The 57671-nt window shown below is 63.3% G+C and carries 45 protein-coding genes and 1 tRNA gene (1 of these 46 running past the window's edge); 24 read left to right on the forward strand and 22 right to left on the reverse strand.

Translation table 11 applies throughout. The features are described 5' to 3' along the window. Positions 1 to 151 precede the first annotated feature (151 nt). From VN706_13315 to VN706_13335, 5 genes are all read left to right on the forward strand, one after another. Positions 152 to 1165, forward strand: a complete 1014-nt coding sequence (locus VN706_13315; GenBank protein ID HXT16611.1) for a D-alanine--D-alanine ligase — start codon at positions 152 to 154, stop codon at positions 1163 to 1165. 3 nt (positions 1166 to 1168) lie between these two features. After that, complete coding sequence (locus VN706_13320; protein HXT16612.1) at positions 1169 to 1837, forward strand: hypothetical protein; 669 nt, start codon at positions 1169 to 1171, stop codon at positions 1835 to 1837. 105 nt (positions 1838 to 1942) lie between these two features. Then, positions 1943 to 2881: a rhomboid family intramembrane serine protease gene (locus VN706_13325; GenBank protein HXT16613.1), complete on the forward strand. Its 939-nt coding sequence runs from the start codon at positions 1943 to 1945 to the stop codon at positions 2879 to 2881. 296 nt (positions 2882 to 3177) lie between these two features. Continuing rightward, the gene (queF, locus tag VN706_13330) at positions 3178 to 3576 is read left to right on the forward strand and encodes a preQ(1) synthase (GenBank protein ID HXT16614.1); all 399 of its coding nucleotides are present in this window, start codon (positions 3178 to 3180) and stop codon (positions 3574 to 3576) included. Then, on the forward strand, positions 3569 to 5170 hold the full coding sequence (locus VN706_13335; protein ID HXT16615.1) for a M28 family peptidase: 1602 nt from the start codon (positions 3569 to 3571) through the stop codon (positions 5168 to 5170). Before queF ends, VN706_13335 begins: the two co-directional genes overlap by 8 nt. A 104-nt stretch (positions 5171 to 5274) precedes the next feature. On the opposite strand, the gene VN706_13340 is transcribed toward VN706_13335, so the two are convergent. Further along, positions 5275 to 8499: a carboxypeptidase regulatory-like domain-containing protein gene (locus VN706_13340; GenBank protein ID HXT16616.1), complete on the reverse strand. Its 3225-nt coding sequence runs from the start codon at positions 8497 to 8499 to the stop codon at positions 5275 to 5277. A gap of 443 nt (positions 8500 to 8942) precedes the next feature. On the opposite strand from VN706_13340, the gene VN706_13345 reads away from it, so the two are divergent. Together VN706_13345 and VN706_13350 are read left to right on the forward strand one after the other, a co-directional pair. Then, a tRNA-Phe gene (locus VN706_13345) sits at positions 8943 to 9015 on the forward strand. 112 nt (positions 9016 to 9127) lie between these two features. Then, the gene (locus VN706_13350) at positions 9128 to 9613 is read left to right on the forward strand and encodes a hypothetical protein (GenBank protein HXT16617.1); all 486 of its coding nucleotides are present in this window, start codon (positions 9128 to 9130) and stop codon (positions 9611 to 9613) included. Positions 9614 to 9622: 9 nt separating this feature from the next. On the opposite strand, the gene VN706_13355 is transcribed toward VN706_13350, so the two are convergent. Continuing rightward, a complete protein-coding gene (locus VN706_13355) occupies positions 9623 to 10744 on the reverse strand; it encodes a HEPN-associated N-terminal domain-containing protein (GenBank protein HXT16618.1) in 1122 nt (373 codons plus the stop codon). A gap of 80 nt (positions 10745 to 10824) precedes the next feature. On the opposite strand from VN706_13355, the gene VN706_13360 reads away from it, so the two are divergent. The 4 genes from VN706_13360 to VN706_13375 all read left to right on the forward strand — a co-directional run bounded on the left by VN706_13360 (position 10825) and on the right by VN706_13375 (position 15751). Then, positions 10825 to 10998 (forward strand): hypothetical protein, encoded by a 174-nt coding sequence (locus VN706_13360; GenBank protein ID HXT16619.1) that lies wholly within the window; start codon positions 10825 to 10827, stop codon positions 10996 to 10998. 404 nt (positions 10999 to 11402) lie between these two features. Continuing rightward, complete coding sequence (locus VN706_13365; protein HXT16620.1) at positions 11403 to 13277, forward strand: ATP-binding protein; 1875 nt, start codon at positions 11403 to 11405, stop codon at positions 13275 to 13277. Between the two features lie 11 nt (positions 13278 to 13288). Further along, positions 13289 to 14212 (forward strand): hypothetical protein, encoded by a 924-nt coding sequence (locus VN706_13370; protein ID HXT16621.1) that lies wholly within the window; start codon positions 13289 to 13291, stop codon positions 14210 to 14212. 6 nt (positions 14213 to 14218) lie between these two features. Further along, complete coding sequence (locus VN706_13375) at positions 14219 to 15751, forward strand: ATP-binding protein (protein HXT16622.1); 1533 nt, start codon at positions 14219 to 14221, stop codon at positions 15749 to 15751. 14 nt (positions 15752 to 15765) lie between these two features. Here VN706_13375 and VN706_13380 read toward each other — a convergent pair whose 3' ends face one another. From VN706_13380 to VN706_13405, 6 genes are all read right to left on the reverse strand, one after another. After that, a complete protein-coding gene (locus VN706_13380) occupies positions 15766 to 16944 on the reverse strand; it encodes a cysteine desulfurase family protein (GenBank protein ID HXT16623.1) in 1179 nt (392 codons plus the stop codon). 2 nt (positions 16945 to 16946) lie between these two features. Continuing rightward, complete coding sequence (gene dndE / locus VN706_13385; GenBank protein ID HXT16624.1) at positions 16947 to 17318, reverse strand: DNA sulfur modification protein DndE; 372 nt, start codon at positions 17316 to 17318, stop codon at positions 16947 to 16949. Then, positions 17308 to 19359: a DNA sulfur modification protein DndD gene (gene dndD, locus VN706_13390; GenBank protein ID HXT16625.1), complete on the reverse strand. Its 2052-nt coding sequence runs from the start codon at positions 19357 to 19359 to the stop codon at positions 17308 to 17310. Before dndD ends, dndE begins: the two co-directional genes overlap by 11 nt. Next, positions 19356 to 20840 carry a DNA phosphorothioation system sulfurtransferase DndC gene (gene dndC, locus VN706_13395; GenBank protein ID HXT16626.1) on the reverse strand — a complete coding sequence of 495 codons (1485 nt, stop codon included), beginning with the start codon at positions 20838 to 20840 and terminating at the stop codon, positions 19356 to 19358. Before dndC ends, dndD begins: the two co-directional genes overlap by 4 nt. Beyond that, complete coding sequence (gene dndB / locus VN706_13400) at positions 20833 to 21942, reverse strand: DNA sulfur modification protein DndB (protein HXT16627.1); 1110 nt, start codon at positions 21940 to 21942, stop codon at positions 20833 to 20835. The genes dndC and dndB overlap by 8 nt, the downstream gene beginning before the upstream one ends. Before the next feature lie 737 nt (positions 21943 to 22679). After that, complete coding sequence (locus VN706_13405) at positions 22680 to 23066, reverse strand: hypothetical protein (GenBank protein ID HXT16628.1); 387 nt, start codon at positions 23064 to 23066, stop codon at positions 22680 to 22682. A gap of 430 nt (positions 23067 to 23496) precedes the next feature. Here VN706_13405 and VN706_13410 point away from each other — a divergent pair, with 430 nt between their 5' ends. Beyond that, a complete protein-coding gene (locus tag VN706_13410; GenBank protein ID HXT16629.1) occupies positions 23497 to 23727 on the forward strand; it encodes a helix-turn-helix transcriptional regulator in 231 nt (76 codons plus the stop codon). Positions 23728 to 23761: 34 nt separating this feature from the next. Here the strand turns inward: VN706_13410 and VN706_13415 are convergent, their stop codons facing one another. The 3 genes from VN706_13415 to VN706_13425 form a co-directional block, all read right to left on the reverse strand. Next, positions 23762 to 24922 (reverse strand): site-specific integrase, encoded by a 1161-nt coding sequence (locus VN706_13415; protein HXT16630.1) that lies wholly within the window; start codon positions 24920 to 24922, stop codon positions 23762 to 23764. 513 nt (positions 24923 to 25435) lie between these two features. Next, the gene (locus VN706_13420; GenBank protein ID HXT16631.1) at positions 25436 to 27946 is read right to left on the reverse strand and encodes a PriCT-2 domain-containing protein; all 2511 of its coding nucleotides are present in this window, start codon (positions 27944 to 27946) and stop codon (positions 25436 to 25438) included. Next, positions 27939 to 28187 (reverse strand): helix-turn-helix domain-containing protein, encoded by a 249-nt coding sequence (locus tag VN706_13425; protein ID HXT16632.1) that lies wholly within the window; start codon positions 28185 to 28187, stop codon positions 27939 to 27941. The genes VN706_13420 and VN706_13425 overlap by 8 nt, the downstream gene beginning before the upstream one ends. Before the next feature lie 645 nt (positions 28188 to 28832). Between VN706_13425 and VN706_13430 the strand changes: the two genes are divergently transcribed. The 3 genes from VN706_13430 to VN706_13440 all read left to right on the forward strand — a co-directional run bounded on the left by VN706_13430 (position 28833) and on the right by VN706_13440 (position 34086). Then, complete coding sequence (locus tag VN706_13430) at positions 28833 to 29819, forward strand: ATP-binding protein (GenBank protein ID HXT16633.1); 987 nt, start codon at positions 28833 to 28835, stop codon at positions 29817 to 29819. Between the two features lie 269 nt (positions 29820 to 30088). Further along, positions 30089 to 32380 (forward strand): S8 family peptidase, encoded by a 2292-nt coding sequence (locus VN706_13435; GenBank protein ID HXT16634.1) that lies wholly within the window; start codon positions 30089 to 30091, stop codon positions 32378 to 32380. Positions 32381 to 33264: 884 nt separating this feature from the next. Beyond that, a complete protein-coding gene (locus tag VN706_13440) occupies positions 33265 to 34086 on the forward strand; it encodes a hypothetical protein (GenBank protein HXT16635.1) in 822 nt (273 codons plus the stop codon). A 53-nt stretch (positions 34087 to 34139) separates the two neighbouring features. Here VN706_13440 and VN706_13445 read toward each other — a convergent pair whose 3' ends face one another. The 5 genes from VN706_13445 to VN706_13465 form a co-directional block, all read right to left on the reverse strand. Continuing rightward, positions 34140 to 36125: an acyltransferase family protein gene (locus tag VN706_13445; protein ID HXT16636.1), complete on the reverse strand. Its 1986-nt coding sequence runs from the start codon at positions 36123 to 36125 to the stop codon at positions 34140 to 34142. Between the two features lie 66 nt (positions 36126 to 36191). Continuing rightward, complete coding sequence (locus tag VN706_13450; GenBank protein HXT16637.1) at positions 36192 to 38843, reverse strand: ABC transporter permease; 2652 nt, start codon at positions 38841 to 38843, stop codon at positions 36192 to 36194. 2 nt (positions 38844 to 38845) lie between these two features. Beyond that, on the reverse strand, positions 38846 to 39193 hold the full coding sequence (locus tag VN706_13455; protein HXT16638.1) for a PadR family transcriptional regulator: 348 nt from the start codon (positions 39191 to 39193) through the stop codon (positions 38846 to 38848). A gap of 97 nt (positions 39194 to 39290) precedes the next feature. Beyond that, positions 39291 to 39929, reverse strand: a complete 639-nt coding sequence (locus VN706_13460) for a hypothetical protein (protein ID HXT16639.1) — start codon at positions 39927 to 39929, stop codon at positions 39291 to 39293. An 11-nt stretch (positions 39930 to 39940) separates the two neighbouring features. Then, entirely contained in the window at positions 39941 to 40924 is a 984-nt protein-coding gene (locus tag VN706_13465; GenBank protein HXT16640.1) for a hypothetical protein, read from the reverse strand. Positions 40925 to 41047: 123 nt separating this feature from the next. Here VN706_13465 and VN706_13470 point away from each other — a divergent pair, with 123 nt between their 5' ends. Then, entirely contained in the window at positions 41048 to 42667 is a 1620-nt protein-coding gene (locus tag VN706_13470) for an L-lactate permease (protein ID HXT16641.1), read from the forward strand. A gap of 14 nt (positions 42668 to 42681) precedes the next feature. Here VN706_13470 and VN706_13475 read toward each other — a convergent pair whose 3' ends face one another. Genes VN706_13475 through VN706_13485 form a run of 3 tightly spaced genes read right to left on the reverse strand, consistent with a single transcriptional unit; the run spans position 42682 to position 45210 of the window. Further along, positions 42682 to 43635, reverse strand: a complete 954-nt coding sequence (locus tag VN706_13475; protein HXT16642.1) for a YceI family protein — start codon at positions 43633 to 43635, stop codon at positions 42682 to 42684. 10 nt (positions 43636 to 43645) lie between these two features. After that, positions 43646 to 44647: a hypothetical protein gene (locus tag VN706_13480; GenBank protein HXT16643.1), complete on the reverse strand. Its 1002-nt coding sequence runs from the start codon at positions 44645 to 44647 to the stop codon at positions 43646 to 43648. 32 nt (positions 44648 to 44679) lie between these two features. Further along, the gene (locus tag VN706_13485; protein ID HXT16644.1) at positions 44680 to 45210 is read right to left on the reverse strand and encodes a sigma-70 family RNA polymerase sigma factor; all 531 of its coding nucleotides are present in this window, start codon (positions 45208 to 45210) and stop codon (positions 44680 to 44682) included. 292 nt (positions 45211 to 45502) lie between these two features. On the opposite strand from VN706_13485, the gene VN706_13490 reads away from it, so the two are divergent. From VN706_13490 to VN706_13505, 4 genes are read left to right on the forward strand one after another with little or no spacing between them, the layout of a single operon-like run. After that, entirely contained in the window at positions 45503 to 46546 is a 1044-nt protein-coding gene (locus tag VN706_13490; GenBank protein ID HXT16645.1) for a serine/threonine-protein kinase, read from the forward strand. Positions 46547 to 46587: 41 nt separating this feature from the next. Continuing rightward, the gene (locus VN706_13495; protein HXT16646.1) at positions 46588 to 48789 is read left to right on the forward strand and encodes a heavy metal translocating P-type ATPase; all 2202 of its coding nucleotides are present in this window, start codon (positions 46588 to 46590) and stop codon (positions 48787 to 48789) included. Next, a complete protein-coding gene (locus VN706_13500; protein HXT16647.1) occupies positions 48786 to 49079 on the forward strand; it encodes a metal-sensitive transcriptional regulator in 294 nt (97 codons plus the stop codon). The genes VN706_13495 and VN706_13500 overlap by 4 nt, the downstream gene beginning before the upstream one ends. Before the next feature lie 13 nt (positions 49080 to 49092). After that, positions 49093 to 49647, forward strand: a complete 555-nt coding sequence (locus VN706_13505; protein HXT16648.1) for a histidine phosphatase family protein — start codon at positions 49093 to 49095, stop codon at positions 49645 to 49647. A 21-nt stretch (positions 49648 to 49668) separates the two neighbouring features. On the opposite strand, the gene VN706_13510 is transcribed toward VN706_13505, so the two are convergent. Further along, positions 49669 to 51243, reverse strand: coding sequence for an FAD-dependent oxidoreductase (locus VN706_13510; protein HXT16649.1), 1575 nt, complete (start codon positions 51241 to 51243; stop codon positions 49669 to 49671). A gap of 109 nt (positions 51244 to 51352) precedes the next feature. On the opposite strand from VN706_13510, the gene VN706_13515 reads away from it, so the two are divergent. The 4 genes from VN706_13515 to VN706_13530 are packed head-to-tail and all read left to right on the forward strand — an operon-like array spanning position 51353 to position 55530. Beyond that, a complete protein-coding gene (locus VN706_13515; protein HXT16650.1) occupies positions 51353 to 52273 on the forward strand; it encodes an NAD-dependent epimerase/dehydratase family protein in 921 nt (306 codons plus the stop codon). 34 nt (positions 52274 to 52307) lie between these two features. Beyond that, the gene (locus VN706_13520; protein ID HXT16651.1) at positions 52308 to 53930 is read left to right on the forward strand and encodes a capsule assembly Wzi family protein; all 1623 of its coding nucleotides are present in this window, start codon (positions 52308 to 52310) and stop codon (positions 53928 to 53930) included. Next, positions 53927 to 54643, forward strand: coding sequence for a polysaccharide deacetylase family protein (locus VN706_13525; protein ID HXT16652.1), 717 nt, complete (start codon positions 53927 to 53929; stop codon positions 54641 to 54643). The genes VN706_13520 and VN706_13525 overlap by 4 nt, the downstream gene beginning before the upstream one ends. After that, on the forward strand, positions 54640 to 55530 hold the full coding sequence (locus tag VN706_13530; protein ID HXT16653.1) for a lysylphosphatidylglycerol synthase transmembrane domain-containing protein: 891 nt from the start codon (positions 54640 to 54642) through the stop codon (positions 55528 to 55530). Before VN706_13525 ends, VN706_13530 begins: the two co-directional genes overlap by 4 nt. On the opposite strand, the gene VN706_13535 is transcribed toward VN706_13530, so the two are convergent. Together VN706_13535 and VN706_13540 are read right to left on the reverse strand one after the other, a co-directional pair. Then, positions 55476 to 56606: a glycosyltransferase family 4 protein gene (locus tag VN706_13535; GenBank protein HXT16654.1), complete on the reverse strand. Its 1131-nt coding sequence runs from the start codon at positions 56604 to 56606 to the stop codon at positions 55476 to 55478. The two genes, VN706_13530 and VN706_13535, sit on opposite strands and share 55 nt — an antisense overlap. Before the next feature lies 1 nt (position 56607). Beyond that, positions 56608 to 57671, reverse strand: partial view of an aminotransferase class I/II-fold pyridoxal phosphate-dependent enzyme gene (locus VN706_13540; protein HXT16655.1) — the 3' portion only. The gene runs 118 nt beyond the window's last position; only the last 1064 of its 1182 coding nucleotides appear in the window; its start codon lies off the right edge, out of view; its stop codon occupies positions 56608 to 56610.

Here is a 57671-nt window from a genome sequence, read left to right on the forward strand (position 1 = left end):
CTCCGACCGGAGGTGCGCAGCGCCGAAGGGAGGACCAACTGAGCTCACCAAGCGGAACTCCGACCGGAGGTGCGCAGCGCCGAAGGGAGGAGCAACTGAGCTCACCATGCGGAACTCCGACCGGAGGTGCGCAGCGCCGAAGGGAGGAGCAATGATAAAACTGAAAATCGCAGTCTTGATGGGAGGCACCTCGTCGGAACGCGATGTTTCGCTGGCGTCCGGAATCCGAATCACCGAGGCGTTGCGCGAAGCGGGACACGAGGTGACGGCGGTCGATACCGTGGCAGGCGCGCTCAGCCCCGCCGACGAGCGGAAACTGCTCAGTGGCGGCGTCGTGAAGACGGCGCCGCCGGATACCAAGGCACTCGTCCGAATGAACGCGGCGATGCAAGGCACCCTCAAGGCGCTCCCGAATGCCGACGTGCTGTTCTTGGCGCTGCACGGCGGCCAGGGCGAGGACGGCACGCTGCAGGCGCTACTCGACCTCACGGGTGTTCCGTACACGGGCAGCGGACACATGGCGAGCGCCTTGGCGATGGACAAGGATCTCTCCAAGAAGCTGTTCCGCGCCGCGGGTGTGCCGACGGCGGATTGGCTCATGGCGCCCGCCACGGTCGAGGAAGTTCGCTCGGCACTTGGATTTCCAGTCATCGTCAAACCGTCGAAACAGGGGTCGACGGTCGGACTGAACATCGTCAAGACGCCCGATCAGCTGCAGTCGGCGATCGACGAGGCGTTCGAGCACGACGACGAGGTGATGATCGAACAATTCATTCCCGGGCGTGAGCTCACCGTCGGCATACTCGGCGACGAGGCGCTGCCTGTTGGCGAAATCATCCCGAAGCACGAGATTTACGACTACGAGTGCAAGTACACCGCGGGCATGGCGGTCGAGGAATTTCCGGCGAACTTGAGTGAGGCCGAAACGAAGACCATTCAGGCGCTCGCGCTCAAGGCGTTTCGCGCGCTGAAGCTTGGCGGGTGTGCGCGCGTCGATTTTCGAATGTCCCCCGAAGGCACGTTTTACTGCCTGGAAGCGAACACGCTGCCGGGCATGACACAAACCAGTCTCATTCCGCAGGCGGCGGCAGCGGCCGGGATCTCGTTTCCCGAGCTGTGCGACCGCATCGCGAAACTCGCGCTGGGCAAGCGCGGAGGCGATTGATCGATGGCTCAGGCGGCGAGCAGTAGTGGTCCTCCGACGGCGGCGCTCGCGGGCATTCCCGCCGGGTTGCAGTCGCAGGGCGTGTGGGCCGGACGTCGCCAGCTGTTCGTGCGCTTTGCCGCCGAGGCGGAGACGGCGACCATGTACACCGCGGACGCGCTCGCGAACGAGTTGCGGCGAAGCACCGGTCGCTCGGCATTTCATTCGATCTCGATCTCGGGGCGCGACCCGCTGGCGAACGTCGAGTACCTCTGCGCCGCGTTTGCCAAGGCGCCGTCGCCGCTTCCGGTGATGTTGGATTGCGACGGACAGCGGCCGGATGAAATTGCCGAGCTCAAGGGAATCGTCACGCTGGCGCAGGTGACGCTGGATGGCTCGGCCGTGGATGCGGTGAGCGAGCGCGCATTCGAGTCGGTGCGCGTCGCCGCGACCTCCGGCATGCAGCACGCGATCGTATTCTGTGTCGACGAGCGCACGACGGACGCGCACGTTCTGCGGATCGTGGAGCGCGCGCATGCGACGAGTGAGGGGGCCAAAGTGGTGGTGCATCCAGGGGCCGGAACGCCGGTGGATCGCGATCGCCGGTGGACGATGTTGTTCGAGCGGGCGTCGGCGCTGCACGGCGACGTCCGGCTGGCGCTCAGGTTGCCCCCGCCGACGGGGATGCGCTAAGCCCGTCAGGCGCGGCCCACTCCGAGGAACAATCTCGGTGACCGGAACCGCCGTTTCGCAGTCGTTTAGAGAGTAGGCCTCACTTCAGAGCATTTCGCGGGATTCATGTCGTCGCAACCGGCCCCAAGTCCTTCACCATCACCCGCACCGTCCGCGGACGCCTCGTTCGTCACGAGCACCGCCGTACGTGTGCTGATCGCGATCAGCGCGGCCGTGATGTTCTTGCAGTTCGAGGTGTCGAATCACCTCGTCGGTTGGATGGCGTTCGACTCCAACGCGCTGCCGGGCAAGTGGTTCAGTGCGTTCACCTACATGTTCGCCCACGTCAACGTGTGGCATCTCGCCGCGAACATGTACGGTCTGTTCGTGTTTGGTCCGCGCGTGGAGCGCGAGTTCGGCGCCCGGAAGTTCGCCTGGTTCTACGTGCTGTGCGGACTCGGCGGCGTCGTGTTTCAGATGTTGCTGATTCGGAGCGGCACGCTGATCGGTGCGTCCGCCGCCGTGTTCGGTGTGATGACCGCGTATGCCATGCAGTGGCCGGATGACGAGGTCTATCTCTTCTTCGTGATGCCGTTGCGCGTTCGCACGCTCGTGATCGGCCTGCTCGTGTTCAACCTGGTGTTCGGCATCGCGAGCACTGGTGACGGCGGCGGAGCGAACATCGCGTACTTCGCGCACCTGGGTGGCGTGATGGCGGCCTACGTGTACATGCGCGTGGCGCTCTCGTCGGGCATCGATCAGGTGCGGCAGCGTGTGGCGAACCTGCCCGACGCCGACGAACCGCCGCGCGCGATCCCGCGCAACCTTCCGCGCCGCGAGCGCGGCGACGAGGTCGACGACATCGTCGCGAAGAGCAAAGCGATCGCGGCCAAGCGTGCGGTATCGCTGACGCCGCCGCGCCGGCGCTCCGGGGAGCAGAAAGCTGACGAGCTCAATCGTGTGCTCGACAAGATCTCGGAGCAGGGGATTGAGAGTCTCACGAGCGACGAGCGCAAAGTGCTCGAAGAGATGAGCCGGCGTCTTCAGAAAGACGACAACGTCTAGCACAACGAACGCGTCTGACAAAACCTGACCAGGTCTGAGCGGCTTATCAGATTTGGTCCGACGTTGTCAGACGTGTGTCGCGCCCGAAGGGCGCTAAAGAAAGAGCCCCCCTAGGCTTTGCTAGGGGGGCAAGGACCGCCGCGCCGTTCTCGCGGCGGCGATGACCGGCGCATAGCACCGGCCCATTCTGAATATGAATTGCGGTACTTCCATTCGCCAGAGACAGAATGGGCGATGAGTCTGCTTCGGCGCTCATCGCATTGCATCGACGCACCGAACGCGTGCATTCTTTGCCGATGCCAAAGCCAGAACTTCTCGAAACGTTTTCTAATCCATACGCGGGCCGCGACTACGAGATCGCCATGGAATGCCCGGAGTTCACGTCGCTCTGCCCGCTCGGCGGGATCGAATCCGACGCGGACGAGTTGCGCGCGCTGAAGGGCGGGGCGCCTGATTTCGGAACGATCTACATCACATACGTGCCGGGCGACATGTGCTTGGAGCTCAAGAGTCTCAAGCTCTATCTCTGGAGTTTCCGCGACGACGGCATTTTCTACGAGCGTGCGGTAAATCGCATTCTCGAGGATCTCTCTCAAGCCTGCAATCCACGCTGGATGGAGGTGGTTGGTGATTTCAACATTCGCGGTGGGATCAAGTCCGTCATTCGCGCGCGCGTGGGGGCGAAGAATGCCTAAGCGCACTCACGGCACGCACAGCACGCGCGGCACTCACATCGCGGTCGCGCTGCTGCTGCTCGGCGCGATGCCGGTGTTCGCGCAATCAAAATCCACGCGGCCGCCGGGATTGAAGGACATCAAACAAGCCGATCTTCGCCGAGACATGTTTGCGATGGCCGGCGATGCGATGCGCGGTCGCGAAGCCGGCACGCTCGACGAAATGCGCGCAACGGGTTGGGTGGCCGAGCGTGCGCGCGAAGCGGGACTGTTGCCGGCGGGCGATGACAACACGTACTTCCAGTGGTGGCCGATGCGACGGTCGCGGCTGAGCGAGAACAGCCAGCTGTCGGTTGGCGGGCGCACGCTCAAGGTGTGGAAGGACGCGGTCGTGCTCAACGCGCAGAATGCGCGCGTGGATCTGCCGATCGTGTTCGTGAGCGACACTAGTGGACTCGCATCGGCCGACGTGAAGGGCAAGGCGGTCGCGATGGTGGTAAACGCACCGGCGAACGTGCAGCCGCTCGATCAATTCACGATTCGCGGCAACTTTCAGGCGACGATCAGCCAGGCCGTTCGCGCACGCGCCGGCGCGATCGCGGCGGCGGGCGGTGCGGCGGCGATCATCATCTCCGATGACTCGCCGATCATGAATCAAGCGCTCGATGCGACAGCCGCCGTCTCGTCGCGCGGAACGTACGGCATCGACTCGGCCGGTGCGCCCACGGGCGCATTCGCCCGCGCGGCGCAGAATGCGCAGGGTCGCGGAGGCAACGGCGCCGGGCGCGGCGGGCGCGGCAACGCGTTCAACACGCTGCCGACGTTCTGGCTGCGGCACGACATGCTCGACGCGGTACGTGCGTCGAACGCGCGTCTCGACGCGCTGACGTTCAACGAGACGTTCTACTATCCGTCGGGCAACGTGATTGGTTTGGTGAAGGGCACCGATCCGAAGCTCGCGAATGAATATGTCATTTTCAGCGGGCATCAGGACCACGACGGCGTTCGCTATCCGGTGAACGGCGATTCAATCTGGAACGGCGCCGACGACAACGCGTCGGTGAGCGTTGCGTTACTGGCGGCGGCGCGCGCGTTCGTGAAGCATCCCGCCAAGCGTCCGGTGCTGTTCATCTGGCATGGCGCGGAAGAGCGCGGCTTGCTCGGCTCGCGCTGGTATGTCGGACATCCGACGGTGCCACAGTCGCAGATCGTCGCGGTGTTGAACGGCGACATGATCGGCCGCAACAATCCGGACAGCGCGGCCATCCTGGGCGTCCAACCCCCCCACAAGAACTCGAACGCGCTGGTCGACGCGGCGCTTCGCGCGAACGATGAGATCACGCATTTCAAGCTCGATACGATTTGGGATCGGCCGACGCATCCGGAAGGATGGTACTATCGCAGCGATCACCTGCCGTACGCGCGCGCGAACATTCCCGCGGTGATGTTTTCGACGTTGCTGCACCCGGATTATCACACGCCGCGCGACGAGCCGCAGCGGATCGACATCGCGAAGCTGGCGAAGATGACGCAGTGGATGTACGCGACGGGGTGGATTATCGCGAATGCCGCGCAGCGGCCGGATGTGATTCCGGGGTTCAAGTTGGAGCGGTAGCGGTGGGCGGTGGGCGATGGGCGCTGGGCGTGAGAACAGCAAAGGGCGACGGGATGATCTCCGTCGCCCTTTGCTGTTTCGCCCAGCGCCCAGCGCCCATCGCGCTAGAACGTGTACTTCAACTGCAGCTGCATGGCGTAGTTCGACGCCGGGTTGCGCGTGTTGAACTGCGTGAACGGCGTGAAGTTGAACACCGGCATTGCACCACTGGCGAGCTTGAGCGGCTGGCCGGCCGTCGGCTGCACCCACGTGCGGCGGGTGAGGAGCGTCGGGCTGTTGCTGCTTCCCTGATCCTGCGCGCCCCAGTTCTTGTTGAGCAGGTTGAGGAAGTTGAAGATGTCGAGCTGGAGCAGGAAGTTCTGCCCGCGGATGGTCGGGAGCGACTGGCGCACCGACACGTTCATGACCTTGGTCCACGGCGTGCGGCAGGAGTTGCGCTGCATGATCGTGCCGCGCGCCGAGTTGAGGCACGAGTGCGACGAGATGAACGCATCGAGCGAGTCCGCCTGATTCGCCGGCGTCAGGTTGCCGTTCTGCGAGAAGCGGATCTGGGTCGTGTCGTGCGCGTTCGTCGGCACGTATACCAGATCGTTCGCGCCGCCGTTGTCGCCGTTCATGTCGCTGCCGTAGACGTACTCGAACGGCACGCCGGACTCGGCGAAGAACGTGGTGGAGATGTCCGTCTTCGTCGGCAGCGTGTACGTGCCCGCGACGACGAAGCGGTGCGGCGCATCCCACTTCGACAGGCCGAGTTGCTGCGAGTCCTGCGGGCCCGAGTAGGAGCGGCCGAACTGCCAGTTCGAGAGCGCGACCGACGACGTCAGATCCCACACGTCGTAGGCGTGGCCGTACGTGTAGGCGAACGAGCCCTCGAAGTTCTCGGCGAAGCGCTTCTCGAGCTTGCCGGTGTAGCTGTACTGATAGTCGTGCGTGGTCGTGTTGCGAATGTCGATCACGTCGCCGAGCGTGACGGTCTGGCCGGCGGCGTTGGTCGAGGTGCGGCGCGTCGGCGCGACGGTGCTGGTGGCCGACGTGATGTCGCCGTAGAGCGTGCGGCCGTTGCGGTCGGTGCCGACAGGCGTCGCCGAGATACCAAGATTCTGATAATAGAACTGGTACAACGAGCGCGTGTACATCGCCTCGACCGTACCAATGACGTTCCACGGCAGCCGGCGATCGTAGCCGACGGTGCTGCGCCACACTTCGGGGAAGTGCAGGTTCGGATCGACCGTATTGAGCGTCACCGCCGGTGCGGCCGTCGAGTTCTTGCAGTTCGTCGCGATCGGCGAGCCGGCCGCCTGCATGGCGGGAGCGGCGGCGAAGCCCGAGCACGTCAGGTTGCCGTAGCCGTTCACGCCCGAGTTGCCGTACAGGTTGCTGAGCCACACGTAGCCCGGCTGCGCCATGAACACGCCCGAACCGCCGCGCAGCTGATTGACCTGATCACCCGTCACGTCCCAGTTGAAGCCGACGCGCGGCTGCCACTGCATGACGTTCTTCGGCACTTGCGTCGTATTGCGGCCGAAGTTGGCGTTGGACACGACCGCGTTGGCGTTCGGCGTGTTGAGGAAGCCCGGCATGTCGAGGCGAAGGCCGAACGTGAAGTTCAACGCGTTGCTGGCCTGCCACTCGTCCGAGACGTACCCACCGAGCGTGCGCGCGCGGAACCGCGCGGCGCCATCGGCGTTGTCGAGCTTGATGCCAAGCGTCGACGTGTTCGGCGTGTCCTTGATGAGTGAGTCGAGCGTGCCGAACGTGTAGTTGCCGAAGGAATTCTGCGCGAACAGGTTGCGCACGCGATAGAACTCGTTCTTCGTGCCGATCGTGAACCGGTGATTGTGCCACGGAATGGTGTAGTTGTCCGTGAGCTCGAAGATGTCCTGGTCGAGCTGGTTGCCCTGCGACGAGTTCTCGGTGCCGGCCGCGAGCTGGCCCGTGCCACCGTTCGGGTTCTGCACGCGCTGAATGACGACGAACGGCGCATTGATCGGGATGATGCGCTGATCGCGAATGCCCGTGAAGCCCATGAGCAACTCGTTCGAGTTGCCGTTCGCGAAGTTCGAGTACAACTGCGCGAAGCCGCTGTTCGTCTTCGACTGGAAGTTGTAGCCGTTGTTCGAGAGACTGACGCGCGTCGCGCTGCGGCTGAAGATGTCCTGCTGCGCGTTGACGTAGTTCCAGCGCGCCATCAGGCGGCTGTTCATCGGCAGGTTGATGAGGTCGAAGCGCGCGAACATGTTGGTCAGCGGATTGTCGTCGTTGACCTTCTGCGCCGTGCCGGGATCGCTGAAGTTGTACTTCGTCTTGAGGATGTTGACGAAGCTGTCCACTGCGGCTTGCGTCGCCGGTGCGGGCTGGGGTGAGCCGGCGCCGATGTACGGGCCGCTGGCCGGCGCCGTCTGCTGCTGGAACTCCGGCGCGATCGAGAACAAGAGCTTGTCCTTGATGATCGGGCCGCCGATCCAGAAGCCTTCCTGCTTCTGCGAGAACGGCGAGGCGCGGAGATAGTCGACGTTGCGCTCAAACTTTTCGTTGCGGAACGCATACGTACCCGAGCCGTGGAATTCATTCGAGCCGCTCTTCGTGACGGCGTTGAGCAGGAAGCCCGAGAAGTACCCCTGACGCACGTCATACGGCGACAGCAGCACCTGGTATTCCTTCACCGCCTCGAGCGAGATCTGCTTTGCGCCGGCTTGCGCGCCCGGCTGATTGGTCGAGCCGAGGCCGAACAGGTCGCTCGCGATCGCGCCGTCGATCTGGATGGCGTTGAAGCGATTGTTCTGGCCGCCGCCCGAGTTCCCCGGGCCCTTCGTCGAGATCTGCGGTGTGAGGACGACGAAGTCGGTGAAGTTGCGGTTCAGGGTTGGCAGTCGCGCGATGGCCGAATCGGTCACCGTCGTCGAGACGCCCTTGTGCGACGGTGAGATCACCGCGCTGGTGGTCGTCGACACGACTTGCACGCCCTGGAGCTGTGCCGCCTGCTGCGACATGGCGAAGTCGACGCGCAGGTTCTGGCCGAGTGAAAGATTGCTGATGACGCTGTCGCGCGGCGCGAAACCGATACGACGAACGCTGATGACGTATGGGCCACCGACTTCCAGCGACGAGACGTAGTAGCGGCCGTCGCCGCGGGTAATGGCGCCGGCACGCGCACCGGTGGAGCGGTTGGTGACTTGCACCTGTGCGCCTTCGAGCGCCTGGCCCTGCGGATTCGATACAGTGCCGCTGATGGCGGCTGTCGTGACACCTTGCGCGGCGAGCCGGGTGGCTCCGCCGAAGAGCGCCGTCATCAGCACGGCGCCACGCAGCGTCAAGCGTGGGAGATTCATACGGTGGGGGATTCCTCGTGGAGTGTGATGCCGGACCTCGACATCGTCCAATCGCCCGCGCCGCCTCGGAGGTGAAGCGTGCGGGTAGTCCAGATAATCTGTCGGTGGGTTTCGCCGCGACCGCCGTGTGGTAACGAACGTGTCACCGTCGAAACGGGTGCGGGACCGAACACGAAATTGCAGGTCGGATGAGCGACCACAATGTACGCTCTATGAGCGGAGTTTGCGAGCCAAATGTGGCGCGCCGCGCCTATGAAACGCACGCAATCGTCGTGAGCGTCACATTGCATCGAAATGCGACGGGCGTTGCGCGACGGGGCGAAGGCGACGGAGTCGAGTGCGATTCGGCGTGTGCAGCGCCGTTCGCTCGCGCGGGCACACGGCACGTCGATTGACTTCGCCCGAGTAACTCGAATAAATTGAAAGACTTGACGTTGTTTTGGGGCTAGGTAGCTCAGTTGGTAGAGCAGCGGACTGAAAATCCGCGTGTCGGCGGTTCGATTCCGTCCCTAGCCACTTTTGGTAAGTTGTTGGTAGCGCATAACTCGACGAGCGACGACGGCCACCCGAGAGGGTGGCCGTTCGTGTAGAAAAACCCCAAAAAAACCCCAATTCGTTCGACGGCTCCATGGACGACGCCAACCCGAACAGAGCGATGACCAACTTTCAGCGGATCGGCGCGATCTCGAACACCCACGTGGGCGTCGACTTCGAGGCGTTGGCCGTGCTCTCTTTGGAAGCGGCTGGCATCAAGGTTCATCCTCGATTTGCTGTCCCAGTCGGCATCGGGCAACGGAAGAAGGGGCACACGTTCGACTTCGGGAGCGACGATCCGCCGGTGTTGGTGGAATGCAAGTGTCATCGATGGACAGCGGGCGGCAACGCCCCGAGTGCTAAGCTCACGGTCTGGAACGAGGCGATGTATTACTTCTCTCTCGCGCCGGTCAAATACAGGCGAATCTTCTTCGTGCTCCGCGACTACTCCACTCGACGCCGGCAGACTCTCGCTGAGCACTATCTCACCCGCTACTCGCACCTCGTACCAGACGGCGTGGAAATATGGGAGTTCGACGAAATCGAGAAGTCGTGTCGAATCCTCACGGCCGCCAAATAGCTGGGAGCGTTAAGGAATGCTGATCGGCTGGTGAGCCACGAGCGACAAGCGTACGGGGGACTCGGGCTCCGTGAATTCAGGCGGCTCGATATCGTCATAGCCGACGAACAGCGCGATGTTCGCTCCCAACTCTCTCCGAGCACTAGCATAGCGAAGGCCTTGCACGGGCCCTCGCCTCGTACGGAACCGGTAGCGAAGATACTCGGTCACCACTTGCGTGGGGACGTACTCGATGTGTTCCCGGTCATCTCGCTCGATCGGTCGACTGATCTCTCTTGCGAACGCGTGGACGAAGTGGAGCGCGGCTCGCTCGTCCGGCATCGTGTCCGGAGTAAAGATCGTCGGAGATGCAGGAAGTCGGACGAAATCGACAACGCGGACATCCGTTTCGAGGCGGAGCGTCGCAAGAGTTCCCTGAAGACGTCCCGTCTTCGGGTCAATGCTTTCGGCAATAGCCGTCTCAGGGCTCGTAGCCGCATAGAGCATCGAAATACCCGCCGGGCTCATGCGGTTGGGCCGGATCGCACGGTCGGCTGGTGGCGGACCAAGCTCCGACAATGTGCTCGGTGAAATTGCCGCGTCGTGGGGCCGAACTCTGTACAGCATCCTCCCTGCGCGCAGGCGCTTGATCAGCCTCGTACCACGAATCAATCGTCCCAACCGGTCGAGCATATCTTCGGGGCGAATCGACTCGTTGTCGGTGGGCCACTGGGCCTTCGGGCGCGGCGGAAAGAAGAGGTACCGCGTCCGATGCTTGATAGCTTCGGCAAACTCTTCCCAGCCGTACGTGAGCACATCATAGGGGTGAAGGCTGAAGAAATTCTTCTGGACCCACCCTTTATCGGATACGTGGGCGACGATGTAGTCGAACGCTGCCTCATTCGTTTCGTCCACATCCAGCTCTTCTTCGAGAACTTCACGCGTGGATTTGAATCCGAAGACGTACTCGCCTCCTTCCACTGGCACCATCTCCGACGCGTCCTCATACTCCTGATCCAAGCAGGATTCAACTTCGGCGACAACCGCGTCGGCGTCGGCAGCGATTGCTTGTGATGAAGAACGCCCGCAGAAACTACAGGTCATCGCATCCGCGGTCGCGCGGATGAAGGCCTTCAGTGCGCTGTCGGCCACGCACTCGTCGCACATGGCAGCTGAGTCAAACTCGACCACGAACTGTTTTCACTCCTTGCTCCACCGTGTTGGAGGTAACCATGCAGCTCGATCTAACCCCAGGCGACCTGGAAACCCTGCTCACCTCGCTCGCATACTCCAAGCAACGCGTACGGGACTCGGCTGACTCGACGCGCGAATTGCGAAACGAAACTCTTGGTCGCCTCGATGCAGTCGAGGCCAAGCTCAGAGCGGCCAAGAAACAAGTCGGTTGAGGTCCGACCTCTGCGCGGGTTGACAACGCATCCTGACTGACCATGTTTCAGGTAGTGAGTTGGACCACATGGGTTCGACTGCACTGACCGAAGGAACTTGTGGGAGCGGCGAAGGCGGTTCAAGGCGTGTGTTGGGGTGCATCACCTCGACAAGCAGCACGCTCGGGACTAACGAAGCCGAGTAGACGCCGAGGAACGACTCGACGTTCGCTTTTTCTCTCAATCGTCGCTGCGATCCTCGCAGCGGCTCGGCCAGCGCATCGGACCCCTGCGGATCTATCCGTCGGGGCTTTTTTGTGTCTGCGGACTCAGAAGGCCACTCACCTCATCGCTCGCCGGCCGACGGACGCGCGCATTCTCAGCTTTCTCGCCCGGCGAGAGAGCACATCGAGGAACCAGGTCAAATGAGACACGCAGTTCGCAGTAACCAGGATCGGCCTACAGGACGGCCGTCCATCCTTGCCACCGCTGCCACGAGCGGGGCCCCGAGGAAACTCGAGCTTCGGATTTCTGATCCGATTTCGCTGCTCAACGAGATCGCACGGCGCTACGAGTCGCCCGAGCGGATTCTCATGGAGTACGTGGACAACGCGCTCGATGACGTCGAAGCGATGTACCGCGCCAACGCCGACGCGTACCCGTACGCCGTAGTGATCGAGATTCTCATCGACTCAAACGCACGGTCTGTCACGATCCGCGACAACTGCCGCGGCATGCTGCCCGAAACGTTGGAACGCATTGTTGTTAACGTCGGCGAGTCTCGAAAGCGCGGCCTCACATGGGTCAACGGCCGATTTGGCTTCGGCGTTCACGCGTTCCGCGCCGCGGCGCAACGAATCCGCTTTCGCACTCGCCATCAGAGTAGCGCGTACTGCGAGCTGGAGCTTGATCGGAACGAGCCGACCGGCACCATCACGCCGACGACGTCGGGGAGCTTCCCCACAAACACCGGTACTGGCACCGAAGTGATGGTCGGCCCGTTCGACCCGGAGTGGCAGGATGTTCTCACGGTGGCCGCGGTAAAGGCCGAGATCGAGCGCCACTTCGAGCATCTGCTTGCGAGGCCAAACTTGTCCATTTTCGTTCGCGACTCGAATGGCATCACGGAGCGCTGCATGCCCTTCGACTATGCGAGCGTTGGCGGATACGCCATCACACGTACTCTGTGTGCGGAAGTAGGCGGACGCATCTATCCAGTCGATGTCAACCTTCGCGTCGCCAATGTCTCGATCCCTGGGCGCCAAGCGCGCTTTTTCGCTCGGGGCCGGCGCATCAACGAGGTTGCGGAGATCAAGAGCTTCCTACGAAAGTCGACCCGCCGCAGCGCGGTGTGGGCGCATCCGCAACTTCTCGGCTTCATCGAAGTCGGAGAACTCGCCCGGCCGGTCATCACTCGCGACGACTTCGACCGTTCCGCCGGACGCACTGCCCTCTACGACCTTCTGCTAACGATCGAGGCTGAGCTAGCCGAAGCGCTCGACGAGGTGAACGCCGCACAGCGCGACAACAGCCTCACGCGGCTTGAGGACGTCATGCGTGACGTCCTCAACGACCTCGCTCGCGAGGACAGGCTGCGCCTTCGTACGCAGCTTGTGCCGGGAACGGAAACTGGCACTCCGGTTCCCGCTGACACTGGCCCGGTGCCGGACACAACTTACCCGACGGCCGATCCGCCAACGTCAGTCGTGTCGGAGCCGGCAACGGTCGAGCCGGCGGAGGTCGAACCTGTCGCTGAACCCACGGTCGACGAGGAGCATCCTGACAGTCCAGACGAGGACGCCGCCGAGCCGGAGACCCCAGAGAGCGCGACGCCGCCCGCGGCGATCAACGATGACCCTATGGATACGCAGGGTGCGCGACAGCGCAAAACCGGCTTCGATGTGAGTTTCGGTGATTTCCCGGCCGATGCCGAAGGTCGCATCGTTCGCTCCCGCCTAATCGAGGGCACGATCTATGTGAACACGTCGCACCCGGATTTCCGCGAACGAATGGCGCTTACCCGCCAAGGCCGGCCGCGCTTCACCGATCGCTTGGCCGCCTACCTCGCGGCCACGGTTGCGATCCACTACAAGGACCAGTTCTACGCCCGGTACGGGCGACAGCCAGATCGTCGCGATCAGCTGTTCGATGAGATGGTAGCGTTCTCCTGCCGCTTGGAATCGGCGCTACGGCCCCACTTTCCGCTGCTCCAGCGGGAGCTGGGCGGGAGCCTCGACGAAAGCGATGTGGAATTGATCGCGACGGTCGGTGCACCCGGCGTGGCCGCGCAGGCCTCTTGACGAGGAGATCGATGATGAAGAAGAGCAACACTGAGACTGCTGGCCGCCGTACGCGGCCAGCAGTCACGCTCGAAGCCGATCTAGGTACGCTGATCGAACGCCTCGGTCCATTGAACAACAGTTGGCGCTCAGCCTCGGCTTCCGAGAAGGTGCTTCTCTTGTGGGACATTGGTGACGCGCTCGAAGCGGCTGCACCTGGCGGTAACGACACCCTGCTGTGGGAGGTTCAGCGCCGCAGCTATATCACTCGCTCACTGCTTCGCTACGCACTCATCGTTCGTCGTGGCTGGGCGAAACGTGACGATCTTGAGCGGCTAACGCGCGGCCTCTGGAGCTACACGGTCTTCCGCGAGGCGCTTCCCTTTCTGAAGGGCGATCGCGAAGGCATCGACACGGCTACGTTCGACCGCGTAGGCGCCGCGCTGCGGCAGCAGGATTCAGGCGCGGCGATCAAATACCTGAAGGGTCTTAAGCGGGAGCATATCGGCCGTACCCAGGCGCGCGGGTTGAGCGCAGAGCGGGCACGGCCACTCGCAACGAAGTTTCGCCTGGCCGTCGGCCGGCTTGCCGACATCGCGCGTGGCTCCACGACGGAGGTCACTAGCGATACAGCCGCTCTCGCGGCGGCGCAGTGGGCTGGCGGGGTGGCTCTGACGGCGGCTTCGGCGGAGGCGCTTTCTCCAGAGCCCGCGCCACCAACTGCAACCGTCTCCACGCCGGAGGTTCGTGAAATAGTGGAGATCCTCCGGGAAGTCGCCACCGAGTCGCGCAGCGGGCAAACCGCCTTCCGCAAATTGGCAGGCGCTCAGTTCCTGATGGAAACATCCGAGTTGTTGAATGCCATCCGGACACCCGGCTCCCTCGCAGCGTGGCGGGATCGCCACGCAGGTGAATCCCTGCGCGCGCCGCACGTCCCCTCCCTTCGCTCCAACTAGCGACCGATGACCAAGAACCGATCAGGCACGAGCAAGGTCGCAGAGCGCGATCCACTGGACAACCGACCGAACGCGCGCAAGCTCCTGGACTCGCTACGGTACCTCGGCTACGACAACTACTACGCGATCAGCGACATCGTGGATAACGCGTTGGACGCCGAGGCACGAAACGTCTGGATCAATGTTCATCGCGAGACCGACACCGATATCATGATTGATATCGCTGATGACGGTATCGGGATGAACGAGGCTGTTCTTGATCAAGCATCACGCCTTGGCAGCGAGGTCCAGCGCAATGCCTCGACTGACTTGGGCCGGTTTGGCATGGGGCTGGTAACGGCGTCACTGAGTCTGGGCAGGCGTTTGACCATCGTGACTCGCGCGAAAAAAGGACCCATCTTAGCGAACATCACAGACGTTGACACGATGACGAAGAGGAACGCCTTCGTCCGCGACTTCTTCGGAGAGGCCAGCCAGCCGCTGTTAAACTTGTATCATGAGTACCTGGGCAATGCCCAAAGCGGTACGGTAATTCGAATCAGCAAGAGCGACGGCTTCAAGCGCCGGTACGTGGGGGCATTCGAAGGCACCTTGAGCAAACAGCTCGGCCAAACGTATCGAATGTTCATCCGCGCCGGCAAACACTTCTATGTCAACGGCACCGAAGTTCCAATCCACGATCCGTTGTGGATAGAGGATAAGCCATCAGCAAGGGTGTACAGCGATGAAGAATTCGCCATCAAGTACATGGATGAAAGGACCGGAGAAATCGTTACGGACATGGTCCGGGCCCGCCTGGTAATCCTACCGGACCACGGTAGCCGTAAGGAGAATGGCAAGAAGGGCTACAGGGCCGAGAAGTCGGGCTTCTACGTGATGCGCAACAACCGGGAGATTGCTGAGGCTCAACTTCTTGGCCTTGCAAATCTCAGCCGACATCCTGACCTAATTCGGTTCAGGGGCGAGCTATTCATCAGTGGGAAGCTCGACGACGCCTTCGGTATCGAATTCACAAAGCGAGATGTCAAGCCGACTCAAAGCGTCAAAGACCAGTTGGATGCCGAACTGGGATCCACCATTCGCTCCCTACGAACACAGATTCAGCAAAAGGAAGCGAAGCAAGAAGGGGAGGGCGTAAACCACGAGACGTCTGAACAGTTTATCAACCGTCAGTCGAGCTTACTGATTCGACCGCCGGCAAAAGAACAACCCGGCGGCGACTCGGCGCCAGGAGAATCTGGGAGTTCGACGCCGCTTGGAACAGTGAAGTTCGGTATTCGCAACTTCGGACGGGAGGGGCCTGTCTACGCCGCCGAGCAGCGCGGCAGAACAACATTTATTGATTGGAACGTCGATCATCCGTTCTATGAACGAGTGGTTCTCACGGCGCGAAACGATCGAGAGAAGCTCAACTCAGTGGACGCATTAATTTTTTGCATTGCTGCAGCGGAGCTCCGCGTTTTCGACGACGACCATCGCGACTTCGTCGATAGCTGGAAGGCGATCCTGTCCTCGAACCTTCGTATTCTCTTGTCGTAAAGGCGGGCGATTCCCTACTTCGACGCCGGTTCGGTGAGACTGACCCTGCGGAGGTGGTGCACCTCGCCGGCGAAGGCTTCCACGGCACGATCGATATCGTCCAAGGTCGTGAACCGCCCGAGGCCAAGGCGAAAGGCGTTCCTCGCTCTCCAGCCATCACCGAACATCGCGAGTAAAACCGGTGACGTCTTGACGTCGTGTGCGGCGCAGGCACTAGATGCCGAGAAGCTCACCTGATCGCGCATCGTCCGCATTAGTGCATGCGGCTCAACATCGCGGATGGAAATCGACAGATTGTTCGGCAGACGCTCCGTCGGATGGCCGTTAAGAGCAAGATCTGGAGCCGCTGCCTGAAGACCAGCAAACAACCTGTCGCGCAGAGGCTGGAGCCGTGCTGTGTCGTCTGACCGAACCAAACGCACGCGAGCGAATGCAGCGCCGAGCCCGACGATGAGGGGGACATTGAGCGTACCTGGACGCAAACCGCGCTCTTGTCCGCCGCCGAAAAGCAGGGCGGCCAGTCGAATTCTCGGACGGCGACTCCGGATGTAAAGCGCGCCGATTCCCTTAGGACCGTACGCCTTGTGCGCGGATAGGCTTGCCAGTCCTAGCCGAAGTCGATTCACATCGATCGGAGCGTAAGCAGCAGCTTGCGCGAGATCGCTATGAAAAAGGACTCCTCGCGACTCGCAGGCCGCGCCGATCGCTTCAAGCGGCTGGACCGTTCCCACCTCGTTGTTCGCCGCCATTACGGACACGAGCAACGTGTCTTCCTCAATCGCTGCTGCGACCTCTTCAGCTTTGACCTGCCCCGTTTCATCTACACCGACATACGTGACTCGATGCCCCTCGCGCTCCAAAATCCGAAACGGCTCTGTGATGGAGGGATGTTCAATCGCGCAGCTTACGAAGTGTCGCGGACGGTCAGCTGCTCGAGCAATACCGAGGATGGCCAGATTATTCGCCTCTGTGCAGCTCCCGGTGAAGATGATCTCTTCCGGGCGAGCTCCGATCAGTTCAGCAATCTGCTGACGCGATCGTTCGACGGCAGTAGCGGCGTCATTGCCGTAGACGTGACTAACGCTGGATGGATTGCCGTACCTCGTCGTGAAGAACGGCAGCATCGCCTCCAACACTTCCGGATCAATCGGTGTCGTGGCGTTGTGATCCAGGTATACCGGCGCGCTCGTCATGTTCAGCCTACTCGTGCCAGACGAGCAATCTCAAGCGGGTTGCGGCCTTTCACGGATAGCGTGCCAACGCCACGGTGGATGTGACCTCGGAATCGATCAACTAATTCTTCGTTCGTCAGCGGCTCGTCCGAGGTTGGCTCCTCAACGAACCGAAGGAGTGCGGTGAACAGCACTTCATATTCACCGGTAAGGGTGTACGCATTGAATTCTGAGCCGTCTTCATCCGGGGCGCCCTGAGTGCCGATGGGCCCTTCTTCCATGGAAAGCATCGCAGCGGCCCGGCAAAGAAGGTTCGGCGTCAGACCGGTGTGTTGCTTCAGGTAGCGAAGCTTGCTGGTAGCCTCGCTGGATATCCGGAGTTTACTAAACTGCATCGACCACCTCGCGCGGTGCGTTCGTGCCACGTGATCCGGCGGAGTCCCAGAAGTAGCCTGTTGCCACACGTGTGTGACCGGCCACGGGATCATATTCCAGATGATATGAGTGAGACACACTCGCACTCAGTGACGCCAACAGGGGAGCATCAACTTCGGTATCGGTTGACAGCATGATCACTTGATGGCTCACCGATGGGAAGTAGCGCTGCACCAGGTTGGATCGGTGATCGGAATCGAGCCTAGCAAGCGGTGTATCGATAATCATTGGCAGCGCCCTTCCACTCGTCCGCGCCAAAGCCCAAAGAATCGCGATGGCGTAGACTTGCTTTTCGCCCGCTGACAGATCGGCCTTTGGAATGGCGCGCCCGGCCTTGTCTATCAGCGTGACGCCGAACGATTCCTCGTCGATCCGGATGTCAGCGACGACGTCGCCTTTTCGCGCTAGACGGTTGAAGCACTGAACAAACTCGCCCCGAAGCTGGCCGAGCTTGTGAGTTAGTAGTCGATGTTCGTACTCAGCCAGCACGCGCGATGCTCTGATCGCCAGACTAGCACGTTGTTCAGCGGCCGACAGCTCGGTCTGTTCGCGTAGGAGTCGCTCGCGTTCGCGCTCCAAGGTGGCCTGCTGGGCTCGGAGTTTCTTTAGATCTTCTTCGCGCCGCCGCAACGTCGCCTCGGTCGCGCCAACGCGTTGCTCAGCGTGACGCAAGTCGTCGAGCAGAACGCTGCTTTCCCCGCCATCCGCTCGCAGGAGCAAGGCGCGAAAATCCCGCTCACGTGCGTAGAGAGCCTCCAGTTCATTTGCTAGGAACTCAAGCCGTGGACGAATCGTGGTATCGGCCTCGTCAAGCCAAGCAACCAATGCGGCGCCGTCGCCAACGGATTCAAAGGCACGGCCTGCCAGCGCCGCAGTCTCGGCACCCAGGGCCGCCCACGTCTTGAGGAACGACGTTAGATCCTTCCAGTGCGCCGCTGCCCAGTCAGCAGAGCGCTCCTCGCGACCCGTCTTCCGCCACTCCTTTAGCGCGGCCGTCAGTGCCGAGACCATCTGCTTTCTATGGGAGGCCTCAGCGAAAGCCGCTGACTCCTGCAGCGCCTGGCGGAACGCCCGTGCGAGACGCGGTGCAACGGCAAACGGAAGGAGTCCCCCGGCAAGCTCTCGCAGGTCCGCCTCACGCCGGCCAATAACGCGCTTTACCTCATCGGCCTCGCTTGCAAGCTGAGTGCGTCTTACGGCTAGTTCTCCACCCTCGGCAACGAACCGACGACGGGCATGCTCGGCCACCCGCGCTTGAGAGTCTCGATCCGCCGAAATCTGTCCCAGGTCCTCCGTCGCCTCTGCAATCTGATCTTCCAGTAAGGCAAGATCACGCACGATGCCTTCAAGACGCGTGGCGATTGCTTGGTGCTGTCCCTGTTCACGCCGAGCTAGAAAGAGTCCAAGGTCCGTGCGAAGGCGGGAGATCAGCTCAACGCCAAGGAGGCCGCGGACAGCCAACGCTAGATGCTCTTCGTCGTGATCGCCGTCAGCGATTTCCTGAATCTTCTCGCCGTCGAAGAAAAACAGTTGCGAGACGCCAGGAGGAATCAGATCGTGCAGAAACAGATGCCATTCGTCGCGCGGAACGTCTTCGACGATGACACCGTCCTTCTCCAGAAGAAGAGATTCGGAGACGCTGCGGCCGCGCGCCGTCCAGCTCCGCCGAACTCTGTAGTTGCGAAGAACACCGTCTTCGGCGTAGCTGAACTCAAGACCGACGGCGGCGCCGTGGGGTGTCATCTGTTGAGCCACCGGCCGATGAATCCGACTCCGGAGATACTCATCATATTGCGCCTGGCCGACGCGAGAGCCCAACGCACGCCGCCCATATAGCGCCAGACGCACAGCCTCTAGAAGCGTCGTCTTGCCGACGCCATTCTTCCCACCGATCAGAACGATGGGATGCGTTACGCCTCGACGTACACGCGGAGCAAGGTCGAGTTCTAGCCTGCCATGATAAAGCCCGAAGTTCTCCAAAAGAATGCTTCGAAGGATCACTGGCCATCCTCCGGACTCGATGCCGTCAGCAAATCCAAGTGAGCACGGCGCTCCGCGACCACCTCATGCTCATCTCGCCATTCCTGCTTCAGTACATCCTCAATGCGAGAATGAACGGCATGTCGGCGCTTGAGTCCGTGAGCGGCTCGTTCCACATCGATAAGCCGAACAATCAGCTCTGTCGGGACGGAATGCTCGTCGCAGATGCTCTTAAGGAGCTGCCCATCCTGGCTCGTAAAGGTGACGTGGTCTTCCATCACCCACGCGAGGTCGCGTCCTAAAACCTCGCGCACGATGGCTGGAACGGAATCTTCCCAGTCCCCACGCTCGCTCCTCCATATCCGTCGTATCTCGTGCAGCTCCGCTTCGTGGATCAAAGTTGGAGCTTCCTCTAGCGGCGCTTCCTTCGCGACTCGGACTTGCGTTTCCAAGAGGCGCCGTAGGAAATCCTTGCACACCGCGAGGGTATATGGACCCGGAACTGGTTTCGCGGTGTCGCCGATGAAAGCGACGTGGCCGCTCTTGCGACGAAAATCCCGGTATAGGCGCTTCTTGTCGGGATCCTGCGTTGCGGAAAGGAGATCTCGAAACTCCAGCAGCGGCTCAAGCCAATCCTCGCCTGAGTCGACCATTGCCTCCATTGCCGAATCTTTCTCCACGACGGTGCACACCCAACACCCGAAGCGCGAGTTGCCGCAGGTCGGCGTCGTCGTGTCTACAACCAAAGGGCACTCGCCCGCTTGAGCGCTCTTGTACATGGCGACGAGATCGCGGTTGTCGTTGCCCCACGGCGACGGCACCTGCAGCAAGTACGTCCAAACGTCATCCACCGAAAACGCCTCAATTGGCGGATAGACGAATGCGTTCAGCAAGCTCGAATGACGAGCGAGCCGTGAGCCCTTGATGCGGTGCAGAGACATAACCTGCGCTCGCGTTGCGCTTTCCGCAGAGCGAACACCTAGGACCATCACAACCTCTCCGAACTCTGCAACGCGAGCCCGGATGAACTCGTTTGCGGGTTCGATCTTCAGACGCTCTGTGCACCAGCGAAAACGCTTGGACGGCGCCGGGTATCCCTTTCCAATGAGGTTTACCCAAAAACTGCGGTCGACGGGGGGCGTTACCTTGTGTGCGCGAAACGGAAGGCTCTGCTGCTGTGCGGCAATGTTGATGCGTTCAAGTGTCGTATCGATGTAATGGACGATTACCGGCGTCTCTACAAGCGTATCGGAGCTGATGACGTAAACAGGCTTCTGACGGGCCTCGACGGGTAACTCGGATAGTGCGTACCATATGAGCTGGAGGGCACAGGTAGAGTCCTTGCCGCCGCTGTAGCCGATTACCCACGGCCTTGCGTCCGCTTGGTAGATCGCTCGGATCTCCTCATGAAGTGACGCGATCGGCCGAGTATCAAAAACGGACTTCGGCTTGCCGCGCTGAGTCACCGGCGCAGGAACATCGATGGTTGGCAGGTTACGCATTGACCATCACCTCTGATGCGTCGCAAGTGTGCATGCGCTCCAAGCGCTCCCCTTCCGTAGTGAGTGGTAGCCCGAAATGTTGAAGAATGATGTTGCTGACGAGGATAACGTTGGTGCGGGCCTTGTTGACTCGTCCACCGATAAGGGCACGACCCTCCCACAGATCGACGTTGCTTCGCGACCAGTCGAGTTGACGCAGCGCTTCCAACCGAGTGTCCCAGGCTTCGGGGTAGAGGGCGACGAGTTGAGCGCCCGCTATAGCTATCGCCTGTAATGCAATCCCGTGCGCGTGCACGTAGTCGCGTCGCAGATCCGCGGCGGCGATGCGGCGCTGGGCAACGCTTTGCCAGTCGGGCATGGCCTTCGCCACTGCGTTCCAGAAACGCACGGAGTGTTCTTCGTCCGCTTGTGTGAGATCCGCGCCCTTCGGCTTACCGATGAACTCCGCCGTGGCTTGGTAGATAGCGCTCAATGTGAACAGCTTGAGCGACCGATTCGAAATCGTTGTTTTTTCGCGCTCGGTGAAGTCTCGGAAAAGCGGCACGGCACTCACCACGCGGCGGACTAGCCGAGACATCGGATCACGGTGATCGTACAGCACGCCGATGGATTTCGTTGGTTTGACGGCATGGATGTTCAGGTCGGCGAACATCTGCTGCGATCTAAGGAGGCCGCGATCCGCGAAAACAACGACAGAGATCGTTTCGTCACCGAGATAAGGGCGATCGCGCAATGCCTCCTCGATCGCGGCCCGACGGTGCTGACCATCGTTGATGAGGATGGTCGCCGTCATGGCGATACGTAGACGGCCGACCGACCTCAACGGGCCATCGCCTGCGAGCGGCTCGAAGTCCAGGTCACCGTCAACTGAGGCGCAGAGCGACGAGAGGATGTATTCCTTGGGGTTGTCCGCGATGTAACGCGCGATCGCGGGAACACGCGCGCGGTTGAGCAGTCTCTGCGCTCGAAGGTCGGCGGGAAGTGTCTCGTCGTCGAACCGAAAAAGCCGCGGTATCAGCTTTAGGGGACACATGGCGACGTAGTAGGCCGTTCCGGCCTGCACGCCACGGATAGCCGTGAACTCGTAGGTGTAGGGCTCCATCTCAACATCTCGACGACTGGGGAATTGGGAGGCAGATACGGGAGGAAGTTTCGCCCAGGGTCACCGGAAGTTTTGCGCGGCTTCGGTGGAAGTGTATTGCAAAGCCGCGGTCCCGGCAACGCCGGTCGCGTTGCGCTTGAATCATGATGGTCGGCTACGGACGCCCTGATGTGCCGCGCGGCGGTTGCCGCTTTGATCGCCGACCGGTGGCGTGACGGAGCCACGCGGGCCGTTTCGCATCCGGGTACGTCTGTAGGAGGAACTCAACCATTGCTCGCGCCGCGTCGTAGGGATTGGCATTCAGGTAGCCAGCAACACGAGGCTTCTCGCGGCTGAACACCAACACGAGCACGCTCTGACGTCTCGTGATGCCGCTTGCCTCCACGAGGTCGATCACTCGGCGTGCGTCATCCGCGAACTTCTTAGCCATGGTTGATTCGAGGGTTTTCGGGTGGAGGAATCCAGGTCAGGTGTATCTGTTACATCGACTCATCGGGCGCGTCCCTGGCGGGCGTAACCGATGGGCAACCACTCCGACTGGCGGTACATCGTGACTCGGTCAGCATGGTCGAGGGCAATGACCAGCACGTACCCGAGCGGGGCGAGCGCCATGGTGGCGATCGATGCCTGATCCTCAACGGGTCCGGTCAACTCCTCTGCGCCATCGAGCACGTGGAGACGGAGCGGCGTCTCCCTTCGTGCTCGCGACTTTGACTTATTGATCGATGGCCTCGGCATCAGCCCACGACGAGGTTCGTGACCGTGCAGGACGACTGGGTCGCCTGGCTACGGATGAAGCCCATGTTGAATTGGTTGACACGCTTCGTGCCCTTGGGTTCGACGATTTCGTAGATCGTCTTCACGTTGCTGTCGATCTTGGTTCCACTCGGGCCGAAGTGGTCGCAGGTGATTTCGAGATCCTTGACGCGCCAGGGTGACGGGTTGGTGATGACGAAATCCACGATCATCGCCGTCTCGAATCCGCCCTTTCGCCACGTGAAATCCAGCTTGATTTGTGAGAGCGCCTGATTTCGAGGCGAGTCGGTGCGTTCTTCGCGCGATAGGGCGGGCGGTGACGCGACCTCGGACGCGGAACGCTCCGTGGACTCAGGAAGACGTTCCATGTTGAAAGCCGTGTAGATGGAGAAGGCCAGGACGCCGATCAACACGATACCAAGTCGCGTCGTGCGCCTGGTCGGACCTCCCTTGCCGCAGTGTGGGCATGTCTTCGCGTCGGTGCTCACCTCTCGCCCGCATTCTCTGCACGGTTTAAGTGCCATCGTCAGTTCTCCTCGGTTTTGGGACGGCATGGGTCGCCGGCGCCATCCTGGTTGCCTATCTTCGAGGGCCCGGCGGAATGCCGGCCATCGTCGTCCTGCGTGCGTTTTCACATCCGACCGCCCTACCATGACCTCGCGGTCTCACGCCCGGCCGGAGCCCGCTCGGAGTGCCCGAGCGCCGCTTACCGGAACGCTCTGATCCGCTCCGCCGCCCAATCGGGCGGTCAACTTCCGGACGAACGGCTGGTGTACTGGTAATCACCGCTGGTGGCGCGTGAAAACTCGCCTCCAGCTTCGATTACGTGAATGCCTCGCCCTCCATGAGCGGCGAACCGGGCACCGGCTCACCTATCGGGACTTGGCCAAGAAGGCCGGGCTTGGCTACGACACCGTGAAGGCAATCGGCAGTCGGCCCGGATACAACGCATCGCTGCGAGCGATCGAGAAGCTCTGCGACGCGCTCGGCGTCGAACCGTTCGAGCTGATCGGCGTGAAGCGTCGGTAGCTCGACTGAAGGCTGGGACGCCGCGCTGTGCGGTCTATGCATTCGCCGTCACCACAGCTCGCGAGGGAGACAGCAAATCACTGAGCCGTTGGCTCGCGCGCTCCTGCATCCCTGGCACCACGTGCGAGTAGATATCCAACGTAAGCGTGATGCTCGCGTGACCAAGCCGCTCCTGAACGACCTTCGGGTGCTCACCACTGGCCATGAGCAGCGTAGCGTGCGTGTGCCGAAGGTCGTATAGCCGAAGGTCCCGAAGACCGGCAGCCTTGAGGATCGGTTTGAAGTGCCTGCCGGTGATGTTGTGTAGGTCCGCGAAGCCGCCCTCTTCGTTGGCGAAGATCAGTCCGCGATCGCGATACGCTCCGCCGAGTCGAAGACGCCACTCGACTTGGGTTCGACGATGGCGTTGTAGCGCGTCCATGGCTTCTGGCGCGAGCGGGATAACCCGCCGTCCACGCGGCGTCTTGGTATCCTCCAGAAACGCCTCTTGGCCCGGCACCCGAACGAGCGAGCGCCGCACACGCAGAACACTGCCATCAAGGTCGGACCACAGTAAGCCGAGTGCTTCGCTCGGCCGCAGGCCCGAGTAAACCATGAGGATGAAGAACGCTTCCCACTTGTCGCCCAACACCGCGTCGCAAAACCGCCGCGCCTCGTCAGGGCCGAAGACCACGCGCTCGGTGTGCTTCTTCCGAGGCAGTTCGGCATCCCGTGCGACGTTGCGCGGCACCTTGCCGAGCTTCACCGCTTTGGTCAGACATGCGCGGATGGCCCCATGCGCCATCGCGACTGTTCGCGGTCCCAGCCCCGCCGCGACAAGATCGTTCACATAGTGCTGAACGTCGGCCGCGGTGAGCTCGGAGAGTTTCCTAGCCCTGAGTTCCGGGGTCAAGTAACGCCTAAAGATTCCCTCGTAGTCGGCGCGTGTTCTCGGGGCCATGCGGTTGCACCATGTGGTCAGCCACTCGTCCACCCATGCGCCCAGCGCCTGCCGGCTCAACACCACAGCGTCGTTCTGCTCGCGTCGCCGGACGGCAGCATTCAGGTAACGCTCCGCATCCGCCTTCGAACCGTAGATGATCTTGCTCAGACGGCGCCGCTGCTTTCCCTCGGCGCCGAAGGAGAGGCGAACACGCCAGCGGCCTGGACCCCAGGGTTCGACACTTCCCCGTCTGCGACTACTTCTGCCTGCCATGATAACGCTCCTTGAACCAGACCCTCGAACGATTAGGGCAGTCGCGGGAAAAGTAAAGGAACTCTCATTCAAAAACTCTCAAAACTGGGGTTTTTCTGGGGTTCCATTAGAGGGGGCGAACGGACGAGTAATCCGGGAGTCGCAAGCGTCGCGTTCGACGAGCATGAGAAGACCCCCGCCGTGGTAAAGCCTCGTTAAGTTGTTTCCTCCACACAGCTTCCAGTGCGGGCCCCGGTTATGGTCCTCCGCGGCCCTCCGCTCCCGTCGTTCCCGTCGGTTCCAGCGCCCCCCTGCGGCGTTTTGCCCCCCCCCCGTCCGTTCTCTTCGGGGGGGGCATTCTTGCACGATGCCGACGAGACCGACGGGAACGACGTGGGGCCGTAGGAGGGGCGTAACTGGATGGGCGATAGAACTATCCACGCCGTCCGAGTGTAGCCCGTCGAAAGGAAGAGACGTGGATAGGAACGGTCGTCGTACCGAGACGACGTGGTTTCCCGCGACCAGTTCTTCAGTTCAAAAGCCATCGTCGCGGGGGTCATAGGCCGGCAACTCCGGACTTGCCGTGATCTCGATCCATCGCGCGTCACTACGACCGCATTCGACGACTACGCCGACTCGTCGAAGGTCCGGGATCGCTCGCCGGACACGGTCCGAGAATTTCCGCACCGTATCGGGCCACTCTGGGCTCCACTGAGTTCGCTGGCTCACCTCAGACGTCAGAAGCTCCAAGAGAGCGGTCGGCGTTCCAATCCAGTGACGTTGCTTAATCGCGTACGCATGAATTGCCGACGCCACGGCGTCGTGCTCGATGGCCTGCAACACCTCCGACGCACGACTCCGAGCCAGAGCGCTCACGAAGGTTCCGCGCGGCCACCCCAAAGCGGGCTCGGCGGCCGCAACCCATCTTGCGACATCCGCCATTCGGGGTGACTTGGAGATGCTGGTGTGCCGAAAGTCCCGAAGCGCCATCGCGAGGGCGTCGAACACGGCTCCCATTATTCCTGGCAGATCCGCATTGACCCTATCCCAGACTTCGTCTTCCGTGCGCCGCGACTCCTCATCAATGGCGGGCAGGTTGAGCTTGAAACTTCGATCCCGCAGGTCCGATCGCGTCGCGAGTTCCGTGATTCCGTTCAGGATGAGAGGACGCGCTTGATCGAACACGATCTCGTCCTCGTCCGTGTACAGCTGTCGTGTTCCGAACCCACTGCCTGTCGACATCCGGCACAACGCGTCCGACAGCCACGCCGCCACAATGGAGAGGTTGTCGAGAGCGACGACGTGAGTCTGACGAGCCGCGATTGCAAGCGAGCGTTCATCGGCCGGCGCCGAACGCATCGGGGGGCTGGCGGGATCAACGCACTGCCGCGCGAGCAACGTATGCGTCGACTTCGCGGCGCCGTGCTCTCCTTCGATGATGAGAATTGGATAAGGCTTGCGGCCTCTGAGTGCGGCAAGAATCCACGCGACGAACAACACGAAGTTGTCGTCATCGTTGCGGAAGGTGCCAAGGGCTCGAAGAGACTCCACTGAGCTGCCCCGAGTCGGTGTCGGAACCGGACGGTGATTCGGCGGTCGGTGAAAGCGTATGGGTGCCGTCTTCGTGATGTGCCAGCCCTCACTCGTGATCTCGACGATCTCTCGCTCAGCGTTGCCGAGGTCGTAGTAGATCGTGTCGCCGACACGCCCAAGCCGAACGGCAACTTCGATTTGTTGTCCTCGCTCGAGAGCAAAAGCCTCGAGTGCTTCAATCGCGTTGGCCAGCGCACCACCGTTCGGCACACGTCCGTAGGCACGTCGGTACGCATCACTCAACCATGTTCGGAACGGCTTGCTCTTTATTCGTAGATGCTCATCGCTGTTCCGCCGACGGACCGTCGCGAATCCACGACCATCCGGTGTCCGCCAAAGAGCGCGCTCAGTATGCTCAACGAGCTCATAGAGCTTTTCGGATTCTGGTTTGTCGCTCCGACGCTTCCGGCCGATGCGTTGTGGGTCGTCTTGATCTGCCCATGCCTCTAGGTGATCGAGTGTCCGACCGCCGTCGGCATGAAATCCCTGCCACTTCTCGGCGCATTCGCCCTCGCGGAACTTTTTGCTCTGGCGACTCCACTTTTCCCACTCCTGTAGCTGAGTCTCACTAGCGTCAACGGCGTGGAGTGCCTGGCCCACAGCAATCCACGTGTCGTAGTTATCTGCGCGCTCAAGGCGGAGACGCCTAAGCGCTGCGACAGATGGTGAAGCGTCGTCTGCGTTGGGTCTCGCCGCCGGTTGGCGTGACGCAGACGGCAGATCGATTGCTTCCAGGATCGCCGGATCATTCGGAACGAACGCGAGCAGGTAGTCGATGGCTTCTTGGCCTTCGAGCCAGCGTTTACCATCCCAGAATCTGCTCCAGTGTTCACGCCCGTCGTGGTGCCTACCGAAAAGGCGCAACCAGTTGCCAGGGTGGCCTTCGGAGACGCTGGGCTGTTTAGGAAATGCTTCGATTTCTTCGCCGCCCACCTGATTCTTGACGTGCTTGACGAGTTGATACACACGCTCAGTCGGAACGGCCGTGGCGAACAAGCACGTCACATGGTAGCCGCCGTTGCCGTTGCTGTCCTCTATGATCGTTCGAAGGCCCAGGTCGTTCAGTCTGGCGCTGAGGGCTTTCGCCCGTTCCCAGCGCTCCGCAAGAACATCACTCGGCGCGACGCCTTCAAGGTGAACGTCGACATCCAGCGAGCCCCAGAGGGACGTGTTGTCGGGGCTCGTCGAAAAGAGCCCGATGGTGGTCTCCGGGCGTTGAAGCCTGAAATGGCGTGCGATTGTCTCCGGCGTGAGTTTGTGTTTGCCAAGATTCTCCTCGAAGGGCAGGATCCACGCATTGCTCTTGGCGCGCCGATGGAGAGGGCGGAACAGTCCCCATCGATCGACACGATTCACGAGGTGGACGAGGCACCATGTCGCGAGCGGGACACAGTTCTCACGCCATGCCTTCGCGACTTCACTGCTCCGCCGCTGAGTCGGTTGCTCAGACATCGGTCGGCTCCTCGGAGCGTGTATCCCTGCCCTGAATGCCGTTTGCGATGAACAACTCGACGTCCGACGGAATGAACCGGTGCCGGCGACCGATTCGCACTGAGCGAAGCTCGCCTCGCCGAAGCAGTTCGTAGAGGTGCAGCCGCCGAATGCTCAGGATTCGGCACACCTCGTCGCTGGTGAGTAGCCGGTCTTGGGGAACGAGTGGCGGAATTCCGTCCGCCGTGCGGGTATTTGACATCGCCTTGCCCTCCCTGCGTACAGAGGGCGGCGAGTCGATCGCCTGGTGGTGTACACGCCGCCCCCCGTCCGATGACATCTCGGACATCGCGAGGGCGCTTACACCTCCCATCGGGACTCAACGGTCCCGACCGCGGACGGCGCCTATGCCCTGACGGTACTAGCGGTCGGGTACGTCAGGGGGCCGTGTCACGCGGTACCCATCGCTTCCCCCATTTCAGAGGGTCTCAGGGCGATTCACTCGCAGGCGATGAGTAGCGCGTAGCGGGAGAATAGGAATTGGCGCGCCTCGACGCAAGATCAACGTGTGTCGATGGAAGCGACGTCCAACAAGAGCTGAGTAACTCAGAGGGCTTCGCTGATGCTCACGGAGGTTCAACGATTCTCAACGATGTCCAGCGATGCCGACGAATGATAGTGTATTTCTGCCATTGCCATCTGATAGTAGAGTTACTATCATCTTCCCGGGCGACCCACGCGTTCGCGAACTCCCATCAACAGGCGCGCGGTGAGACGGTTCAAGGCACAATCTCCGAGGGCTGTTTCGCGCGCGCTGTCTCGGGTACGAGGTAGCGCTTGCCGTCCCGGCCGGTAAATTTTGAGGGTCGAACCCGGCTCGACGCTTTATCCCTTCCTCTAAACGACCATGGCCAAGGCCGATCAGGTCAAAGCGTTAATTCGTACTCACGCGGAAGGGGATGACGAGCGCTTTTATGCGATCGCCATGCAGGTGGCGGCCGCCGCAGCTCGCCAGGGTCACGGCAAGTTTGCACAGGAACTCAGGGATCTCATAGACCAAGCGCGCGCGACTCGTGCAGCCGCACGAGGACAACAAACGCGCGCTGTTCCGATTGTTCAGCCGCGGGGCGAGTTGGCCGGATTGCTGTCGGCCAATTATCCAAAGACTCGGTTCGCTGATATGACACTGGGCGAGGGCCTTCGGGTCCGACTCGACCGAGTGTTGGTGGAACAGCGCGGTCGCGCCCGGATTCGAGAGCATGGACTTTCGCCAATGCGAAAGCTGCTTCTCATTGGACCGCCGGGAACCGGCAAGACGATGACTGCCGCCGCTCTCGCCGGCGAGTTGGGCTTGCCGCTCTTTTCGATTCAGCTCGATGCGCTGATTACGAAATTTCTCGGAGAAACCGCAGCCAAACTTCGGTTGATCTTTGACGCCATTCGTGAAACACGCGCGGTCTATCTCTTTGATGAATTCGATGCGCTAGGCGCCGAACGAGGCGCGAAGAACGAGGTCGGCGAGATCCGGCGGGTTCTCAACTCGTTCCTCCAGTTCATGGAGCAAGATGATTCCGACAGCCTGATCATCGCCGCCACCAACCATCCTCGGTTGTTAGATCGCGCGCTGCTCCGTCGATTTGATGCTGTACTTCGATACGAGTTGCCGAGTCACGCAGAGGCAGAGCGAGTAGTCCAAGACAGACTCGCCTTGCTGGATACTTCCACGATATCATGGCAAGCTATTGTTGATGCCTCTGCTGGCCTGAGCCACGCCGAGCTTTCGCGGGCGGCACAGCAAGCCGCGAAGCACGCAATTCTTGAGCACCGATCGGCTGTTTGGACTGACGAGCTTGTACAAGCGCTCCATGATCGGCGATCCGCACACAGCGAATAAGGGTGAGTTGACGCGTGCCAGCGCCGAGGAACAGACGACACCTTATAGTCGACGCCGCGCCTGAAACGCAGGCGTTTCGTCCGCATCCGCGTAAGGTTGATCCCCGCCCATTTCAACGACCACAGGATCGGCAGGCCCACGCGGCGGCACTGACAGGAGCGCTCGCACAGGCTCAGAGTGAGGCCGAGCGCAGTCGTCCCACTGCTCCGAGGGTAGACGGAGCCCAAGAGGGTCTATACGTACAGTTCGTTAGCTCACCCGGCGTCGATTTGCAATTAGAGTCTTTAGAAAATCGCCGCTTGGGGATTGAGCTACTGAGCGTCCAGCGAGCACCTGAAGAAATCGAAGGGACTGGACCCAGCCAGTTGGCGACAGTGTTTGTGCCAGACAACGCGGTCAAGCACTTTGTTTCCCGCTTCGAGGAGTACGCGACACAAGTAACTCCCAAGAAGGGCGAGCCGAAGCACCGCGAACTTGTCGATCGGATTTCATCGCTCCGTCGTGCCACTCTCCGGGCTCTTTGGACTGACGATCCAAGTGTCTATCCTAGACACGACGAGCGGATCTGGTGGGAAGTTTGGCTACGACGCGACGAAGGGCAGGAGCTAGTCCGTTTTGCGGAATTCGCTGCCGCTGCCAGGGTTCGCGTGGCGGAACAACGATTGGCATTCGATGATCGTACCGTCATACTTGCACATGCATCCCCGGACGAGTTAGCGATCTCGCTCGACGTCTTACAGGACCTTGCTGAGCTTCGCGCGGCTAAAGAATCCTCTGCGCCGTTCATCAATTCGCCCAGGGTCGAGCAAGCTGAATGGATCGAGGATTTGCAGCGGCGGACAATCATGCCCCCGCGCGATGCGCCCGCAGTGTGCATCCTAGATACCGGAGTGAATCGGGGCCATCCATTGCTCGCCCCACTCATCGACGCCGTCGATGCAACGGCCGTAGATGCAGCGTGGGGTTCGCACGATGATGGAGGCGGTCCAGGATGTCGCGGTCACGGTACCTCGATGGCTGGCCTAGCGGCGTATGGTGATCTCGTCTCGTTGCTCGCGGGCAATCACCCTGTTCGTGTTCGAAATCGTCTTGAATCAGTCAAGATCCTGCCACCTACGGGGCAAAACGAGCCGCAACTGTACGGTGCCGTAACTGCTGCCGCGGTTGCGCAGCCTGAGATCACCGCGCCCCGAAGGCCCCGCGTCTTTTCTTTGGCGGTCTCGGCCTGTGATCAGAGGGATCGCGGCTTACCGACGTCCTGGTCTTCCGCGCTCGATGCTCTCGCTGCCGGACGGACCTTCGATGCTGCTGACGGCGGGCTCCGTTACCTAGGGGAAGAGGATCGTGGAACGCCGCGTCTTTTCGTTGTGAGCGGCGGCAATGTTCTGATTCACGACTCAGACCACCTCGCACGAAGTGACGTCGAGTGTGTGCACGATCCGGCGCAGGCGTGGAACGTTCTGACAGTAGGTGCGTTCACTGACAAAGCGCTCATCACAGACCCAGCTTTCCATGGCTGGAATCCGTTGGCTCGCCCGGGAGAATTGTCGCCCTGGAGTACGACGTCGGTTCCTTTCGTCCAGGGTTGGCCGACGAAACCCGAACTGGTGTGCGAGGGAGGTAATCTCGCGACGGACGGTACAAACATCGATTCGGGCCTGCCTGATCTCTGTCTCCTTTCCACGTCGGCTGAGCTGAATCAGTCTCTGTTTACGCTGGTCGATGGTACCAGCCCAGGGTCTGCGGAAGTCGCGAGAATGGCTGCCAACGTGAACGTGGAGTATCCGGGCTTTTGGCCGGAAACGGTTCGTGCCCTCGTTGTCCATTCGGCGCGCTGGACCGCGTCCATGCAAACCCAGTTTGGGAGGGCGAATGGCCGGCGTGCGAAGGTGATGATGCTTCGCCGATATGGCTACGGCGTTCCTAGCATCGATCGCGCGCTGCGAAGCGCGCGCGATTCGCTAACCCTCGTTTTTCAGGGGGAGATTCATCCATACGCGAAGGGAGCCATGCGAGAAATGCATATGCATTCTCTACCATGGCCGGTCGATGCATTGCGCGAACTCGGAGCGGCAGGCGCACAAGTCCACATGCGCGTAACGCTCTCGTATTTTGTGGAACCCAATCCCAGCCGACGGGGTTGGCGTCGGCGGCACAGGTATGCGTCGCACGGCTTACGGTTCAAAATGAACGAGCCCGGTGAGTCTCAGGAAGATTTCTCGAAGAGACTCAACAAGCTGGCGCTTGAGGAGGACGAAGAGCGTCCGCAGCCGGAGCGCGAGACAGACCACTGGCTCCTGGGAGAAGAGGCTCGAACGCGCGGCTCCATTCATTCCGACGTGTGGCAGGGCCCGGCAAGCGATCTCGCGGATTGCGGAATCATCGGGATCTATCCCGTATCAGGCTGGTGGAAGGATCAGCCCAAACGCGATCGAAGCCGGTTAGGTGCACGCTACGGGTTGGTCGTGAGTATCGAGACGGATGCAGTCGATGTGGACGTTTGGACGCCTGTGGCAAATGAGCTCCACATCCCCGCGATCGAGGTAGAAGTCCCGTGGTAGTGCAACGCAGCTGCTGGGTCTCATTCAGTATGACCAAGCATAAGCAGCTGGACCATCAGAATCGCGGCCAGGACAAAGGACAGGTGATGTGGGGCACGGGTAATGTTTTCCGTGACCTGAATTGACAGATGCAGAGGAGTTGTCGGCGAAAGCCGACCTCGTTCATGCAATTCAGGCACTCCTTCGCGAACGAGACGTCTCACAGAGGGCAGCAGCGGCAATACTCGGCGTCGCTCAGCCCGATCTCTCGAAGCTTCTTCGTGGGCGCCTGGAAGGGTTTTCAATCGAGCGCCTAGTGCGGATGCTCAATGCGCTCGACCAAGACGTGCGAATCGTGGTGCAACCGAAGCCTGCTTCCCGCCGCCGAGGGACGCTCCGGACCATGCTCCGAAAGTCGGCCTGAGCGTGGGACTCAACGGCGCCATCCGCTCCTGCGGCGGAGAATCGGATCGCGGTCCCGATTTCAGAACCCCAGAAGAACCCCAAACTCTCCGAATTCAGGAGATCTTCACAAAGTTCAGATGATCGTGCCTCCGTGCGGAAATCCTGCGCCGGCCACAGCTTACCGATGTTCAACAATGTTAAGCGTTTACACCAGGTTCGGCCTGAAAATCCGCGTGTCGGCGGTTCGATTCCGTCCCTAGCCATGTTGCACAAATTCCTAAATTCGACCGATACGCCGAAACGCGACGGCCACCCATGCGGGTGGCCGTTCGTGCAACTATACGCGAACCGTTTGCGCGGGTTGGCTTTGGCGACAATCGATTGCCAAACATGCCAATCGAGGTATCTTCGCGGACGAAAGGGCTCAGCGAAATCGGTCTCCACCCGCCGCGACCGCGAACAAAGCCCGCCGCTCGACGCCACCGCTGCTGCGAGGACGCATGCCGCCATACACGGCCACACTGGACCCCGCATCCGACATCGTCGGACGCACGCGAGATCACTTCGGTGTCGGCGAGGTCGTCGAAATCGCGGCATTCGACCGTGGCGTCGCGGTCGGCGCGGGATTCAGTTGGCGAATCCACACCGGAGGCGGCTCGATTACGGCGACCGCCGGCGGGGTCGCCACCTACACCGCCGGACCAATCACGGCCGAGGTGAAACTTCACTTGGTACGCGCTCAGCCGTTCAGCGTCGTCATGACCAAGCGACTCTGGGTCAAAGCCCCAACGACCGTACGCATGGTGCGCGCGAACAACACCATTCGCCACACGAACGGCATGGCGGGCGCCGGCTTCCTGGCGCACATGCGATTGCAACCGACCGGCGTTTCGTTCTCGAACATCGAGGTTCGCGAGGGAAAATTCCGCGGCGTCGCCTCGGGCTCGTTCGCGCACGAGAACGGTCGCGAACACCAGACGGGCCCGTGGCTCGCCGTCGACGCGCCGAACGAAGTGCTCGGAACCGATCACATCGATTCAGGCGACGTCGACGCTCCGTTCGTCAGCGGGCGATTCGACTGGAACATCCCGTGGGAGTACCGCGTCGGCGGAGGGGGCACCGTTCGACACATCGATTACATCGTCCACTGGCAAACGATCAACGCCGCGGGCTTCGTGACGATCGAAAAGGGCGGCGTCCAGGTGTCCAAAGCGGTGACCGACGGAGATTCTCCGCTGGTACCTCCACCTCCGCCGGTCGTCGCGGTTGTTGCAGCGCCCGTGGGAGCCCCAGTTGCCGCGGCGGCAGTCGGCGGCGGCTGACGAAGGGCGAATGCGTCGAACCCCGGGTCGCGGAATGTGTACGCGGGCGGGACTCAATCTCCGCGCGCCATACTGTGGACGGCCGCGGCGATCCGCTCCGCCAACACCGACGCCTCCGCGCGACTGAACCGGGCGGTGAGATGATCGCCGTCGCGGAACACGACGTTGCCGCGCTGCACGACTGAACAACGCGCGCTCGCGCACACGCGATCGGTGATATCGACGAACGCGATGCGCGGCAGTCCGCGCGCCGCATCCGTCTGCGCGCGGATGGCGGCTGGATGTAGCGCGTCGCGCAAGTCGTACTCGCACGGACCCGCGAACGGCAACTCCGCCTCACGCCGCGACAAACACGCCGGCGCGTCGAATCCCGCGTCGGGTACGTCGCGAATGACGACGGTGCGAAGCCCCGCCGACGAAAGCAGCGAGTAGGTGCGACGCAGCGCATCGCGCCACGCCGCTGGTGTCACTCGCCATTCGGGCGTCGTCTCTTCCTTCGACACGTAGTGGTCGTAGCTCGATAAAATCACGAGCGCGGGGCGCGTCGCGAGAATGCGGCGCAGCATCTCGCGACGCCACTCGCCGCACTCCGAGTATTCGCGCTTGAGCCGGCGACTCACGAAATCGCGGAGATCCGCGACGGGACAGGCGGGCTTGATCATCGCGACGACTTTCCACCCGCGCTCTCGTCCAATGCGATCGACCGCCGGAAGCCAATGCTCGGCGTGCGAGTCACCAAGGAGCATGACGATCGTGCTCGCGCTTCGATCGCCGAACACACACGGTCCCTTGGGATTCGCGAGCATCGATCCCCAGCAGTCGTGCGGCATGAGGTCGCCGCGCGCGTCGGCGAACACGCGCTGCGCCGGCGCCGATGCACGCTGCGTCGCGGCCATCAAGACGGTGAACGCGAGTGCCACCGCCCCGATCGTCGCGCCGAACGCGGCGAGTGGGATGCGTGACGCGTCGAGCCAACGCCACTCGCCACGGCGAACAGGCTCCTCGACGTAGCGCGTCGTGAGCACCGCCAGCACAAGCGCGATCGCGGACCATGCGAGCTTACCGCCGACGCCAATTCTCGAGTCGAGCACGACGCCGACGCCCACCAACGGCCAATGCCACAAGTACCATGCGTACGAATAGCGGCCGAACCAACGAAGCAGCGGCGCGCCCAGTGCAGTGCTCACGATGCCGTCGCGCGCCCGCGCGCCGCCAACGAGCACGCCGACCGCACCGAGCGCGGGAAGAAGGGCCGCCGTACCCGGATAGGGCGTCGCGCCGTGATAGGCGATGACGCCAACCGCGATTGCCGCGAGCCCCGCGATCTGAATCAACGTTCCATCGATCGACCAACGCGAACCGCCCGCTTCCTCGCCAAGACTCGAGAGCGCCACCACGCCGCCGAGCGCGAACTCCCAGATCCGCGTCGGCATGCCGAAGAACGCCCACGGCTGCGCGATACGCGTGGCCCACAACGAAAGCCCGAGCGACGCAACTCCAACGATCACCACCCAGCGCAGCATCCGCGCGCGCGTCGCACCCGCGCTGCCGTAGGTACGGCCAATCAGCGCGAACAGGAACGGCCACACGAGATAGAACTGCTGCTCGACCGCGAGCGACCAGGTGTGCAGCAGCGGATTGCCGTCGGAGGCGTGATAGTCCAACGCCGATTGCGCGAACAGTACGTTGCCCGCGTGCACCGCGATCCACCGCGCATCGCTCGCGATCGACGGCTGATCGATCGGCGCGTACAGCCACGCGACCGCAAGCATCGTCGTGACGAAAACGACCAGGAACGCCGGCAGCAGGCGCTGCGCGCGCCGCGCGTAGAACGACTGAACGTCGACATCGCCGCGCGCGGCAACCTCGCGCGCGAGGGTCGCGGTGATGAAGTATCCCGAGAGGACGAAGAAGACGTCGACGCCGACGAAGCCGCCGGCGAGCCACGTCACGCCCGCGTGAAAGGCCACGACGAGCAGAATCGCGGCGCCGCGCAGACCTTCGATATCGGATCGGAACCCGTGACGGTCGGGCGTCATGGGTATCCGATACGTAAGACGGCCGTCGGAAGTTACGAACGAGGTCCGCGGCTCCTCTGCCCGCGACTACTCGCCGCGGAGTGCCTCGAGCGGATCGACTCGCGTCGCCCGGCGGGCCGGCAGCGACGCCGCGATGAACGTTACAGCGCCCAGCACCACCGCCACCGCGGCGAACGTGAACGCGTCCGTCGGCGCGACGCCGAACAGCTCCCCGGCCACGAAGCGGCCAACCGCAACCGCCGCCGCGGAGCCCACCAACGCGCCGACGCCGAACAGCGAAGCGCTCTGGCGCCAGACGAGATTCATCAAATCCGTGCGCTGGGCGCCGAGTGCGGCGCGAATGCCGAATTCATGGATGCGTTGCGCGACCGCGTAGCTCACTACGCCGTACAGTCCAATGCCCGCAAGCAGTAGCGCGACGCCGGCGAAGACGATCAGAATCGTCGTCGTGAGGCGTGGCCCTGCCACGTCGGTCGCGATGATGTCGTCGAACGTGCGAATGTCGATGACGGGCAAGCGAGGATCGATCGCCTTGACGGTTGCGCGAATGATGCGCGGCACCGCGGCGGCGTCGGTCGACGTTCGCACGACGAGAGACAGCGCATCGGCGGGGCGCTGGTCGAGCGGTACATACATGGCCGGCTGGCCCGGCTGCCTGAGGGAGCCTTCGCGCACGTCGGCGACGACGCCGACGATCGTCTGCAGCCCCGTGGTGCCCCAGAGAAATTCCACGCGCTTGCCGATCGGCGATTCGTTCGGGAACCACTTTCGCACGAACGCTTCGTTCACGATGGCGACCGACTGCTGCCCGGCGACGTCGCGCGCATCGAAGAATCGTCCGGCGGCGAGCGAACTGCCGAGGGTCTCAAAATACCCCGCGCTCACGATGCGCTTCTCGACCACCGGACGCGACGTACCGCTCAGCGTGCGGCCCTCGATGTTCACATCACCGTTCACGCCGCCCTCGATCGGCAGGCTGCTGGTCAGCGCGACGGACGTCAGGGCCGGCGCCCCACGAAGCGATTGTAATAGATCTCTAAAGAACGCCAGGCGACGCGTGTCGTCGGGGTAGCTCGTCGGCGGCAGCGCGATCCCCGCCGTCGTCATGCGTGACGAATCGAATCCCCTCGGCACCGTGAGCACGTTGTGCAGGCTGCGCACGAGCAGTCCGGCTTCGACCAACAGTACGAACGACAGCGCGATCTCCGCGACCATGAGCAAACGGCGAACGCGATCATGGCCGCCGGACGATGCGCCGCGCCCGTCCCGGAGCGCGTCCGAGCCGACGCCGCCGGCCGCGTGCAGCGCGGGCGCGAGACCGAACAGGAGGCCAGTGAGGACCGAGGCGGCAATCGCGAATGTGAGCACACGCGCGTCGATCGACACCAACTCGAAGCGCGGCAACCGTACCGACAATCGGTGACGCAGCCACCACGACGCCCCGATCGCCACCCCTACACCGAGTGTACCGCCCGATACCGCGTGCACGATGCTTTCGGCCAGCAGTTGCGCGAGAAGCCGGCCACGACCGGCGCCGATCGCCAGGCGAATGGCGAACTCGCGTCGGCGCACGGCGGCGCGCGCGAGCAGCAAATTCGCGACGTTTGCGCATGCGATGAGCAGCAACAATGCGACGGCGGCCAACAACAACGTCAGCGGCCGGCGCGCGTTCCCAATGATATCGTCGGCCAACGGCGCGACGACGATTCCATTCGTCGTCGCATGCTCGGCATTGAGCGTGCGCGCGACGGTTTGGACCGCCGCGTCGGCCCGGGAAAAATTCACGCCGTCGCGAAGGCGCGCCATCGCGTACATGAAGTGCAGGTCGGCCGGGACGGCCTGCGCGTTCAGTCGCAGCGGGAACCAGAAGCTCACTTGGCGCCCCGTAGCGAGCTCGGTGGGCAGGCGGCTCGCGGCTGTCGACGCGAACACGCCGACGACGGTGACGGGTTGTCCGCTGAACTGCAGCGTACGTCCGACGATATTGCGATCGCCGCCGAAGCGCTCGCGCCAAAAACGCTCGCTCAACACGACGGTGCGAGGCGCCGACAGATCATCTTCCGCATCCGTGAACAACCGCCCAATGACCGGGCGCGCTCCGAGCATGCGCGGTACGCTCGCGCTCATGCGTTCGCCGAGGAGGAACTCGGCTCGATCGCCCTCGGTGAGCACCGCGCCGTTCTGAAACCACGCGCCGATCTCGTCGAACGCGGCGGGCGTGCGCAGCTTCCAACTGCGATATTCGAGGAACGACGCCACTGTCGGTTCCTGCGTGCTGGCGCTGCGCGTCTCGAGTGCCACGAGACGCTCGGCGTTCGCGTACGGCAGCGGCCGAAGCAAGACGCCGTCGACTACACTGTACATCGTCGTGGTGGCGCCGATGCCCAAGGCGACGGTCAGCGCAACGACCAGCGAGAAACCGGGCGCGCGGCGAATCCCGCGCACGGCGTAGCGAAGATCTTGAATGATAGTATGCATACGATCCGCCAGCGCGACGCGCCGCCGGCGCCGCTTGTCGATGGTGAGACACACGTCGCGCACGACCGGGATTGGTCCGAACCGCCGTTTCGCTTCGGCACGCGCCGCCGAGGGCGGCCAGCCGGCGTCGATCAGCTCGTTCACGAGCATCTCGAGGTGAAACGCGAACTCCGCGTCGACGTCGGCGCGCAGACTGGTCCGCGCCGGCCGGACGTAGCGCCGCCACCGCGCGCCGCCCACCGTCAGCCCGGTTGCTCGGTGGTACTCAGGACTTTCGCGATCGCGTCGACGAACCGCCCCCACGACGCGGTCTCGGCGCGCAGCTGCTGGCGTCCGCGCGCGGTCAGCCGGTAGAACTTCGCTTTGCGATTGTGCTCCGAGAGCCGCCACTCGGACTCGATCCAGCCGCGTTCCTCGAGCCGGTGCAGGGAGGGATAGAGCGACCCTTCGCCGACGGTGAGCACCTCGCCGGTGATCTGCTGGATCCAGCGCGCGATGGCGTACCCATGCGCCGGCCCCCACGTGAGCGTCTTGAGCACGAGGAGGTCGAGCGTGCCCTGGAGGAGATCGAGAGACGACGGTCGAGGCATGCCACTCCTATCGACATTCGATGTAACGACAATCGATGCATAGGATGTCGCCTCGAGACAGATCCGTCAAGAGGCGGCGTACGGCTCCGACACCGCGTCAGGTTGAACGGATGTACTGGCAGCCCGCTTCCTGGGCGCGCGTCACGGCGAAAATGCCGGACGGCATGAGCGTGACGAACGGCAACACCGCCGCGCGCGTCTCCGCCTGTACGGCTTCGACCGGCTGTCCGGCGGATTGCGCCATGATCTGGCCAAGGCTCAGCAACGCCTTGTTGCAGCCGATGATGATGACGCCGCGCGCGTGCAGCTGCTCGAGCGTCGTGAGGTCGGCGACAGGATGCGCCCCGGTTGCGGCGAAATAGTTGCGCGTCGTCGGACCGCCGGTCGCGGGATCGTTCAACCGCAGACGGCTGCCGAGTTGATACTTCTGCCAGAACACGTCGCTCAGAAGCATTGGCACCGCCTCGTGCCGAACGACGAGCACCGCGCGCATGTCCTTCTCGTCGGTGTCGTAGACCTCTTTATAGTTCTTCAAATAGAGGTCGACGTGTCCGGCGGACAGTCCGCTCGTGATCATCGTCGCATCGAAGACGGCTTTGTGCTTCGCCGTCGCCAGCTGATCGACCCACGACATGTCCCACGCGGCCTGGGGTGTGGGGAGTGGCGATGGGCGCATCAGCGACGGAGCCGCAGCGAAGGCTGCCGCTTGCGCGAGAAATTTTCGACGATCCGGCATGCAATCCGTTCCTACTGATATTGTATGTAGAGCGGCCTGGGATTGAGCGAGAGCACGTCCGCCGGTGTCATGAGGGTGCTGCCCTTCTTCTTCGTGTCGTTGTGATAGAAGAGCTTGAACCCCGTGTATTCGACCGGATACTTCCAGACGTACGCCCGGTAGGACTCGCGCTTGAGAGCGGGCGGGCCCCACCCATCCATGTTGATCACGATCTGTACCCGCGGGTCGAGCTTGATGCGCTTGTATCCCGTGAGCATGTCGCGCGTGAACCGGTGCACGATCAGGACCTTGGGCGGCAGATGCTCCTTCGTCACGAGGTCCTGGAGCAGCGACGACGCGTAGTTGATGTCCGCGGCGTCGTAGGTGCCGATCTTCGTGCCCGGCACCTCGCCGTGCTTCATCGAGAACTCGGGGTCGATCGCGAGATGCACGTCAGGATTCTTCAGCCACGGCAAGAGACGCGGCAGCTCTTCCTGAAGCGTTCCCTGTCCCACCAGTACGTCCAGGAACAGGAGCGCGTGCTTCATCTTCGCCCAGTTGTACACCCGGCGGATGACCGTACTGTCCATGCGCGTGCGATACTTCCCGGCCGTGCCCGGCTCACGTGAGGCGACGACGGCGATGAGATGCAGCGCGGGCTGCACCGGATGGTCGGGATCGGCCTTGTTCCATGCCGCGACCTCGCGATCGAGCTTCGCCAACATCGTCGCGGAGTCGACTTCGCCGAGAATGCCCATGCGCTTCGAGAGGGGGTTGCCGTAGAACGCGACGATGCGCTTCGCCGGAAGAATGGACCCCGGGAGCGGATCCGGGACATTAGGGACCGGCCACACGGGCCCGCCGGCAGCGGGCGATTTCTCCTCCGCACGTTTCCTGGCGGACGTCTTCTTCGCCTGCTTCTTGGCCGGTGCCGCCTGCTTCGCCGGATGTCTCACCGAACCGGAGTCCTGCGCAGCGGCCCGATGCGTATAGCCGAGGACGGCAAAGACGGCCATTATCATCGCCGCCTGATGGACTGATCTGATCAACGCTGGCTCGTTCGTGTGTGGGTGGTTCTCGAAAGTTACCGCTGGACGCCCGGCGCCAACCGCCCGCAAGCGGGCACCCGCCCAACGCAAATGCCTTGGTCGCAAAGCTACGATCCACTGCACGGACCGCTGTCGACGCTCGCGGCGGCGACTCCACTCGTCGTCTTGCTTGGACTACTCGCAATGCGGCGTGTTCCCGCGTACGCGGCGGCGCTTTGCGGTTTGGGGATGGCGCTCGCCGTGGCGATCGGTGTCATCGGCATGCCGGTCGACATGGCGTCGCGCGCCGCGCTGCTCGGCGCGGCATACGGATTGTTGCCGATCGGTTGGATCGTGCTGAACGTGATGTTCCTCTATCGCCTCACCGCGGACCGCGGCGTGTTCGTGGCGCTACAGCGGGGCATCACCGGCATTACCGACGACCGGCGACTGCAATTACTGCTGATCGCGTTCTGCTTCGGTGCGTTTTTCGAGGGAGCAGCGGGATTTGGAACACCGGTGGCCGTCACCGGCGCCATTCTCATCGGCCTTGGATTTCCACCATTCGAAGCGTCGGCGTTGTCGCTCATCGCCAACACCGCACCTGTCGCCTTCGGCGCACTCGGCACGCCGATCATCGCGCTGCAAGGAGTCTCTGGTCTCGACCTCAATGCATTGAGCGCGATGGTCGGGCGGCAGTTGCCCTTCTTCTCGCTCATCGTGCCGTTCTGGTTGATGGCGGCGTACTCGGGGCTTCGCGGCGTGCGCGAAGTGTGGCCGGCGCTGCTCGTGGCGGGCGTGTCGTTCGCGGTGCCGCAATTCCTCGTGTCGAACTATCACGGGCCGTGGCTCGTGGACATCGTGGCGGCCGGATGCTCGATGGTGTGCGTCGCGTTGTTCCTGAAAGTTTGGAAGCCGCGGCGCGGCGCGACGGTGACTGTGCCGCCGGCGAGCGACGCCGAACCAGTGAGTGTCACGCCGTTCCGCATCGCCGTGCTGCCGTGGGTGATTCTCACGGTCATCGTGTTCGCGTGGGGCACGCCACAGGTGAAGGGGTTTCTCAATCACCTGTCCGCGCCGACGTTCGCGATGCCCGGTCTCGACAAGATGGTGCTGCGCGTCCCCCCGGTATTGGCCAAGCCGACCCCCGAGCCGGCGGTGTTCCTGTTCAACTGGCTGTCGGCGTCCGGCACGGCGATTCTTCTCACCGCCATCGTGTCGGGATTAGTGTTACGATATTCAATAACTGAGATGATCCGCCAATACGCCGCGACGTGCGCCATGATCTGGCGGTCGCTCCTCACCATCGCGGCGATGCTTGCCCTCGGGTACACGACACGCTACTCGGGCGAGGACGCGATTCTCGGCCTGGCCTTCGCGCACACCGGCGTCATGTATCCCTTCTTCGCCGCGATGCTCGGCTGGCTCGGCGTGGCGCTCACCGGAAGCGACACGTCATCGAACGTGTTGTTCGGCAGTCTACAGCGCATCACCGCCCAGCGGTTGGGTCTGAGTCCGGTGTTGATGGCGGCGGCGAACAGCTCGGGCGGCGTGATGGGAAAGATGATCGACGCGCAGAGCATCGTCGTCGCGAGCACCGCGACACGGTGGGAGGGACACGAGTGGCGCATCCTGCGCTTCGTGTTCTTCCACTCGATCGCGCTGGCGTCGCTCGTCGGGCTCCTGGTGCTCGCGCAGCAGTACTGGTGGCCGTGGATGTTGGTTCGCTGACGAAGCGCAGCGAATCAACGAGGGGTTGGGCGCGGCCGAAGCCGGCGCTCGAGCTCGATGGCGCGGGTATCGAGCGAATCCAGCGCGAGCGCGCGGCGTGTCTGCTCGACGGCGAGCTCCGGTTTGCCCGCCACTTCATACGCTCGCGCAAGCGCGGCGTGCATCGTGGCGTCGCCGTCGAGGCGCGCCGTCATTGCCTCGAGCAGCGCGAGACCATCGGCCGAGCGTCCGCGGCTCTGCAACAGGCGTGCGACCTCTTCGATGTCCCACGCTTGCGAGCGGAGCGTGTCGGCGCCGATCGAGTGAATGCGCATGAGCACCGCGGCGATTCCGCCGGCGTCAATCCGCTCCAACTCATCGGTGTAGCGCGGTATCCGAGCGGGAACGTGATCGTAGCCGGTAATTTCGAGGGTGATGTCGACGCTATCGGCCATGGTCGCGCTGCGCAGCTCGTCGAACCAGCTGTTGTACCTGCTGCCGCCGAGGATGCCGAAGTCCTTGCGCGCCAGGCGGAGCGTGCCGCTGAAAAATACGAGATCAGTACCGTGCGGGTCGGCGAGCAGCGGCTGCGTTTGCTCGAAGGCAATGGCAACCGTGCGCGTGATGCCGTGCATCGTCAGCGGCCCCGTGGCGACGAATTCCTTCCCGCGCGCAACGATGCCGGTGCTGTGAAAGGTGATGACCGGATAGCGCGACACGTCGAAGAAATCGGGGCTGCGAAGATGTTCGTCGCGATGGGCTGACCCCGTCGAAACGCTCGGGGCCGCGATGACGACCGCTACTCCGTTCGCCGCGGGACTGCCTTCGGCGTACGTGATCGTGCCGCGGACGTCGTCGAAGCGGCCGTGGACTGGATGGCCGAGGAACCCGATGGAGAACCCGACCTCGGAGTGTCCGGCGTCGATGCGAAATTCGCGAACCGGGCCCGGCGGGACGATGAGACACACGACCATCAAAAGTGTATTCATATTATACTCATTAAAAAACAGTTAACTCCAATCGGCGGATGCCGCGGAGGGTGGCTGGAGCGCCATCGACGCGCAGCGCGAGCCCGTCGGACTTGCGGACCCACTCGGTGCGGCGAATGCCCCGCGCGTCGACCGCGAGCTTCCAGCAGTCGAATACGCCGCGTGGCGTCGTCAGGCGCTCGTCGCCGACTACGCGGAGCGACACCGGGAAGTAGACGTCGGATGCGATCACGCCCCAGCCGAGCACCGACACGCTCGCCCGCCAGTCCGGCGCCAGTCGCACGCCGGCAAGTGCCATCGCCGCGATCGCGTCGGGAATGAACGGACCGTAGTTGGCGGGAAGTCGCCGCGCGATCGAGCGGTGAATCCCGTCGTCGGTGGTCATCTGTCCCAGCAGGCTGTCGCTCACGATCCGCTGCGCGATGTTGATCTCGCTGAAGCGGCGATAGGGACGAACGTGCACGACGCGAGAGCGCACGCTGAGATCGGCCAGCGCCACAACGAGCGACTCGGCCTCCGTACGACGTTGCCCGTCGTCCGCCGTGAGCGACGCGACGTGCGCAATGCTGAGCGTGGCCGTACCGCCCGACGTCGCGCGTGTGATGTCGATGGTGCCCTCGCCATCAGGCGTCGCGTTGCCGGCGGAATCCACGTATCGAATTCGATACTGGTATCGCCCCGGTCGGATCAGCACGCCGGTGAGTCCGTGCAGCGGCGGGTACGCCGGTCCACGCGCGCCCTGCTCGGCGAACGCGCGGCTGACGAAGAAGTCATCGCTGGATGAAACCGAGTCTGCCGCGGCGTCGCCCCGCATGCGGCGAACTGCATGAGGGAGCGCCATCACGATCGCGAGCGCGGCGGCCACGGCCATCACCCAGCCGATTCGCGCGACGCGACTGAATCGTGACGACGGCGTGCTCGTCGGCAGGATGATTCGCTTGCCGGCGGCACGCTCGGCAATGACGCGCGCGATGAGATCGGGCGGCGCGGCCGGGGAGGACAACGAACGCATTGCCGTTTGCAAACGATTTTCGAACACGTCGTTCATGGTTTGACTCCGAGCAGCGAACGCAGCGCGCGGATCGCGCGATGCAGGCGCACCTCTGATGCATTCGTACTGATGCCGAGCAACTCGGCGATCTCGCTGTGTGAGTATCCCTCGAGCTCGCGAAGCACGACCACGGTTCGCAGCGAGTGCGGCAGCGTTTCGATCGCTTCTCGTACCGCGACGAAATCGGCCAACCGATCTGGTGCCGAGGGTTCGCCGAGTGGCAAATCGTCTGGAAGATCGATCTCGCCTTGGCGCGTTCGTGCGCGCAATCGCGACAAGGCGACGCGCGCGGTAATTCGCTTGAGCCATGACTCGAGCGAACCGCGCTCCTCGTAGCGCCGCAACGCTTCGGGAAGCCCAAGAAAGACGTCGTGCAGCACGTCCTCGGCGTCGGCGCGCGACGCCGTGAGGCGAAACGCGAGCGCCATCAGTGAATCGCCGAAGGTCGCGTAAAGCGCGGTCAGCGCATCGGGGTCGCCTGTTCGCGCACGTGCGACGAGATCCGCTGGCGAGGACGCTGGCATCAGCGAGGAAAGTTGAATGGCGCGCATGGTCGTGTACCAAACGCGCATCGAGTCACAAACCTTACATGGTCGTGGACGCGTTCAGCAGCGACCGCACAATCCCATTATCGGACACATTCGCGACCCGGTCTAAAGGCCGCCGAGGACGCTAAGTAACTTCTCGCCAACGCGTTCCGTAGGGATCGAGAGAGGCACGGCACTTCCTTAGGCAAACCCTTCGTGCGAATGCCGTGTCTCAAGAAATACAAGAAGTAGTTGAGTGCTTCGTCTTCGATTCCCTGTTAGGTCTGTCATGAGTCCCGCGTCTTTCCTCGTCGACCCCTACGCTGACACGCTCGAGATGCCGATTGCCGGCGCGCTCGAGACCGTGCCGGCCGACTGGGAGCGCGAGCAAATCATCAATCATCTTGGCGCCCAGTATCAGGTCGTTCGCGAGATCGGTCGCGGCGGCATGGGCGTTGTTTTTCTTGCGCGCGACATCGCGCTGCATCGGCTCGTGGCCGTCAAGGTGCTGCGGTACGAATTCGCGTCGTCCGAGGAGCATCGCGAGCGCTTCCGTCGCGAAGCGCGGATGACGGCGCGCCTGAGCCATTCGAACATCGTTCCGGTGCACACCTTCGGCGAAGCCGACGACTTCGTGTACATCGTGATGAAGTACGTGCACGGCCAGTCGCTGGCCGAGCGCATGCGGCGCGACCGGAAGCTCCCTGCCGGTGACGTGCGGCGCATCCTCCGCGATCTGGCGCAGGCGCTGGACTCCGCGCATCAGGACGGCGTCGTTCACCGCGATCTCAAGGCCGAGAACATCCTCCTCGAGGGTGCGAGCGGCCGTGCCATGCTCACCGATTTTGGAGTAGCGCTCCTTCGTTCCCTCGATCCGGTGCGTGCCGATTCGTCGCGCGCCTTCGGGACGCCGCATTACATGTCGCCTGAACAGGCGGCCGGCGAGCTCGATATCGACGGCCGCAGCGATCTCTATTCGGTCGGTGTGCTTGGCTATTACATGCTCTCGGGCCGATTGCCGTTCGAGGCGCACAGCTTCGAGGCGCTGGCGGCGAAGCACATCGCGGAGACACACACGCCGCTCGCCGAGCTCGAGCCTCGCGCGCCGGAGGCGCTGTGCGAGATCGTCGAGCAATGCCTGCAGAAGGACCGGCAGGCGCGTTTCCGTAACGCGCACGAGTTGGCCACGGCGCTGGAAGCCCTGCCGGTGAAGCGGCGGTGGCTGAGCCGCGCCGCGCATGCGACGGGCGGTCTGTTTCGCACGAGCGTCGCCGCCGAGCTGACGTTGGTGGCCGCCGTCGTGAAGGCGGCGTTCCGGTGGACGATGATCTGACGCCAGGCAGCCGATAGGGGAGGGGGGTATATTATCCCCCTATGAGCAATCGAACCACGATCACGCTTCCCATCGGCGGCATGACCTGCGCGGCGTGTCAGGCGCGCGTGCAGCGCGCGCTCACGAAGGCCGACGGCGTGAGCGAGGCCTCCGTCAACCTGATGACGAATAGCGCGAGCGTCACCTACGACGACGCCGCAACGACTCCCGACCGTCTCGTGGCCGTGGTGCGTTCCGTCGGCTACGAGGCCGACGTGCCGGCAGCCCCGCTCAGCGCGATGGAGTCACAGCGTGAGCTCGACGACGAACGCGACGCGGAATATCGCGCGCTGCGCATTCGGGCCGGCGTCACATTCGCCATTGGGATCGCCGCCATGTTCGCGCCGATGACCGTGCCGGTGTGGCGCGTGCTGCTCGTGGCGACGACGATCGTCATGGCGTGGGCGGGGCGCGACTTCTACGTACGCGCCGCGCGAGCGTTGCGACACGGCAGCGCCGATATGAATACGCTCATCAGCGTCGGAACGGGAGCCGCATATCTGTTCTCGCTCGTCGCGACGCTCGATCCCGGCCTGTTCGAGCGTCATGGTGTGAAACCCGAGGTGTACTACGAAGCGGTCATTCTGATCATTGCGTTCATTCTCGCGGGGCGTGCGCTCGAGGCGCGGGCAAAGGCTCGAACGTCGCGCGCGCTCAGCCGGCTGATCGACCTGCAACCACAACTGGCGCGCGTGATCGTCGGCGGCGTCGAGCGCGAAGTCGCCGTGTCCAGCGTCCGGCTCGGCGACACGATCAGCGTGCGGCCGGGCGAGCGCATTCCGGTAGACGCGGATGTGGTCGAGGGTGAGAGCGCGGTGGATGAGTCGATGCTCACCGGTGAATCGATGCCGGTGACGAAGACGACGGACGATCGCGTGTTCGGCGGCACGATCAATCGCACCGGCGCGTTCCGCGCGCGCGCCGCGGCGCTTGGCGAGCAGAGTGCGTTGGCGCGCATCGTCAAGTTGATGCGCGATGCGCAGGCGACGCGCGCGCCGATCCAGAATTTGGCCGATCGCGTGAGCGCGGTATTCGTGCCGACGGTCATGACCATCGCGCTGGTCACGTTCGTTGCGTGGCTGGCGATCGGTGGCACACAGACCATCGGGCACGCGATCGCGGCGAGTGTGTCCGTGTTGATCATTGCCTGCCCGTGCGCGATGGGCCTGGCCGTGCCCACGGCCGTGATGGTCGCAACGGGCAAAGGTGCCGAGCTCGGGTTGCTGATCAAAGGTGGTGAGGCGCTCGAGCGCGCGGGGAAGATCGACACCGTGTTCCTCGACAAGACGGGAACGGTGACGGAAGGTCAGCCGTCCGTCGTCTCGGTGATTCCAGCAACCGGCGTGGACGAAGGAACCGTGCTGACGATCGCGGCCGCGGCGGAGCGGTGGTCCGAACATCCCATCGCTCATGCGATATCCCGTCAGGCGCGCGAGCTTGGTTTGGCGCAGCCTGAATCGAGTGACTTCGTATCGCTCACGGGCAGCGGCGTCAGCGCGCGCGTCGATGGGCGATTGGTTACTGTTGGGCGCGAATCACATGATACGCTCGCGCCGATCGTCGATCGTCTCGCGGGTGATGGGGTCACGGCCGTGAGCGTGCTGCGTGACGGTGCGCCGATCGGCGTGATCGGCGTCGCCGATCGACTGCGTGCAACGTCGGCGGCCGGCATCGCGCGCTTGCATGCGATCGGCGTGCGAGTGGTGATGTTGACCGGAGACAACGCGCGCACCGCCGAAGCGATCGCTCGTTCGGCGGGCATCGATGAAGTGCGGGCGCGTCTGATGCCCGCCGACAAGGTGGCCGAGATCGAGCGGCGTCAGCGCGAAGGCGCGGGTCATGTGACGGCGATGGTCGGCGACGGCATCAATGACGCGCCGGCGCTCGCGCAGGCGGACATCGGCGTCGCGATCGGCACGGGCACCGACATCGCGATCGAAGCGAGCGACGTCACGCTGATGCGCCCGGATTTGGGCGCGGTCGCGGACGCGATCACGCTCTCGCGCCGGACGATGCGCACGATGCGCGAGAATCTGTTTTGGGCATTTGCGTACAACGTGATCGGCATTCCGCTCGCGGCGGGCGTGTTGTATCCGCGCTTCGGCATTCTGCTCAACCCGGTCATCGCGAGCGGTGCCATGGCGCTCAGTTCCGTGAGTGTGCTCACCAACAGTCTGCGACTTCGTCGCTGGAGGCCGGCATGAGCCGAAAGGCGGTCGCCGTGGACGCCCCGGCACGCGAGCGAAACCTGAAGCGCTTGCGGCGCATCGAGGGACAGATTCGCGGCATTCAGAAAATGGTGGAAGAGGATCGATATTGCGCCGACGTTATGACGCAGATTTCATCGGTCCACGAAGCGTTGCGTTCGGTGGGGCGCGAGCTCATGCGCAATCACTTGCGCCATTGCGCCACCACAGCGATCAAGGCTGGTGCGGAAGACGCCGACGCGATGTACGATGAGCTGGTCGAGATGATGTACCGACATGCCCGCTGACATCCCAAGGCTCATGAGATACCTATCGTCGCTTCTTCTCGTCCTGGCCGCCGCGCTCGCGATTCCCGTCACGGCCCGGGCACAGCAACCGTCGAGCACCGTCGTCGTTCTCGTGCGCCACGCTGAAAAGGCGGCGACGCCGGCCGATGATCCACCGCTCACGCGCGAGGGCGAAGCGCGCGCGCTCGCGCTGTGGACGACGTTACGCTATTCGGGCGTCGATGCCGCGATCACGACCAATTTCGCCCGCACGCGAATGACGGCCGCGCCAACCATTGCCGAGCGTGGAATCACGCCCGAGGTCTTGCAGGCGCGCAATCCGAATCACGTGCAGGAAGTCGTGGCGGCGATCAAGCGGTACAGCGGCCACACCGTGCTCGTGGTCGGTCATTCGAACACCGTGCCCGCGATCATCGCCGCGCTTGGCGCTGAACAACCATCGAACATCTGCGACGAGACCTACGACGACCTGTTCATCGTGACGCTGCGGGACGGACGCAAACCCGAGCTGGTGCACGGCCGCTACGGCGCGCCGTCGCCCGTGGCGACGTGCGCGTCGATGAAGTAGCGCGGGTGTGAATCCGACGCGTTATTCCGAAACCTTTTCCAGATCGGTGAGCGCGGGACCGGTGATCACCTTGCCGTACGGGTCGAATCGCGACCCGTGACACGGACAGTCCCACGTCTTTTCGGCACTGTTCCAGCCCACGATGCACTTGAGATGCGTACACACCGCCGAGCATTCGTGGAGCTCTCCGTCGTCGTCGCGATAGGCGGCAATCTTGTGCACGCCACGCCGAACGACGCGGCCCTCGCCCGGCGTTAGATCGTTCGCGTCAGTCGGGTCGGGCCGCAGGTAATCCTTCACGTACTGCAACGCGACGTCGGCGTTTTCCTTCACGAATTGCTCGATCGGTCGCGCGCGCAGGGACACGCGGTGCGGATCGTAAAGCGTTTCCCAATCGTTGAGCCGTCCCGTGATCATGTCCGTCAGCAGCATGCCGGCGATGGTGCCGTGCGTCATGCCCTGTCCGGAATCCCCCGTGGCGATGTACACGTTCTCGGCGCCATCGGGATTGCGGCCGATGAAGGCGATGAAATCGTTCGGCTCGAAGACCTGGCCGGACCATTTGTAGATGACTTCACGCGCCTCGGGGAATCGCCGCCGCGTCCACTGCTCGAGGCGGTCCCAGCGTTCTTCGGCATCGTCGGCGTGCATGGTTTTGTGGTCTTCTCCGCCGACGATCAACGCGTCGTACAGTTGGTCGCCCGTGAGGACGCCCGGCGCCGGCTCATCCAACCGCTGCAAGCGCACGTAGTGGTACGGGTCCGGCGTGTCCCAATAGAGACCCGTCGGAACGGAGCCGCGCGGAACGACGAGCGAAACCACATAGGTGCGATAGGGAGCCTGCTTCGTGTGCGTGCGGTACATGTCCGTGATCGGCGAGTTCGTGCACACGCACACGGCATCGCAGGTGATGGTGTGTTTGTTGTCCGTCTCGACCTTGCACGGCGCGCCGCCCTCGACGCCCGCGACATGCGTATCGCAGTAAATGCGGCCGCCGCCGCGGACGATCGCCTGCGCCACGCCGGCGAGGTATTTGAGAATGTGAAACTGTGCCTGGTTCGGAAAGCGGAGACACGGCCCGCTGTCGAACGACAGATTTGGAATCGCCGGCAGCTTCTGGACGCCGGAAATGCCGGCACGTTGCGCGGCCGCGAGCTCTTCATCGAGCACGGTTTCGGTGTCGGCGCCGCCGAGAAACAAGTAGCCATCGAGGCGCTCGAAGTCGCAGTCGATTTTCTCGTCGCGCACGATCTGCTCGATGCGATCGATCGCGGCGCCGTGACTTTGCACGATGCGCCGTGCGCCATCCTCGCCGTGCACGTGCTCGAGCACGTAGATGCGATCGTCCATCGCGTTGGCGAGATGCGCCGTCGTTCGGCCGGACTCGCCGCCGCCCAGCGGCCCGTCATCGAGGACGATGACCTTCTTTCCAGCCTTGAGAAGCATGTACGCCGTGGACAACCCGGCGATGCCGGCACCGATGACACATACGTCCGTGCGCGCGTTGCCGCCGAGTGCGGGAAAGGTGGGAACGTCGAACGTTCCCATCCATACAGACGCCGTTTCGCCGCCGGGATTGGTGTTCTGCTCTTTCATGGTTCCGTTTTGGTGGACGTGAGCAGCGAAGGCTTTGCACAGCGCGCACCAGTGCGTTCCGCCCGAGGCCGCCACTTCCAATGGCCCCGTCCGTACGCGAACCTACGGAATGATCGTCGCCATCACGGGCGCCAACGGGTTCATCGGCCGGCATCTCTGCGAGCGCTTCGCCGTCGCCGGGTCCGAAGCGCGTCCGGTCGTTCGCGCAGACTACGAGCACGGTCGACTGGCCGAGAAGCTGCGCGGCGCCGATGTGATCGTCCACGCGGCGGGCGCGACCCGCGCGGCGACGCGCGCAGGTCTCGTGCGGTCCAACGTCGACCTGACCGCGGCGACGCTGCGCGCGGCCGAAGCGGCGAAGGTCGAACGATTCGTCTTCGTGTCCTCGCAAGCGGCGGCCGGGCCCGCATCGTCTCGAGACGTTCCCGTCGACGAAGACGACGCGCCCGCGCCGATCGAGACGTACGGCCGCGCCAAACTCGCGGCGGAGTCCCGTGTGCGATCGTCGGCGATTCCGTGGACGATCGTACGGCCGGCGGCCGTGTACGGCCCGCGCGATCGCGACTTTCTCGCGCTGTTCCGATTTGCGAGTCACGGCATCGCGATTCATCCAGGGAACCGCGAGCATTGGATTTCGATCGCGCACGTAACCGATGTCGCGAACGGAATTTTCTGCGCCGCGACGAGTCCCGCGGCGGAGAGCGGCACGTACTTCATCGCCAACGACGAACCAGTACAGTGGCGTGGGCTGTTTGCACTCGCGGCCAACGCAGCAGGTCGCGAGATCGCCGCCGACGCCGAGATACCGTCGGCGGTGGTCGGCCTCGGGGCGGCGCTCGGCGACGTGATCGCGAAGATTCGTGGACGCGCCGGATTGCTGACTTCGGAGAAAGTCGCGCTGAGCCGCGCTCCGTTCTGGATCTGCTCGAATGCGCGCGCGCGAAGCGAGCTTGGATTTGGCCCGGCCGTCTCGCTTCATGACGGGCTCCGCGAGACTTACGTTTGGTACCGGCAGGCCGGTTGGCTCTGACTCGATCTTTGATCATTCTCGAAATTCTGCATCCATGAGATTCACTCGCCGGTGTGCGTGCGGCGCGACCACCATGCTGCTGGGCTTCGCCGCGGCGGGCACGCTGCGCGCGCAAGCATCACCGCCGATCGATCCACTCGAACGGGTGTATCGCGACGTGGAGCGGCTCGCCGCGATCGGCGTCATCGACGATGTGGTGCTCGGCCAGCGCCCGTTTTCGCGGCGCGAAATCATTCGGCTGTTGACCGAAGCGCAGAACAATCTCGCGACGCGCGGGCCGAGCGGCGGTGGTGAATGGATGCGCCAGGTCATCGCGGCGGATCTCGCGCGCATCGCGTCGTACGGGACGAGCTATCTCGATCGCGCGGACGTGGAGCAGTCGGTCATGGACAGTCCCGACCGACGGGCGCCGAGCGATTTGAACGGCTCGATCGACGCGCGCATCAATCCGCTGACGTCGTATCGCGAAGGGCGTCCCCTGTATGACGGCTCGACGACGATTGTCGAGACGCATCATTCCGTGAACGTGGGACGTCATCTCGCCGTATGGGCCGCGCCGATCTTCAGCGTCGGTGCGCGTCGCGGCGACGGTGCGACGAGCCAGCTCGCGCTGCAATCGGGCGGCGCGCGCGGGGAGTTCGGCAACTTCGTGGTGCAGCTCGCGCGAGATTATGAAATGTTCGGAGAATCGCCGACTGGCGGGTCGGTGGTCTCCACCAACGCGCCCGCACTCGACGCGTTGACGATCACGAACGATCGGCCGGCGCGGCTCCCGTTTTTCGGCTGGCTCGGGCCCATGCGCGGCACGTTGTTCGTCGCCGATCTTGGCCCGCATCAGAACTTTCCGCACGCCAAGCTCGCGGGCTGGAAAGTCTCGATTCTGCCACATCCGAACTTCGAGTTTGCGTTGCACGTGGAGAGTCAGACGGGGGGCGACGGCGGGCCGGCGGCGAGCTTCGTCGATCGTGCGCTCGACCTGGTGCCGCCAATTGGCGGTCTTCGGAACCTGTTCAGCAACGGCGCCGGCAATACCGATTTCTCGAACAAGTTCGCGGGCTTCGACGTGCGCCTTCGGATTCCGCGCGCGCGTGGCCTCGACATCTATGGCAATGCCGCGGACGACGACTTCGACGCGCGCCGGCTGGGGAGCTCGCTGTTTTCCGACGGCGGCGTCGTGGCCGGCGTCTCGATGTCGTGCCTGCTGGAGTGCGGGCGTCTCGGTGTGCGGGCCGAATATCATCTCACCGGCATTCGTTACTACACCCACACGCAATTCACGAGCGGTTACGCGCTGAACGGCACACTCCTCGGCGACCCGCTCGGTCCGCGCGGCAACGCCGGCACCGTGGCGGTCGATGGCGAGAGCGAGCGCTTCGGCACACTCGCGTTGGAGGGAGCGTTCGAGATCCGTTCCGGAAATCGCTACGCCGGCACAGCCGACCAGCCCAACGATCGCAACTTCCATTTCGTGCTGATCGAGCAACGCCCGGGTGAGAAGCGAACGCGTGCGACGCTCACATGGATTCCGACGCGTCGCGACGCCCGCATTGGCTGGCGCATGAGCGCGGCCGCGGAGCGCGCGATCAACTATGCCTTCGTCGCGGGTCACGATCGCACCAACGCGCTCGCGCAGATCCAGGTGGAGTTTCGGCCGTGACGGCGCACGAAGCGCTCACGGTGGCGTTCACGATCGATCTCGAACCCGATTGTCCGCCGTTTCTTCAGGGCTTTCGCGGTGTCGAGCATGGATTGCCGAAGCTGCTCGACGCACTCGCCGCGCGCGGCATTCGCGCGACGTTGTTCACGACCGGCGAAGTCGCCGAGCGGTATCCGTCGCACATCGAGCGACTGGTCGCCGAAGGACACGAGCTCGCGTGTCACGGGATGACGCATCGCGCGTTCACCGAGCTTTCAGCCGATGAAGCGCGACGCGAAATCGAAGAGTCCGCGCAAATCCTTCGGCGCTTCGCGCCGGTGACGTCGTTTCGCGCGCCGTATCTCAAGTTTCCGGCGGCGTTTTTGCCCATTCTCGAGGCGAATGGTTTTCGACTCGATTCCTCGCATGCGCGATACAAACTCGCGTATTATCGCGACCGCGCGACGACGCGACTCACGCGCATTCCCGCGTCCGTAACGTCATCGGTGCTGCGCATCGCGCGGCCGCTGCGTGCGGCATATCTGTCGCTGCTCTCGTCGCCGGTCGTGCTGTTCGTGCATCCGTGGGAATTCGTCGATCTTCGTCACGAGCAACTCCGATTGGACTGCCGCTTCAAGACGGGCGACGTCGCCCTCGCGTGCGTGTCCGAGGTGCTCGACAAGTACCGCGCACGCGGCGCGCGCTTCGTGACGATGGGAGAACTGGGCGCGTGAGCACCGCGCGACGATTCGCGGTCGTCGGAGCCTGGATCGTCGCGACGGTCCTCGTGGTGTTGTGCGCGCGAACCATCGACTGGTCGCACGCCGGCGCGGTCTTCGCGGCCGCGAATCCATGGTGGCTCATTCCCGCGCTCGCCGCCAATGCCGCGGTGCTGGTGTGCTGGGCGGGTTTCTGGCGCGCGCTCGTTCCGCACGGCGAGCCGCGCGTCACGCTCCGCCGGATGTTCGAGATTGTCTCAACGGCATCGTCGTTGATGAACACGGTGCCGTTCGGCGGCGGCCACGCCGCAAGCGTCGCACTGTTGAATCGGCGCGCGGGACTCAGTATGCGCGGCGCGCTCGCGGTGCTCGCGCTCGATCAACTTGGCGAGGGGCTGATCAAGGTCACGATCTTCCTCGGCGTCGCGGCGATGGATCCGTTGCCGACGTGGATGCGCGCGGGCGTCGCAACGGCTTCGATCGGCGTCGCGGTGTGGTTGGTCGCGCTGCTGGTGATGTCGCGCCGCGCGCGCGAGCTGAGTCTTCTCAAGGACGCGGGCCGCTCGTTGAGCGCGTTCGCCTACATCGCGGCGATGAAAGGCATCGAACTATTGGCAATCGTCGCCGTACAGCGCGCGTTCGGCGTCACCATATCGCCGGGCGGCACGCTGCTCGTGTTGGCGGCGCTCATTCTCGCCACGATGTTGCCGGTTGCTCCGGGCAACCTCGGCACGTACGAAGCCGCTGTGTTTCTGGCGTATCGCTATCTCGGACTCGGGCCCGCGCAGGCGTTGAGTCTCGCCATCGTGCAGCATCTCGCGTTCTTGCTGCCTGCCGTTGGCGTCGGCTACTCGTTCGTTTCCGCGCGCACTTTCTCGCGCAGCGCGATCGCGTCGCGATAAACAGCGAGGTGCGTGTCGATGACGCGCGGCCAATCATGTGGGGGCGCTGTGCGCGCGTTGAATTCAGCCATCTCGCGCAGCCGACCGCGATCGCGCGCGAGCGCTGCAACGTGCGCCGCGAGCTCTTCGTCGGATTGCGCCAACAAGCCTTCGCGTCCGTGTGTGATCAGCTCAGCGACGCCGGACGCCGCCATCGCGACGACCGGCACTCCGGCGCATCGCGCTTCGAGCGCCGCGAGCCCGAACGACTCGCGCACCGTCGGCAACACGAACACATGACTTTCGGCGAGTAATTCACGAATGCGCGCGCGGCTGCATCGGCCGAGCAGCTCGACGTGCCGCTCGAGGCCGGCCCGCGACACCGCTCGAGTAAGCGCGCCGAGCTCCGGCCCGTCGCCGACAATTCGCAGTCGAATGGAAAAGTCGTCGCCGAGTCGCGAGCGTACGTCACGCAGCATGCGCACGAGCGCGAGTGGGCGCTTCTTCGGATTGAGTCGCATCACGCTGATCAACTCGAGCCGGCCGTCGGGGCTCGTCACGGTCGCCGTTCGCCATGCCTTCGCGTCGATGCCGTTGGACAACACGGAAACTTCGCGCTCTCCCGCGAACGGCTGCACTTCGCCGGCGACGCGCGCGCTCACCGCGGTAAACACCGCCGGCCATCGCGCGGAGCCGAGCATCGTACCGACTGCGCGCGCGAGGAGCGGTGTTTGCGGGACGATTGAATGGAACGTGAGCACGGTGGGAATGCCGCGCCGCACGCTGTGCAGCGCGCCGCCGAGTGCCGTGGGCGAAACGATGCTGACGTGGCAGTGCGCGACGTCGGGCGCCTCGTCGGCGATCGCGTGGCCGACGGCGCGAATGCCGGCTCGTGTGATGAGAAAGCCGAATCGCGGCGCGCGCGGCGCATCGATGCGCCGCACGCGAATGCCGTCACACACCGGCTCGCCGGGCGTGGCCGTGATGGCGACGACGTCGTGTCCGGCGTCGACGAGACGTTTCGCCAGATCCTGAAGGTGAAGCTCGATGCCGCCGATCCGCGGGCGATACCAGTCGCAGACCAGCGCGACTTTCACGTCACGCGGCGACCACTAACTTGGCGACGCGCGCGAACGCCTCGAGCACACGCTCGACTTGTTCATCGGAGTGTTCGGCCGTCATCGACACGCGGAGCCGGCACGAGTTGGCGGCTACCGCCGGTGGCGCGATCGTATGCGTGAAGACCCCGGCGTCGAACAGCGTGCGCCAGACGTGGAGCGTCGGCAGGAGCTCGCCGATCACGACGGGAATGATCGGCGATTCACCGGGCCCTACCTCGAAGCCCAACGAGCGCAGGCCCTCGGCGACGCGAAGGGTATTGGACCACAGCCGCTCGCGGCGCTCCGGCTCCTCCGCCATGATGTCGAGCGCCGCCAGCACGCCCGCGACGGACGACGGCGGCATGCTCGCCGTGAAGACGAATGGCCGGCTATGGTGCCGCAGCCAGTGAATGACGGACTCCGGACCGGCGATCACGCCGCCGATCGAAGCGAGCGACTTCGAAAACGTGCCCATGATCAAGTCGATCTGATCGGAGAGTCCGAAGTGTTCGGCGGTGCCGGCGCCATTCGCTCCGAACACACCGACGGCATGCGCCTCGTCGACGAGCACTGTCGCGTCGTGCGCTTTCGCGGCGGCGACGATCGCCGGGAGCTCGGCGACGGTGCCTTCCATCGAGAACACACCATCCGTCACGACGAGTTTGCCCTGATGCGCCGGCACCATTCCCAGCTGGCGGTCGAGCGCCGCCGCGTCATGGTGCGGAAACCGGTGAATCTGACCATACGACAGGCGCGCCGCGTCCACGATGGACGCGTGATTCAAGCGATCGAGAAACACGTGCTCGTCCCGTCCGACGAGCGAGCCGATGATGCCGAGGTTCGCCTGGTAGCCGGTCGAGTAGACGATGGCGTCCTCCTTGTGGAAGAGCGCCGCCAGCCGCCGCTCGAGTGTCTCGTGCAGCGCGAGCGTTCCGTTGAGGAGACGACTTCCGGTGGATCCGCTGCCGAACTTCGTCAGCGCCCCTCGTGCCGCCTCGAGAATGCGCGGATGATGCGTCAGCCCGAGGTAGTTGTTCGAGCCAACCATGATCTTCCACGCAC

It is taken from the genome of Gemmatimonadaceae bacterium, assembly GCA_035606695.1.
GTDB lineage: Bacteria > Gemmatimonadota > Gemmatimonadetes > Gemmatimonadales > Gemmatimonadaceae > JAQBQB01.

Coding starts and splice junctions, on each gene's coding strand:
- VN706_13370 (HXT16621.1), top strand. CDS start 13,289: ATGATGAAGAAGAGCAACACTGAGACTGCTGGCCGCCGTACGCGGCCA.
- VN706_13505 (HXT16648.1), top strand. CDS start 49,093: ATGAGATACCTATCGTCGCTTCTTCTCGTCCTGGCCGCCGCGCTCGCG.
- VN706_13440 (HXT16635.1), top strand. CDS start 33,265: ATGCCGCCATACACGGCCACACTGGACCCCGCATCCGACATCGTCGGA.
- VN706_13375 (HXT16622.1), top strand. CDS start 14,219: ATGACCAAGAACCGATCAGGCACGAGCAAGGTCGCAGAGCGCGATCCA.
- VN706_13360 (HXT16619.1), top strand. CDS start 10,825: ATGCAGCTCGATCTAACCCCAGGCGACCTGGAAACCCTGCTCACCTCG.
- VN706_13425 (HXT16632.1), bottom strand. CDS start 28,187: ATGTCAAATACCCGCACGGCGGACGGAATTCCGCCACTCGTTCCCCAA.
- VN706_13445 (HXT16636.1), bottom strand. CDS start 36,125: ATGACGCCCGACCGTCACGGGTTCCGATCCGATATCGAAGGTCTGCGC.
- VN706_13380 (HXT16623.1), bottom strand. CDS start 16,944: ATGACGAGCGCGCCGGTATACCTGGATCACAACGCCACGACACCGATT.
- VN706_13455 (HXT16638.1), bottom strand. CDS start 39,193: ATGCCTCGACCGTCGTCTCTCGATCTCCTCCAGGGCACGCTCGACCTC.
- VN706_13365 (HXT16620.1), top strand. CDS start 11,403: ATGAGACACGCAGTTCGCAGTAACCAGGATCGGCCTACAGGACGGCCG.
- VN706_13495 (HXT16646.1), top strand. CDS start 46,588: ATGAGCAATCGAACCACGATCACGCTTCCCATCGGCGGCATGACCTGC.
- VN706_13520 (HXT16651.1), top strand. CDS start 52,308: ATGAGATTCACTCGCCGGTGTGCGTGCGGCGCGACCACCATGCTGCTG.
- VN706_13515 (HXT16650.1), top strand. CDS start 51,353: ATGATCGTCGCCATCACGGGCGCCAACGGGTTCATCGGCCGGCATCTC.
- dndC (HXT16626.1), bottom strand. CDS start 20,840: ATGCGTAACCTGCCAACCATCGATGTTCCTGCGCCGGTGACTCAGCGC.
- VN706_13490 (HXT16645.1), top strand. CDS start 45,503: ATGAGTCCCGCGTCTTTCCTCGTCGACCCCTACGCTGACACGCTCGAG.
- VN706_13485 (HXT16644.1), bottom strand. CDS start 45,210: ATGCCAGCGTCCTCGCCAGCGGATCTCGTCGCACGTGCGCGAACAGGC.
- dndE (HXT16624.1), bottom strand. CDS start 17,318: ATGCAGTTTAGTAAACTCCGGATATCCAGCGAGGCTACCAGCAAGCTT.
- VN706_13475 (HXT16642.1), bottom strand. CDS start 43,635: ATGAATACACTTTTGATGGTCGTGTGTCTCATCGTCCCGCCGGGCCCG.
- VN706_13325 (HXT16613.1), top strand. CDS start 1,943: ATGTCGTCGCAACCGGCCCCAAGTCCTTCACCATCACCCGCACCGTCC.
- VN706_13500 (HXT16647.1), top strand. CDS start 48,786: ATGAGCCGAAAGGCGGTCGCCGTGGACGCCCCGGCACGCGAGCGAAAC.
- VN706_13350 (HXT16617.1), top strand. CDS start 9,128: ATGGACGACGCCAACCCGAACAGAGCGATGACCAACTTTCAGCGGATC.
- VN706_13465 (HXT16640.1), bottom strand. CDS start 40,924: ATGGCCGTCTTTGCCGTCCTCGGCTATACGCATCGGGCCGCTGCGCAG.
- VN706_13340 (HXT16616.1), bottom strand. CDS start 8,499: ATGAATCTCCCACGCTTGACGCTGCGTGGCGCCGTGCTGATGACGGCG.
- queF (HXT16614.1), top strand. CDS start 3,178: ATGCCAAAGCCAGAACTTCTCGAAACGTTTTCTAATCCATACGCGGGC.
- VN706_13420 (HXT16631.1), bottom strand. CDS start 27,946: ATGTCTGAGCAACCGACTCAGCGGCGGAGCAGTGAAGTCGCGAAGGCA.
- VN706_13335 (HXT16615.1), top strand. CDS start 3,569: ATGCCTAAGCGCACTCACGGCACGCACAGCACGCGCGGCACTCACATC.
- VN706_13480 (HXT16643.1), bottom strand. CDS start 44,647: ATGCGTTCGTTGTCCTCCCCGGCCGCGCCGCCCGATCTCATCGCGCGC.
- VN706_13510 (HXT16649.1), bottom strand. CDS start 51,243: ATGAAAGAGCAGAACACCAATCCCGGCGGCGAAACGGCGTCTGTATGG.
- dndB (HXT16627.1), bottom strand. CDS start 21,942: ATGGAGCCCTACACCTACGAGTTCACGGCTATCCGTGGCGTGCAGGCC.
- VN706_13405 (HXT16628.1), bottom strand. CDS start 23,066: ATGGAACGTCTTCCTGAGTCCACGGAGCGTTCCGCGTCCGAGGTCGCG.
- VN706_13315 (HXT16611.1), top strand. CDS start 152: ATGATAAAACTGAAAATCGCAGTCTTGATGGGAGGCACCTCGTCGGAA.
- VN706_13320 (HXT16612.1), top strand. CDS start 1,169: ATGGCTCAGGCGGCGAGCAGTAGTGGTCCTCCGACGGCGGCGCTCGCG.
- VN706_13415 (HXT16630.1), bottom strand. CDS start 24,922: ATGGCAGGCAGAAGTAGTCGCAGACGGGGAAGTGTCGAACCCTGGGGT.
- VN706_13470 (HXT16641.1), top strand. CDS start 41,048: ATGCCTTGGTCGCAAAGCTACGATCCACTGCACGGACCGCTGTCGACG.
- VN706_13460 (HXT16639.1), bottom strand. CDS start 39,929: ATGCCGGATCGTCGAAAATTTCTCGCGCAAGCGGCAGCCTTCGCTGCG.
- VN706_13430 (HXT16633.1), top strand. CDS start 28,833: ATGGCCAAGGCCGATCAGGTCAAAGCGTTAATTCGTACTCACGCGGAA.